The sequence below is a fragment of the Burkholderia sp. AW33-5 genome, from assembly GCF_053427615.1.
In genome coordinates, this window is sequence record NZ_JBSAXA010000013.1 from 1 (window position 1) to 56,375 (window position 56,375).

The following is a 56,375-nucleotide window of genomic DNA, read 5'->3' on the forward strand; positions in this document are numbered from 1 at the left end:
TAGGAATTCGCGCAAGCGGGCGCACGACGCCCGTCCGGCAGGTCACCCGATCCGCCACCACCGCGGCAACAGATCGCGCACCTCGCGCCGCCGGTAACGATCGTCGATCAGATGCACGACGCCCTCGTCGTGTTCGGTGCGGATGACGCGCCCGGCCGCCTGCACGACCTTCTGCAAGCCCGGGTACAGATACATGTAGTCGTATCCGTTGCCGAAACGCGCCTCCATCGCGCGCCGCATCTGTTCGTTGACGTCGTTGACCTGCGGCAGCCCGAGCGTCGCGATGAACGCGCCGATCAGCCGCTCGCCGACGAGATCCACGCCCTCCGAGAACGCCCCGCCCAGCACCGCGAAGCCGACCCCGCGCCCGCCCGCGTCGAAGCGCGCGAGAAACGCGTCGCGCTCGCTTTCGGCCATGCCGGGCGCCTGGGCCCATACGGGCACGTCCGGGTGGCGCGTCTGCATCAGCGCGACGACGCGCCCGAGATAGTCGAAGCTGCTGAGAAACCCGAGGTAGTTGCCGGGCCGCGTCGCATATTGCGCGGCGATCAGGTCCACGATCGGTTCGAGCGAACGGTCGCGGTCGCGCCAGCGCGTCGACACGTGGCTCGCGACGCGCACGGTCAGTTGCTCGGCGCGGAACGGCCCGTCGACGTCGAGCCAGCCCGTGTCGGCCGGCAGTCCGAGCGTGTCGCGATAGAAATGAAACGGGCTCAGCGTGCCGGAAAACAGCACGGTCGCGCGCGCGGCTTCGTAGCGCGACGCGAGAAAGCCGGCCGGAATCACGTTGCGCACGCACAGCGTCGACTGGATACGGCGCCGTCGCGCGGCCGGCGCGACGCCGTCGAGCCCGGACTGGCGCGGCAGCGGCTCGCCGTGCAGCGTCGCGTCGAAGATCGACGCGCTGTCGAACGCGTCGGCGAGCACACCGAACTGGATCGCCTCGAAATGAAAGCGCAACAGCGCATCGCCGTTCGCACGCGGCGCATCGGTCAGGTGTTCGCCGATCGCCGCGACGAGGTTCTGCACGGCCGTCACGATCGGCCCCGGAATCTCCGGATACGCCGCGTAGCGCTCGGCCTGTGCGCGATTGAGCGCGCCCCACGCGCGCGCGAGCCGGTCGAACGCCTTGCGCAGTGCCGTGGGTGCGGCTTCGCGCGCGGCCGCGAACGCGAACGGGTCGAGCGATGCGCTGTACATCTTGCGGGCGCGATCGAGCAGGTTGTGCGCCTCGTCGACGAGCACGCCGACGCGCCACTGGTTCTGCTGCGCGAGCGTATGCAGCATCGCGCTGCCGTCGTAGTAGTAGTTGTAGTCGCCGATCATCATGTCCGACCAGCGCGCAAGCTCCTGCGCGAGGTAGTACGGACAGACGTCATGCGCGAGGGCCGCCTCGCGCACGGTGTCGCGATCGAGCAGCCCGGCGCCGATCGCCGCGTCGCGCGCCGCCGGCAACCGATCGTAGAAGCCTTGCGCGAGCGGGCACGATTCGCCGTGACACGCGCGATCCGGATGCTCGCACGCCTTGTCACGCGCGACGAGCTCCAGCACGCGCAGCGGCAGCGCCGGCGTGCCGGCGCCGAGCGTGGTCGCCGCTTCGAGCGCGAGCGCCCGGCCGGGCGTCTTCGCCGTCAGGAAGAACACGTGATCGAGCTCGCCCTCGCCGCACGCCTTCAGCAGCGGGAACACCGTGCCGAGCGTCTTGCCGATGCCGGTCGGCGCCTGCGCCATCAGGCAGCGTTCGTCGCGCGCCGCCCGATAGACGGACACGGCCAGCTCGCGCTGACCGCTGCGAAATTGCCCGTGCGGAAACGTCAGCGCACGCAGCGCCGTATCGCGCGCCGCGCGATGCGCGGTCTCGCGCTCGGCCCAGCCGACGAAGCACGCGCACTGCTCGGCGAAGAACGCGGCGAGCGCGCTTGCGCCGAGCGTCTCCGTCAGCACGGTCTCGCGCTCCGACACGATGTCGAAATACACGAGCGCGACGTCGATTTCCGCGAGGCCGCGCGCGTCGCACATCAGGTGCGCATAGACCTTCGCCTGCGCCCAGTGCAGCGCGCGATGATTGGCCGGCATCGCGTCGAGGCTGCCGCGATAGGTCTTGATCTCCTCGAGCCGGTTCGCGACGGGATCGTAGCCGTCCGCGCGCCCGCGCACGGTGAGCGTGCCCCACGTGCCGGTCAGCGCGATCTCGGTTTCGTAGCGTGCGCCGCGCTTCGACGTGACGGCGCCATGACCCGCGATGCCTTCGAGCGCGGTCGGCGCGGGCGTGAAGCGCAAGTCGAGATCGCCGCGCCGCGCGGTGAACTCGCACATCGCCCGCACCGCGACGACATAGCTCATGCGGACAACCCCGCCGCCTCGTCCTGGCGGACGCCCGCGCCCGCCCATTCGACATCGACGACGCGCACCGGCATGCCGTGCGCGATGCAGTACGCGAGCCAGCGCGTCTGGTTGTCCTGCAGCCGGTCGCCGGGGCCCTTCACCTCGATCAGTTCGTAGCGCCGCTCGCCGGGCCAGAAACGGACGAGGTCGGGCAGCCCGGAGCGATTGCCGCGGATATCCGCGAGCAGGCGCGTGAACCACAGCCGCAGGTGCTCGGCCGGCAGGCATGCCAGCGCCTCGTCGAGCAGTTCGTCGGTCAGCACGCCCCAGAAGACGAACGGCGATTGCAGCCCCGTCTTCGTCGCGTAGTGCCGGCGGATCGTGTCGCGGTACGCACCCGAATCGAGTTGCGCGAAACACGCGGCGAATGCGTCGGTGCGGCGTACCGCGAAATCGGGCGCGTGCAGGTCGGCCGGGCCGCGCTGAAACGGGTGAAAGAACGCGCCGGGCACGGCCGCGAACACGGGCTCCCAGCACAGCAACCCGAACAACGAATTGATCAGCGTGTTCTCGACGTAGTGAACCGGCGCGTCGGGCCGTGCAAGGTGGTCGCGCACCGCGTATTCGACGCTGACGAATGCGTCGGGGCGCGCGAGCACGAGTGTCTCGCGCGGCACGTCCGGCGCGCTGCCCGCGCGTTCGACCCGCTGCCCCAGACGGCGCTGCAGGCGCGGCAGCATCCGCTCGACGCGCTGACGCTCCTCGTCGCTTTCGAAGGCGCTGCGCGCGTCGAGCGCCAGTGCGAGCGCATCGTCGTCGCGTCCGCAGCGTTCGAGCACGCGAATGCGCCGGTGCCGGCTGCCCGGCCACGCGCTGCGCGCATACGCGTCGAGCGCGGCGGTCCAGTCGGCCCGGCGCTCGCAGGTCTGCCCGAGCGCGAACAGCAGCTTCGCGCGGCGCGTCGCGAGCCACGGCTGTACGCAGCCGACCGCGTCGATCGCCTGCAGCAGCGCGTCGAACGGCAGGTCGTCGGGCCACGCATCGAGTGCTTCGCGGCAGGTCTGCAGCGCAAGATACGTCTCGATGTCGTCGCGCTGCTGGAACGCGCGCGACGACGGCGCGAACGGCACGCTTTCGTACTGGAACACGCCGAGATCGGCGAGCACGAATTCGCTCCAGTCCTGATGAAGATTGCCGAAGAACATCAACCGCAGCCGGTCGCACAGCGCGCCGACCGTCACGCGCAGCACGCGATCGTCGGCCTGCGCGCACCATGCGTCGAGCGGCTGCGCCACGTCATGCGCGGGCCGCAGCCGCTCGAGCCAGTCGGGCTTGCGCTCGCCCGCGTGCGCGGCGAGCGACGGGAACACCTTCAGGAGCTCGGCCTTGGTCGACAGCGCGAACAGTTCGTCGAGCGTAAGCGCGGGCGCCGGATCGACCCAGCCGAGCTCGACGAGCGGCGCGGCCGCGTCGAGCGTGCTGCCGATCTCGTCGTACACGAGCTTGCTCGCGCGGAAGTCGGACCCGCTGCGCATCAGCATCCGCACGAGCAACGCGCGCGACGCTTTCGGCAGCTGCGCGAAATCCCGAAGGAACGCGTGTTCGCGCGCATCGAGCAGGTCGTCGTAACGCTCGCCGAGCCAGGCCAGCGCGCGTTCGAAATTGGTCAGGTAGTAAAACGCCGGGGGCGTCGGCGAGGCAGGCGTCACGGGGATCGATCACTGTACGTTTGTACAGGTCGGAATCATATCAAATGTGACGAAAAATGCCGCATGCCGCGCCACGCACGGCTGCCCCCGCCGGTCGGATCAGAACTGGTAATTCACCGACATGTCGAACACGCCGTTCGTCGACTGCTGCGTGACCGGGCTGCGCCGTGCGCGGCCGACGAGCTGTTCGATCGCGCCGTCCATCGTCACGAACCAGTGCTTGTCGATGAACCAGACCATCGTCACGCCCGCGCCGAACGACTTCATCCCCGCGCCCGACGAATAGGTCGGCAGCCCCGAACGGGCGGACGCCCCTGCGTTCACGCCGAACCAGCTGTTCATGTAGCGCGAATCGGCGAACGACACCGTCGGCCCGGCGAACCAGAAGAAGTGTTCGTTACTGCCCGGCATCGGCATGTACGCGGAGAAATCGCCGACCCAGCCGTTCGAGCCGCCGATGCTGCGCCGGACATCCGCGCGCAGCACGAGCGGAAATTCCTTCGAGATCACGTAATCGGCCGCGAGCTTCATCACCGGCGCCGCGTTGATGTTGTCGAGCCCGTTCAGGTGGTCGAGGTCGTCGGCCGAGCGGCGCCCGAGGTCATAGCCGACCGACAGGCTCACGCGCCAGTTGGGCCCGCGCAGCACGTTCGCGCCGAGCCCCTCGCCCGTCGACAGGAAGAACAGGTCGCGATAGCGCACGTCGACATTCGGGCCGCCCATCACGCGGTAGCGGTCGGAACCCGCATAGCGCGGCTGGAGCGTCATCGCCGCGCCGACGCTGACCTGCCACGTCGGGACCGTCGGACTGAACAGTTTCTGCAGCGGAACGCCCGCCGAGTATTGCCATTCGCCGAGCGGCGAAGGCGTCTGCGCCGACGCGTCGCGCGCACCCGCCGCTGCGAGCGCGGCGAAGGCCGACAGGCCGGACACGAACCGGCGAGCGCCGGGCGACAACAACGGGCGGGCAACGGTCATCAAGGCGGTCTCCGTCGGTTGCATGAAACGAACCTGAGGGAAAGCGCGTCGCATCCCGATCGGCTGCAACGGCAGGCAGCCGACGGCGCGAACGTAGCGTGCGCTGAATTGTGAACATCCTACGCGACGCGCGCGTAGCCGCAAAGCGCCCGTTGAGCACGGGCACTTTGCCGGTTTCCGGTACGAACGGGCGCAGGATTGCGGAATCAGAAACGCTCGACGTGATAGTCGCCGGCCAGCGCGGCCGGACTGCGCTTCGCCATCATGCGCGAGAAGCCGTCGGCGAGACGCCCGAGCGCGAGCTGCTTCTGGCTCGCGTCCCAGTGCGTGTAGGTGTCGTAGGCGGTGTCGTCGAACGACACGGTGACGGCGACCGGGCGCCCGCTCGCGCGAAAACCGATATGCAGCACGCCGCCCGGCAGCTCCTCGATGTGATAGCGCAGCGAACGCGACTCGAAATAGCGGCCCAGCACCTGGGCGATCGCGCGCTTGTCGGGCGATTGCACGTGAATGTCCATGATGGTCCTCCTTTCAGTGATCGCGCGGCCGGCCGTGGTTGGCTGCGCCCGCCCGGCATTCGCATCGGCGGCGGCTGCGACGGCGGATCGCCTTGCGGCAGCCCCGGGGGCACGGGCGGATCGAACGGATCGTCGTGCTCGGGCAGCGCCGGGTCGGGATCGACGTCGGGCGTCGGCTCGGGTCGGTGCAGCATGGATCGCATGCTCATGTCACTCCTGCGCGGCGGCTCGCGCGTGTCGATTGGCGCGGCGAGCGCACGCAACCGGTGTGCCTGCCCGGCGGCGCAACCGCGCACGCCGTCATGCGTCGTATGCGGCCATCACCAGCCACAAGGTGCGCCCTTCGGCGGCGAGCCGCACCGCGAGCGCGAACGGATCGGACGGCGCGCATCGCGCGACCAGCGCCCGCTGCGCGCTTTCCGGCCCCGCGTAGACGGTATGGTTCAGCTCGCGGACTTCGTCCTTCCCGTCGAACACGCGCCGCTCGGGCCGATGGATCCGCGATTCACGCTTCCACGTGTCGAACCGTTTGCGCACATCACGGAAATCGCCGCCGCACACGTTCGCGTCGTAACGTATCCTTTTCCTGGGTTCAATCATCACGATGTCCTCTCGTCCACACCGGCGGCGGGCCGCCCGCATCTGCGCCCGTCCGGCCGCCCCGACGACTGCAAGCGTCATGCCGCCCCTGCCGCGCGGGCACGGCGCTTGCGGCCGTCGTACCCGTAAGGAGGTTCGATCATGACCGCATCCGCCCCCGGCAGCCGCAGCGCCGTGTCACCGGCTGCCGGCCCGCTCTCTCTGGCCGCGTCGCGCAAGCCGTCCGAAGACAAGACGGAGAAACGCATCGACGAAGGGCTCGAGGAGACATTCCCGGCCAGCGATCCGCCCGCCGTCGGCGGCGCGACCCGCATCGACCCCGGCAAGCCGTTCGGCGAACGCGACCGTCGCGCGCCCGACGCCCCGCCACCGCCCCGCGATCACGGCTGACGGCGGCACCCCGGCCCGCGATGCGCGGCAGCGTGGCGACGGGCCGGCACAACCGGAGTGAACTGATGAAACGCATTGAACGTGCATGGCACGAAGTCAGCGGCGCCGCGGGCGTCGCAGCGCTGGCCGCGATCGAGAGTGCGCTGGTCCTCGCCATCGTCGTGATGACGGGGGTCGGCCACTGAGCGCGGCAGGCGGCCCGGCCACGGCTGCCGCCGTGGAAGATGTACAACCCGGCTGGCAAATTTCTCCGTGGCACGGCCGCGCAGGTCCCGCGCCTGTCGATTGCACGCGGCACGCGTCCTGCTTCCGCATCGTCTCCCTCACGAAGGAGGCGTTCATGTATCGCGTCAATGAAATCATGTCGCGCGACGTAGTGTGCGTCGCGCCCACCGACACGATTCGCCATGCAGCCGAATTGATGCAGCGCTTCGACATCGGCGTGCTGCCGGTGTGCGACGGCAGCGGGCTCGTCGCGATCGTGACGGACCGCGACCTCGCGATACGCGCGCTGTCGCACGGGCATCCGCCCGATACCCCCGTGAAAGTGGTCGCATCGGCGCCGGTGCAATGGTGCGTCGAGGATGATGGCGTCGGCGACGTGCAGCAGCGGATGGCCGACATACAGCTGCACCGGATGCCGGTGCTCGACGCCAACCACCAGATCGTCGGGATGGTGTCGCTCGGCGACATCGCGACGCGCGCGGGCGGCCCGGCACGCGACGAGCTGGCGAATACGCTCGAGGATGTGTCCCTGCCGCGCCGCCGCTGAGCGGCCACCCCAACCGCGCTGCCCGCGCGCCGTATGCGCCGCGCCGCTTCGACCAGGAGAAAAGCGATGACAACGGACAGACCGTCGCGCACGCAGGCGCGCATTGTCGGCGACCGCGGCCGTTCGGCCGGCGGGCTGGGGCCGGACGTAATGGCCGCCGGCACGCTGGAAAACGATCGCGTGCTGACGATCGACGGCGACGACATCGGCAAGATCACGAACATCATGCTCGACATCCGCTCCGGCCGGATCGCGTACGCGGTCGTGTCGTCGGGCGGATTGGCCGGGATCGGCGACAAGCTGCTCGCGGTGCCGTGGAGCGTGCTGACGCTCGACATCGAGCGCCGCTGCTTCGTGCTGCCCGTGCCGACCGAGCAGGTGCGCGACGCACCGGGCTTCGAGAAGGACCGCTGGCCGACGATGGCCGATCCCGCGTGGGCCGAGGCGCTGCACGCGCATTACGGCGCGTCGCCGTACTGGCTGATCGAGGAAGGCGAAACGGCGCTCGACTCGCCGCCGTACGAGGCGTCGCCGGGCGGCCCCGAGAACGACACGCGGCGGCACTGATCGCGGATCAGTGCGCGGCCGCGATCGAACGCTCGAGCGCGCGCGCGGCGCCCAGATGCGCCTTCAGCGTCGGCAGCGTGTCGGCCGCGAACGCGCGAAGCTGCGGGTCGTGGCCGTTGCGCGCTTCGGCTTCGTAAAGCCTGATCGCCGCCTCGTGCGCGTTCGGTCCCGCCAGCGCGATGTACCCCTTGTCGAATGCGTCGCCATTCATGGTTCGCAGTGCCGTCAGCGCCGGATCGACCAGCATGCGCGTCTGCACGGGCAAGCCTTTTTGCGCGCCGAGCCGGCGCAATTCCGCGGCGACGCGACCGTGATCGTCGATCATCCGGCGCGCGAACGCCTTCACGTCCGGATTCGACGACCGATCGAGCGCGAGCTGGCTCGCCTGCAGTTCCGTCTTGCCGACGATGCCCGCCTTGTCGACGAATTCCGCGTCGATGCCGTTGGGCCGCCGCGTCATGTCCGCCTCGTCGGCGGTCTCGCCGGGACGGACGACGCCCGGCGCGACACGAACGGACGATGCAGGCGGCGCCTGCGCATGCGCCGGCGTGAATGCCGACGCGCAGAACGCCGTGAGCACGCCCGACACCAGCAAGCAGGCGTTGCCGGCAAACGAGATCCGCACGCTCAACGGCATGCGCCCGGCGCGCGCCGGCTTGCCGCCGGCGTCGTCGCGCCGCGTGTTGTTCGATCGCTTCATCGTGCCTCCCGGTGGGTGTTGCGGAGGCCGCCGTGCGTCAGCGGTGCCGTCCGGCGCCCGCCACGTCGACGATCACGCTGGCCAGCGTCGGCATGTCGACCGGCTTGCACAGATACGCGTCGAAGCCGGCAGCCATCACGCGGTTCCGGTCCGCCGTGCCCGCGTGCGCGGTCACCGCGACGACGGGCAGACGCCCGCTGCCGTTCTGCAAATGGCGGATGTGGTCGAGCAGCCAGAAGCCGTCGCCGTCCGGCATCGCGAGATCGGACAGCACGACGCTCGGGCGCTGCCGCGCCACCACGTCGAGCGCGTCGCGACCCGATTGTGCGGTCGACACCTGGGCGCCGAGCGTTTCGAGCGCCGCCGCGAGACTCGCGCGCGACGTCGCGTCGTCGTCGACCACCAGCACGCGCTGGCCGTCGAGCGCGACCGCCGTCGACGCGCCGCTCGGCCGTAACGGCTGGCCGGTCAGATTGTCCGCGCCCCATTCCACCGGCAGCATGACGGTCACGGTCGTGCCGCGCCCGGCGCCTTCGCTCGTGGCCGCAACCTCGCCGCCATGCAGCCGCGCGATGTTGCGCACGATCGACAGGCCGAGCCCGAGGCCGCGCTTCGGCGACGCGGACGCGCCTTCCGGCCGGTTGAACGTATCGAACAGATGCGGCAGGCGTTCCGCGGAAATGCCCTGCCCCGAATCGGCGACCGACAGCCGCACGCGCGCGCCGGCCCGGGTCAGCGACACCTTGATGTGGCCGCCCGGCGGCGTGAACTTGATCGCGTTCGACAGCAGGTTCGACAGCACCTGACGGATGCGCTCGCCGTCCGCGTAGATCACGCAGTTGGACATCGCGCACGCGGTCGACAGTTCGAGCCCGTTCGCCTCCGCGGTCGCGCCGAGCTCGCGCACCGCCTCGTTCACGACGCGCACCAGATCGACGGGCGTGCGTTCGAGCCGCATCCGGCCCGTCGCGAGCGACGACGCGTCGAGCAGGTCGCCGACCATCCGCGACAGCGACCGCGCGCTACGATCGATCGCGTCGATCGCCTGGTGCGCGAAGCTCTGGCCCTCGGCGTTGCGCAGCACCTCGACCCAGCCGTAGATCACATTGAGCGGCGTGCGCAATTCATGCGACACGGTGGCCAGCAGTTCGTCCTTCAACCGGTTCGATTCGTCGGCCTGCACGCGCGCGTCGCGCGCGCCGCGCAGCGAACGCAGATAGCGCCGCTCGTCGCGGCGGCGTTCGCGCGCCTCGCGCAGCGTCATGGACAGGCCGGTGCAGTTGCCTTGCGCGTCGACGATCGGCGCTGCTACGAAAGTCGCGCGAAACCGGCCGCCGTCGCGCCGCACGCACAGAACGTCGAGCGGGCCGGCGGGCGCACGCGCGTTCGCGAACGATGCGGGAACGGGATGCAGTCGCAGCCAGCGCGGCGCGATCAGCGTGGTGACGTCGTGTCCGATCACCGCCGCGACCTCCATGCCGAAGAGGCGCCGCGCCGCCGGGTTCCAGCTCGTGATCCGCCGTGCGGCGTCGACGCCGACGATCGCGTCGGGCGATGCTTCGACCACGCGGCGCAGCAGGATGTCGTCGAGTGCGCGCGGCGCGGGCGCCGGTTCGCGGCTCGGCGTGCGCGCGTCATCCCCGTCGGCATCGTCGGCCCCGCGCAGCCGGTCGCTCGCGAGCAGCGGCTTGACGGCCAGCACGAGCATGCACTCGACGAAGCCGATCGCGGCGAAGACGCCGGCCCGCATGAGCAGCGCGGGCAGCGACATGTCGCGCCACCACAACGCGCCGATCACGACCGCGCTCGCGGCGGTCGCCGCCAGACCGCCGCCGAACGAAGTCAGCCAGGCCGCAGCCGCGACACCGACGTACAAAGGCAGCGGTGCAAACGGTTCGCGCATGCCGACGACGTGAATCGCCCACGCCTGCAGCGCGGACGCCAGCCCGACGGCCAGCGCGACCCATGCGCCTTGCCGAAACAGCTCGCGGGTAAAAGTTCTCATCGTTTCCCTGCATCGCCTGCGACCGTCGCTCGAAGGCATGCCGCCGAGCGGACCGGGCGAGCCTATGAACGCCGCAATGCGCGTACCCGCCGCATCGCGCCCGGCGACTTCGCGGCAAGGTCGGGTGTGCGTGCCGTCGCGCCGCGTCGCTCAGCGGCCTGCCGTGCTTGCGGCGAACGCGATGGCCGATATCTTTCAATTTCTCATTCGTCGGCTGTAAAAAAGCATCGGCGGCGGCATCGTGCCCCAGCGATCGCGTATTTCTTCCGTCATCCCACCGGGCATTGGAAATTTCTAAATCGCGGCACCTTCCGTGCGGTTTCGCTGTCGATGATAGATATTGCAAAGAAGGGGATGCGCGGTGCCGATTTTCAAAACGGCCCGCTGACGCCTATGGCCGAATCCGCAAACCGTCCGAAGCAACGCGCCGATGCGCGCCGGCTGTCCGGCCGCTCCGCGGCGATGCGCACGCTGCTCGGCCGTATCGAGAAAATCGCTCCGACCCGCGCCAGCGTGATGATTGCCGGCGAAAGCGGGGTCGGCAAGGATATCGTCGCGCGGCGGCTGCACGACCTGAGCGCGCGACGCGACGGGCCGTTCGTCCCCGTCAACTGCGGCGCGATTCCGGCGGACATCGCCGAAGCGCAGTTGTTCGGTCACGAGAAAGGCAGCTTCACCGGCGCGATCGCGCAACGTGAAGGATTCTTCGAAGCCGCGTTCGGCGGCACGCTGCTGCTCGACGAGATCGCGGAGATGCCCGCGTCGCTGCAGGTGAAGCTGCTGCGGGCGCTCGAATCGAACACGATCGTGCGGGTCGGCGGCACCGAGTCGATTCCGCTCGACGTGCGCATCGTGTCGGCGACCCGCCACAATCCCGCCGAAGCCGTGCGCGACGGCCGGCTGCGCGAGGATCTGTTCTATCGTCTCGCCGCGTTCGCGCTGTACGTGCCGCCGCTGCGCCAGCGCAGCGGCGACGTCGAGGCGATCGCGCACGAGTTCGTCGATGTGCTCAACGTGCGGCACCACTCGCACAAGCGTCTGACCGACGCGGCGATCGCCGCGCTGCGCGCGTATTCGTGGCCCGGCAACGTGCGCGAATTGCACAACACGATCGAGCGCGCGTACATCCTCGCGGACGACGGCATCGACGTCGCGCTGCCGAAGCCGACGATGTTGCCCGACCATACGTCGGACGATGCGATGGCGCTGCCGCTCGGCGCGACGCTGCACCACGCGCAGCAGCGTTTCATCGCGGCGACGCTGCAGCACTTCGACGGCAACAAGCCGCAAGCGGCGAAAGCGCTCGGCATCAGCCTGAAAACGCTCTACAACCGGCTGGCGCTGATGCGCGACGGCGGCAACGGCTGAGCATCGCCGAGGGCGTCGCGCGTGGCGCGCGTGACCTGCATCAACCGATGCAGGTCACGCGACCTTGAACTGCCCGACCGTCGTCGCGAGCGCGTTCGCCTGCGTCTGCAGCGCGGTCGCGGCCGCGGTCGACTGTTCGACGAGCGCCGCGTTCTGCTGCACCATTTCGTCGAGCTGCGTGACCGCGCGGTTCACTTCCTGGATGCCGCGCGTCTGCTCGTTCGCCGCGTGCGTGATCTCGGAGATGATCGTCGTCACGTTGGCGACGTTCGACACGATTTCGCGCATCGTGTCGCCGGCCTGACGCACCTGCCCCGACCCGGCCGACACGCTCGCCACCGTCGACTCGACCAGCACCTTCACCTCGCGCGCGGCCTGCGCGCTGCGTTGCGCGAGACTGCGCACTTCCTGCGCGACGACCGCGAAACCGCGCCCTTGCTCGCCGGCACGCGCGGCTTCCACGGCCGCGTTCAGCGCGAGGATGTTGGTCTGGAACGCGATCCCATCGATCACGCCGATGATGTCGCCGATCCGGCCCGACGCTTCCTCGATCTTCCCCATCGTCGACACGACGTCCGATACGACCACGCCGCCGTGCGACGCGATCCGCGACGCCGCGGCCGCCCGTTCGTCGGCCTGGCCGGCGGCGGCCGCCGACTGGCCGACCGTCGCGGTGATCTCTTCCATCGATGCGGCCGTTTGCTCGAGACTCGCCGCCGCCGATTCGGTCCGCGACGACAGGTCCTGGTTGCCCGCGGCGATTTCGTTCGCGGCCGTGCGCACCGATTCGCTCGCATCGCGAATCTGCCGCATCACGTCGTTCAGCTTGTCGACGAAGCTGTTGAACGAGCGCGCGATGTCGGCCACCTCGTCGCGGCCTTCGGCCGGCAGGCGCTGCGTCAGGTCGCCGGTGCCCGAGCCGATCGACGCCATCGCCTGGCGCACCTGCGACAGGCGGCGGAACGCGGTTGCCGTGATCGCGCCGACGATCAGCGACGCGACGCCGACGATCACCACCAGCGTGATCAGCGACGCGGTCAGCAGCGAGCGCATCCCTGCCGTCGCTTCCGATTTGTCGAGCAGGACCAGCGCGTACCAGTCGGTACCGGGCACGGCCTGCGCGCGCACCAGCTTCGCATCGCCGCCCACCTGCACCTCGACCGGCGCGACGGCCGCGGCCAGCGACGCGGCGCTCACGGCGCCGAGGTCGGGCGACACGTCGGCGACCGGCTTCAGCGTGAGCTTCGCGTCCGGATGCGCGACGACGTGGCCGCTGCTGTCGATCAACATCCCGAAGCTCGCGGGCGTCGGCCGGATCGACTTCACGTTCGCGATCACGCTGTCCATCGCGACGTCGGCCGCGACGACGCCCTTCAGCGCGCCGTCGCGCAGGATCGGCACCGCGAACGTGACGACCAGGTTGCCGGTGCCGGCATCGACGTACGGCGGCGTGACGACCGGCTTGCCGGCCTGTGCGGCCTGCTTGTACCACGGGCGGCCAGTCGGGTCGTAGTCGGGCGGGATGCCGGTCGGGTCGGAGAAACGGAACACCTTGTCCGCATAGCCCGCGTAGACGTTCGTGAAGCCGCCGGCCGCGGCCATCTGCTTGAACACCGGCAGCGGATCGGGCGACAGCGCGGCGTCCTGCAGCGACGCGATCATCCGGCTCCGGGTCGCGACCCAGTCGCCGATGCCGACCACGTGGCCGCTGGCGACGGATTTCAGGTTGCGGTCGATCGCATCGTCGTTGTACGCATGCGCGATGAAGTAATTGATCAGCGTGGTGGCGACGAGCGCGAATACGACGATGGCGACGCACGCTGCAAGAATGCGGGTGCGGATGGACGAGAACATGGCAACGACTCGGTAAGGGAGCGCGAACGCCCGGTGGACGGATTCACCGGGTAAACGGCATTCGCGCCGCTTACTTGAGCCTGTTGTGTCGATTCGATGAAACGTATGACGAAAAACGCCGACGGCCGCAGGGGCGTTGTCCGCAAGCTTGCGCGCGGCGGTTGCCTATGCGGCATGGCGCGTCGGCGGTGGTGGCGCCGGCCGCAGCCGGCCCCCTTTCACAGACGGCGACTGGTATTCGTATCCGGCTCCCGGTTCGGCGTACTGGCTGGCGTGTCGCGCTCGAGGTCGTCCTGTCTGCGCATGCGTTCCCGCAAGTGGCGGATCGCGAACACGTGAATGTAGTCGTGCACGCGCGCATCGGACGACAACGCACGCACTTCGTCGTCGAGCATCGTGCGCAACTGGTCGTCGCCGATCGCGCGCGCTTCGGCGACGGCCTTCAAAGCATCAAGCAGATTGTCCTGTGACATCGACGGGCTCCTGACGGTCGAGGAACGAAAGGAAAAGACGACTTACCGGAAGATTAGATTAGAGACTGGATCGCCGCCCGGCGTACGATGCGCCGAAGCGTGTTTGCGCGCGATCAACGGCACGTTGCGTGCCGCCGCGCCGATCCGTCGCTGGATCGGCCCGTGCGCAGGATTCGCGGCGCGCGTGGCCCGCGAACGACTGGAAGGATTATCCACGCCTCCCCGAGGCGCGGCATCGCCGATCGCGCGGACGACGAACCGTCGCGCGACGGCGATGCACTCGGAAACTTAGACCGTCCGAAATCCTGCGTCAAGCGACGCTCGCCGGCTGTGATTCGTCTGTTCGAATGCACCGGATCGGGGCGCCGCACATCGCGTGCCGGCCGTTCTTGTCAGCGGATTCTGATACCTCGCACGCAATGTCTGACAGCGACTTCAGCGCGCGCCGATTGGCAGCGCGGCCTGCGCGGCGGATACTGACGTCATGAACGAAGCGTTCATACCCGGTCATCGCTCAGCAGGCCATCGAGCCGGCACGCGGGGTCGGGCGCAGGAGACCATCATGGCCCATCGCAACTTCCCGGCGCGGGACGGACAGCGGCGCACGCGCATGCTGTCCGCGCATTCCGTTCCGGTCGCAATCCGCCCGCCCGACGATCTCGACGCGTTACTCGCGCTCGCGCGCGAATCGGGCTTGCTCGTCACGCTCGACGGGCAGATCGGCCGCGAGAAGTACCAGAGCGTCATGGGGTCGGTGCTCGCGCTGCAGCGCTTCGCCGCCGCCCTGTGCGCGCGGGCCCGTGCCGACGCACCGGTCGTCGTCAGGCCGCGCCGCAAGGCGCGCCCCGGCTGGCCACGGCTGCGCAATCGCACGTCGGGCGGACGAGGACGGCTGAATGGCGCGCGTCGGCGCGCACGCGGATGCCGCGGCGGCCGTAGTCGGCACGACCTGCGAGCGCCTCGCATCGCGTAAACGCCGAACGCAGCCGACCCGGCACGAGGCCGCGCGATGGCTGCAACGGCTGTCACCTCAATCGGCGGCGACCGCGCGACGGCGCATCGCATGCCGCCACACGCCGTTCCGCACGGCGACATCGACCAAAAATACCTGCGGGGAAAGTAGTCTGCACGGGGGCCAGGAAGCGGACGGGGTGAAAATCACCCCGTCCGTCATTCCAAGGCAGCCGTCGGCTGCCTACCCTCGCGCCAGAGAGTTCGTGATCGGCCGATGCGCCACGCGCTGCGTGGCACGGCGCCGGAAATCGGTTGAAATGCGAGCAACCGCGTCGGATATGCGCCCGTCCGCGCGGTTCTGGACCCGACGTATCGAATCGTCGCGCCCCAAAACAAGACAGACGGACGTTCTGTCACTATCTCATGCGAGGTGCACGGCGATTCTGATGCAGGTCAATGAAAGGCCGCTTCGCCACCATCGCGTCGCGACGTTCACTCCGCGCCGCGCACGAGCAGCACCGGCACCTGCGCGAGATGCGCGATCCGGCGCGCCACGCTGCCGATCAGCCAGGCCGCGATGCCGCGCCGGCCGTGCGTGCCGACCACCAGCAGCTCCGCATGCCAGTGCACCGCGTCGCGCATCAATGCATGGGCGACGTCGTCGCTGGTCGGACGGGTTTCGACGATGCCGCGCTTGGTCGGATTCCCCATTGCATGGAACAGCGGGCCGACCCGCGCCAGCGCATCCTCGCCCTCCGCGCGATACGCATCCTCGAGCGCGCGCACCGGCACGAGATCCGTCAGACGAACCGCCCGATCGACGACATAGGCCGCATACAGCAGCGTCGTCGGCGCCGCGAAGCCGAGCCCGACGCGCACCGCATGCAGCGACGGCTCGCTGCCGTCCACGGCGAACATCAGGCGTTGCAGCGGCCCCTCCGACGGCCGCGTGTAGTCGGCGGGCACGATCAGCAGCGCGCAGCGTGCGCGCGAGGCCAGCGTGTCGGACACCGCGCCCTCGACGAGCCGCAACAGCCCATGGTGCGGATTGGCGCCGACCACGAGCACGTCGGCGCGCGACGCCGACGTGTCGTTCGCGAGTGCATCGGCCACCGTGCCACCCGTGACCGACGTATCGATGATCACCTGCTCGATCTCCGCGCCGCTCCCGGCGAACAGCGCCGCGATGCGCTCGAGCGTCGCCTGCGCCTCGCGCGTCATCTCCTCGCGCGCCGAGGTCAGCAGCGCGTCGACGCGCGGAATATCGGGCAGCACGAGACGCGGATTGTCGATCGCGCAGACGATGCGCACCTGCATGCCGGGACGCAGCAGCGTGCGCATGTAGCGCGCGGCGGCCAGCGATTCCGGCGTCAGGTCGACGGCCAGCGAAATTCGGGCGAGCGGCGGGATGGTCGGGCTGGATGGCATGGCGAAGATCTCCTGGCGGACGCGTCGTCGCGGACGACGACCGGAGCTTCGCGCGGGCAGCGGCGCGCGGCGGACGAACGGCCGACGCGGTCGCAGGGATCGGCGGACGGCCACGCGAAGCGCGGACAAGCGATTCAGACAGCATATGTCGTCCGGCCCGCACGTGCATGATCGTAATCAATGCCCGTGCGGGCCGCGATGCGCGGCGCGCACACGCGTGGCGTGCGCCGCGGCGACTTTTGCCCTGCCCGCTTACGACTTCGTCGACGCGGGCGCGCCCGCGCGGTTCGCGTAGAACACCGCGTATGCGATGCCGAGCAGCACGATCCACGCCGGGCCGATCACGAGCGCGACACGCGTGTCCGGCGTGAATGCCATCAGCACGACGACCAGCGCGAGAAACCCGAGCGCGACGAACGAGCCGAGCGGATAGAACGGCACGCGGATCGGCAGGCGCGCGATCCTGTCGGCCGACAGCGTGCGGCGAAAGCGCATCTGCGCGATCAGGATCACGCACCACGTCCAGATCGCGCCGAACGTCGACACCGACGTCAGCCACGTGAACACCTGCTGCGGCGCCAGATAGTTGAGCAGCACGCCGATCAGCAGCAGCGCGACCGACACGGCGACGCCGTACACCGGCACGCCGTTGCGGTTCACGCGACCGAGGCTGGCCGGCGCCTGGCCCTGCTGCGCGAGGTTGTAGAGCATCCGCGCGGTGCTGAACAGGCCGCTGTTGCACGACGACAGCGCCGCGGTCAGCACGACGAAGTTGATGATGCCGGCGGCGGCCGGGATCCCGAGCCGCGAGAACGTCATCACGAACGGGCTGCCCTGCGTGCCGATCTGGTCCCACGGATAGAGCGACATGATCACGAACAGCGCGCCGATGTAGAAGATCAGCACGCGCCAGAATACCGAGTTCACCGCCTTCGTCAGCGACTTCTCCGGATTGCGCGCCTCGCCGGCCGTGAGGCCGAGCATCTCGACGCCGAGATACGCGAACATCACGATCGGCAGCGCGCCGATGACGCCGTCGATGCCGTTCGGCATGAAGCCGCCATGGGCCCACAGATTCGAGATGCCCGTCGCGACGCCGCCGTTACCGATGCCGAATGCGATCATGAGGCCGCCGCCGACAATCATCAGCACGATCGTGACGATCTTGATCAGCGCGAACCAGAATTCGAATTCGCCGTACAGCTTGACCGCGATGAAGTTCACCGCGCCCATCGCCGTGAGCGCCGCGAGCGCCCAGATCCAGTTCGGCACGCCCGGGAACCACATGTGCATGTAGACGCCGACCGCGGTGATCTCCGCCATGCAGGTGACGATCCACACGAACCAGTAGGTCCAGCCGGTCAGGTAGCCCGCGAGCGGGCCGAGGTAGTCGCGCGCATAGCGGCTGAACGCGCCGGCGACCGGATTGGAGATCGCCATTTCGCCGAGCGCGCGCATGATCAGGAAAATGGCGATTCCGCCCAGCAGGTAGGTCAGCAGGATGGCCGGGCCGGCCGTGCGGATCGCGGTGGCCGAGCCGAGGAACAGGCCGACGCCGATCGTCGCGCCGAGCGCCATCAGGTTGATGTGTCGCTCCTCCAGCCCGCGGTGCAGCTGGTCTTCTGGTTGTTTCAAGTCCGTCTCCTGGCAGCCGCGAACGGGCCGCCGTCATTGTGGATGTCAATGCGCGGCCGTTCATGCCGATTCCGGCAACCGAAAACGAAAAATCCCGCCAGCGTTTTCCGGATGAAAAACGTTGCGGATACTGCGTCACTCCGATTGGAATCGCCGCTGATTATCGGCATTTTCCGGAACAATCCGGAAAACGGATCGGCCTTTCACGGAATACGCCCGTCTAGCCCGTGCGACGCGGATGTGCGCGTGACGGGCAGCAACGGGATCAATCGCTTTCGGTGCGAACGAACGCACGTCGAATGTGCGCAATCAAGCGCACGCAATATGCAGGCGGGATTATAAGAATAATCGGTGGTTTCTCGCCAGCCGATTTTAGCGGGAATGCGAAGCGTGAAAGCGGAGGTGAAATCGGGATGTGCGCGGAATCCCGCGCACGATTTATTTCGACAACGTCGCCCGCACCGTATATTCGCCTGCGAGCGTCGCATGTTCCGGCCGCACGAAATACCGCGATGAATCGAGATCGGCCGGCAGCGGCTCGACCGGGTAGCCGTGCTTTTCCCACGCATCAAGGCCGCCCTTCAGCGCGCGGATGTTGTGGATCATCTTCTTGCGCTGCATCTTCGCGATCAGACGCTTCGCCGTGGCCTCGTTCGGGCACACGCAATACACGACGATCGGCCGCTTCAGCAGCTCAGGATCCAGCAGGTCCGGCGAATCGAGATCGACCGGCACCGCACCGGCGATCCGGTACGGCTCGCGTTCGCGAATCGCGCGCGGTCGCGCATCGAAGATCAGCGGCGGCTCGCTCGACGTCATCATTTCGACGAGCTGCGGCGGGGAGATGCGCACCTGCGCGAGGTAGCGGCGGAACTGCACGCGGCGCACCCAGCGGTACAACAGGAACGTGATGAAGATCGCGAGGAACGCATCGAGGATCGTGCCGCCGCTCGCGCGCACCCACAGCACGAACTGCACGATCTGGTCATGCACGGCCGCGCCGCCGACGAGCCAGAACGCAGCCCATAGCGACGCGCCGGCCAGATCCCAGAACAGGAACACGCCGATGCCGATCGCGGTCGTGCCGAGCAGCGGCGCCGACACGAGGCCGAGGCCCGGCAGGAATTTGGAAAGGACGAGCAGCGGCGCGCCGTATCTTTCGAATACGTTACGCGCGAAGCGCAGCGTCGTGTCGAGCGACAGCGAGAATCGCACGAGCCCGTTCAGCAAGCGCCGGCCGCGCGTGCGGCCCATGAAGAACCACAGCGAATCGGCAAGCATCGTCGCACCGATCGCCGCCGCGAACATGCTCGTCCAGGACGCCTGCCCCATCGCCGCCATCGTACCGCCGAGGATCAGCATCGGCACGGCCGGCACCGGCACGCCGAGCTGCGTGATCAGTACGCTCGCGAACACGGCCCACGGGCCGAGCGACGAGGGAATCGCAATGGGAAAGTGCCACACGGCGGCGCTCCTGGAAGACATGCTGACCGTGCGACGGAGGCGGCCGTCGATACGGCTGGCAGCGATCGCCGCGGTACGTCCGCGGCCGATCCCGCACCATCGTGCATTCTAAACGGGTTTGGCCGGGACCGCGCGCAACGGCTACCGTTGGAGGCGGCCGCCGCGCTCACGCGTCGGGGCGCTGCGCGAGCGCCGCGACGTATTCCGCGTACTCGGGGAACGCGGCGGCCAGCGCCGTCGCGTCCGCAAGCTCGAATTCAGCGAACTCGAACCCCGGCGCGACCGTGCAGCCGACGAGCGCGACATGCTCCGGCGACGCGCAGCGCGCACCGAACCAGCGCCCGGCCGGCACGACCGCCTGAAATACGGTGCCGGGGTGCGTGAGCGGGTTGCCGAGCCGGTGGATCGTCAGGCCGTCGTGCTCGTCGAGCACCCACACTTCGAGCGGATCGCCCGCGTAGAAATGCCAGACCTCGTCGGAACGGATCCGGTGCCACGACGAATACGCGCCGTCGCACAACAGGTAGTAGATCGCGGTCGACGCCGCGCGCGGCGCGCCGTCGGCCGGACGCACGACCGTGTCGGCCGCGCGGTAGGTTTCCCGGAAATAGCCGCCCTCGGGGTGCGGTTGCAGATCGAACTGGTGAATCAGGTCGGCGGCGGAGATCGGCATGGCGGATGACGTCGGTGAAGGAATGAACCGGGCACGCGGCACACGGCCCGGCCGTTCGGGAATCCCGTCGGCCGACGTCGCGTGCCGCTGCGTCGATCGCCGCGACCATGCACGCGGCGACTGAATCGCGCGCGAAACGCGGCGCGCGACGATGAAGCGAACACCGGCCGATGCTGCCAGAAGTGCGGGCCGCGATGCAACCCGCGCCACGCGGTCACACCGTAGCGATGTCGCGACGCCAGATATCGGCCGCGCGTCGATCGATGCCGCGGACGCACCGCCGCACCCGCCATCGCACCGCCATCCGCGCGGCGGCCGCCTGCCCGCCGCTCACGGCGCGACGCCGCACCGCCCCGTCACGCGGATGCCGCCGCGGCCGGCTCGTCGTGGCGCACCAGCAGCACGGGCCGGTCGGCCGCGCGCAGCAGCGATTCCGCGACGCTGCCGAGCAGCAGCCGGCGCAGGCCGTGCCGCCCGCTCGTGCCCATCACGATCAGATCGGCGCCGGCCTCGGCCGCCGTGCGCATCAGCACCGCGGCGATGTCCTCGCCGTACGCGTCGAGTGCGCGCACGGTGCCCGGCACGTTCCGCTGCGCGAGCGCCGCCTTCGCATCGTCGAGCACGGGCGTCGCCGCATCGGTTGCCGCCGCGTCGCCGTCGTGTTCGGCCGCGAAGCCCGCATCGACGTCGACGAGCTGCGGCCGGTGCTCGACGACATACGCGCACGTCACCTCGCCGCCGGACGCCGCCGCAATCCTGATCGCTTCGTTCAGCGCGAGACGCGCACTCGGGCTGCCATCGAGCCCGACGAAAATCCGCTTGTACATGGTCCACCCTCCGACCGGGCGCGCGTCGCGCATCGCGCGCACGACGCCCCCGTCATCGCAAGCCGGCCCGATGCCGGCTCGCCTGCCGAACAGTCTGCCCCACGTGCCGACGCGCCGGTTGACGCGTGTCAATCGCGGCCGGGACGCCCGCTGCACCGCCCGGCTATCTCATTTTTAGCTGACCCTATTACAAAAAACGCATAAAACGCGCACAATTTCATCTTGAAAATAGACGCCGCACGCGGCCGGTGCGATTTTTCCCGGTTATGCCGCGCCGCCCGAGTGCCACGGGCGGCCCCGACACCAGAATGGCCATCGAATGACCGCCAGTGGAACCCCGCCGCGTGACGCCCGAGGGCCCACGCGCTTCCAGATCATGTTACGCCAGCCGCTCGCGGCTGGCGTCGTTACGCTGTTCGCCGGCGCGGCGCTGTTCGCCGGCGCGGCGCTGTCGCTCGGCGTCGCGCTGCTCGTTCGCGAGCAGTGGCAAGGCGCCGTCCATACGCGCTTCGAACGACGCACCACGCACGTGACGGCGATGCTGCGCCACGAGCTGCAAGCCGGCGTCGCCGTGCTCGAAAGCACGCGCGGCGCGTTCGCGCTCGCGCCGCAGATGACGCCCGAGCAATGGCGCCGCTACGCCGACACGCTCGAGCTCGACAGCGGGCGTTCGCCGATCCGGCAGTTCGGCTATGCGCCGCTGTCGCCCGTGGCGCGCAGCGCCCTCGCCGGCCACGCGCCGATGCCGGCCGGCCCGCTCGCGGTGGCGACGCTCGGCGCGCCCGCGTCGAGCTCGGCCGGCGTGCGCTTCGGCGCGCCGGATCGGGCCCCGCTCGCTCGCGCGCTGCGGACCGGCGATGTCGCACTCGGCATCCATTCGGCCGACGACGACACCTCCCGCGATGCGCGCACCCTCACGCTGTTCCTGCCCGCGACGGCTTCGCAGCGCACGACCGCCGCACTGGCCGGCGCCCATGAAACCGGCGCCGACGGCGTGCTGTTCGCGCAAGTGAGCCCGAATCGCCTGATCGAGCGCGCGCTCGACACGGAACGCGGGCTCGACCTGCGGATCGGCGCCGGCGACGATCCTCGGCCGATCGCGAGCGCCGAGACGACGACCGACGAGGCCTCCGCGTCGCCCGACCTGATGCGGCGCACCGACCAGCTGATTTTCGGCGGGACCGTGCTGATGCTCGCCTATTCCGCGGACGGCCGCCCGAGCGCAACCGGCGCGCAGCGCGCGGCGGGCACGGTGCTCGCGGCGGGGCTGATCGCGTCGTTCGCGTTCGCGGCACTCGTCCATGCGCTGCTGCGCGGCCGCGCCGGCACCGCCGATACGGGCGCCAGCAGCCGCGGCATCCTGAACGAGGCGCGGATGATGGGCATCATCCGTTCGTCGATGGAAGCGATCATCACGATCGACGAGAAGCAGACGGTCGTGATCTTCAACCCGATGGCCGAGCAGGTATTCGGCGTGTCGGCGATGGAGGCGATCGGCGCGCCGCTGTCGCGCTTCATCCCCGAGCGGTTTCGTGCCGCGCATGCGAAGCACGTCGACCAGTTCGGCGTGACGGGCGTGTCCGAGCGGCAGATGGGCCGTCAGCGCGTGCTGTTCGGGCTGCGCGGCAACGGCGAGGAATTCCCGATCGAGGCGTCGATCTCGCAGATCCGAGACGCGTCGGGCAAGCTCTATACGGTGATGTTGCGCGACATCACGGAGCGGCAGCGCGCCGAGAATGCGCTGAAGCAGTCGCGCGAGGAACTGCGCGAACTGTCGGCGAACCTGCAGAACGTGCGCGAGGAGGAAAAGACCCGCATCGCGCGCGAACTGCACGACGACCTCGGGCAGCAGCTGACCGCGCTGAAGATGGATCTGTCGGTCATCGAGCAGCAACTGCGCACACCGAATCGTGCGCAACCCGACGACGACGTGCTGTCGCAACTGCAGGGCATGCGCCGGCTGATCGACGCGACCGTCGCGTCGGTGCGGCGCATCGCAGCCGACCTGCGCCCCGTGATGCTCGACGATCTCGGCCTCGTGCCCGCAATCGAGTGGCTGGCGAACGACTTCACGAACCGCTACGGCATCGACGTCGAACGCCGCATCGAAACGGGCGGGCTCACGTTCACCAGCACCGGGGCGACCACGCTGTTCCGGATCGTCCAGGAAGCGCTGACGAACGTCGCGCGCCATGCGGATGCGACGCGCGTCGCGCTGCGGCTCGACATCGAGGAAGGCTTCTGCGTGCTGCGCGTCGCGGACAACGGCCGCGGCGCGGCACCCGGCGGCACCGCCCACGAGGACAAGTCGTTCGGCCTGATCGGCATTCGCGAACGCGCACACATGCTGGGCGGCAGCGTGACGATCGATACCGCGCTCGCGCGCGGCTTCTCGATCACGGTCGCGTTCCCGCTCGGCACCGTTCAACAGGAAACCACCCTCACATGATCAAGGTGCTCATCGCCGACGACCATACGCTCGTGCGCGACGGTCTGCGGCACATTCTCCAGAACGCGACCGCATTCGAAGTGGCCGGCGAAGCGTGCGACGGGCCGTCGACGATCGCGCTGATTCGTTCGACGCCCGCGCAGGTGCTGGTGCTCGACCTGTCGATGCCGGGCCGCAACGGCGTCGAGCTGATCAAGCAGATCAAGGACGAGAAGCCCGCGCTGCGCGTGCTCGTGCTGACCATGCATGCGGAGCAGCAATACGCGGTGCGCGCGTTCCGCGCCGGCGCGTCGGGCTACCTGACCAAGGAAAGCGCGAGCGCCGAACTGGTCGGCGCTGTGACCAAGGTTGCATCGGGCGGCGTCTACGTGAGTCTCGCGATGGCCGAGCAGTTCGCGCAGAGCCTGAACGAACCGGCCGAGACGCTGCCGCACCAGCGTCTGTCCGACCGCGAGTTCGACGTGTTCCGCCGGATCGCCGCCGGACAGACGCTGACCGAAATCGCACAGGCGCTGTGCGTGAGCGCGAAGACGGTCAGCACCTACAAGACCCGGATTCTGGAAAAGATGCAGATGCCGCACGAAGCGGCGCTGGTCCGCTACGCGATGCGGCACAAGCTGCTCGACGAAACGGACGACGTCTAGGCGCACCGTGCCGGCCGCGCGACGCGCGGGCCGGCTGGACGTTGCACGGCCTTACTTCCCCGGCACCGGACAGGCCAGGTCGCCTTCCTCGCAGGACAGATAACCCTTCAGCGTCTCGTTGCGCGTCCTGGTCAGATCGTCGAGGCAGGTCGACACGACCATCGGATACACGCTGCCGCCTTCGGCGTTCGCGCTGGAGAAGCTGCATTCGGCGTCGCGGTAGGCGATCCACGCGCGCTGCGCGTTCACGAGTTTCTCCGCGAGCGGCTTCGCATCGCGCAGCCGTGCGGTGACGGCCTGGTAAGTGCGGTTCAGGTCCGCGTCGGATTTCTTGTACGCGCGATCGGCGCACGCCGTCATCGCCGCCTGATCCGTCGCGTCCGCACAATTCGCCTGCGCATGGGCAACGTTCGCCGTCAGCGCGAGCGCGCACAGCAGACCGGTCAAGACACGCATGGATGCTCCTGTTTGTTTTCGTTGAAGTCGTGGAACGTGATGTCGGGCTTGCCGCCGCGCCTCGGTGCGCGACTTCGCCAGCGACGGGCGCGACTTCCGTCGCGGCCGCCGCAGCGTGGCAATGCCGACCGCGATGCTAGCGCACGCGCGATGGATTGTCAGCCCGCGCCACGCGTGCCGCGCACGCAAAAAAGCCTGCGCTCGTCACGAGTGCAGGCTTTTCGGTACGGCTTTGCAGGCGGCCCGACGGCCGCTCGGCGAACGGCTTGCTCAGTGGCCGAAGTACACCGACGAACGATCGGCTGCTGCCGGTACGGTCACGCGCTGGCCCGACTGCGACGTCGCGACCGGGTTCGAACCGTAGCCCGTTACGTCAGCCTGCGCACCGGTGTTCTGTGCCGCGGCGATCTTTGCCTGTGCGGCCTGGATGTTTTCCGGATAGTTCATCCAGTCGTTCGGGTTGTAGCCGGCCTTTTCGAGCTGGACCAGCTCGGCACGCACTTGCGCGCGCGTCAGCGGCTGCTGGTTCGATTGGGCGAACGAGACGATCGGTGCGGCCACCAGCGCGGCCAGTGCAACTGCCTTGATCAGCGATTTCATGATGCGTTACCTCCAGATTGTTTTGTCAGGCGCTTCGGACTCGGTAGTCGTTGCGCATGAATGGAAGTCTAGGAGGCCCGGCTATCAGGGTAAATACTTAAATCGCAAATTCACTGTTGACCGAATCCGTACAATTGTCACGCATTCGGCTGAATCATCAGAGGATTATGGTCGGATCGGAACCCAATATGCGGCAGCATGCTGCGACGTTTGCCCGGTCAACGCATCAGCGGACCTGATCCGCATCCGTGGCGGCCATGGACAGGTCGAACAGCAACGCCTTGAGGCGAATCCGGTCGTCGGCAGCCGTTTCGTCGAACGCCGCGTGGTGAAGCGCCCAGCCCGGCACCGCCGGATCGGCATGCACCGCTCGCACCGTGCCGTCGAGCGTGAGCAACGCGACATGGTCCCCATCCGAATACGGCAATTGCACGTGCAGCGGATCGCCGGCCGCCGCGAGCGCCCGGTCGACCGCGATCGACAGCCCGTTCAGGCTCAGATCGCGAACGATCCCGATCCCCTCCGCCTGCACCGGCCCGCCCGTGCAGCGGGCCGCGATCCGTACCTGAACGCGCGGCTCGGCGCGCGTGCGCAGCCGGTCGACGAAGCCCGGCGGCGAAAGCACCATGAACGGCGCGGCCCCCGCTGCCTGCACCGCCTCGACCGTCGCACCGAAACGCGACACCGCCGACCGGCCGATCGCGACCGCCTCGACGTCGTCGCCGCGGGCAAAGTCGAGCACGACCGCCGGCTGCGGCTCGACGAACAGCGCACCCGATGCGCCGATCCCGATCAACCGGCAGCGCTGCAGCACGCGGGTCATGCCGACCCGTCGCCGGATGCCGATCGCGGCACCGGTCGACAGCCCCATGCGCGTGACCGCCGGCACGGTGTCGGATGCCGGCGCGGCGGGCTCGGCGTCGTCGCGTCGGCGGACGGGCCGGAAATGATCGAACAGGAAAGCATGCTGCGCGGGATCGTGCAGCGTCGTGCCGGCGGGCAGCAGCGCGGCGCCGCCCGCATCGTAGAGATCGAAGCCGAGCGGGACGCCGGCGGAGACGTCGTCGCGCGCGAGCGCGACGTGATCGGTGATGAGCCGCATCGGAAAGGCGCGGAGCGACCGCGCGAGCTGTCGTGACAACGGTATTACGGCAGCATCGCGCGAAATCTGAACGTCTCGTTACTCCGAACCGCTGGTCGCGCCGGGTGAAGCTGGCGCCAGCGCCGGGGCCGCCGACGGAGCCGGTACGGCCGAAGGTACGGCCGGGGCCGAGCCGAGGCCCCCGCCGCCCGTGTTGCCCGCAGGCGTCGCGCTGCCTCCCGTCGCCGGCGGCTGCGCGGCCTGCGGTTGCGACGCGCCCGCCGACAACGCGGCCGCCGAGGCCGCCACCTCGGACGCCGGAACCCACTCCTCGACGATGCCGCCGGATGCCGCCTCGGGCGCCGACGCAGCCGATGCGGCCGACGCCGCGGCGGCGTCCGCCTCCGGCTGCCGCTCGATACGCTGCGTCCTGACGGGCGCCGGCGCCTGCTTCGGCTCGGGCCCGAACCAGCCGTCGAACAGATCCGTCACGCGTTCGCGCACCGACGCGAACCAGCCGGGCGACGGCTCGGTATCGAACTTCAGCTTCGTGTCGACGATCCGGGCACGTTGCGCGCGCTGGAAGAAATCGCCGACGATCGGCAGCGCGCTGTGCGCGCCTTGCCCCCAATAGTCGCTGCGCAGCGTCACGCGGCCGTCGTCGAAGCCGACCCACGCGCCGGCCACCAGCCCGGGCTGCATCAGGATGAACCAGCCGTCCGCGTTGTCCTGCGTGGTCCCGGTCTTGCCGGCCACGTCGCCGCGGATGCCGAAGCGCGTGCGGATGCTGCTGCCGGTGCCGCGCGTCACCACGTCGCGCATCACGCCGAGCAGCGTCTTGTCGGTCTCGGCGTCGAGCGCACGCTCGGGCGGTGCCGGCGCGTACTCGGCAAGCACGTCGCCCTGGCGGTTCTCGATGCGCGTCACCATCTGCGGCTCGACGTACAGGCCGCCGTTCGCGATCGTCGCGTACGACGCGACCATCTCCTTCAGCGTCACCGGGCTCGTGCCGAGCGCGAGCGACGGCACGCGCTCGAGCGGGCTTTCGCGCACGCCCATGTCGCGCGCGAGCCGCGCCACCGCCGCCGGTCCGACCTTCTCCATCACCTGCGCGGTGATCCGGTTGCGCGACAGCGCGACCGCGTCGCGCAGCGTCATCGGCTTGCCCGACGGCGGCGCGTCGTCGTTCGGCCGCCAGATCTCGCCGCCCTTCAGCGGAATCTCGACGGCCTGGTCGATGAAGGTGTCGTCCGGCTTCATCCCGTTCGCGAACGCGACGCCATAGACGAACGGCTTGAAGGTGGAGCCCGGCTGACGCCGCGCCTGCGCGACATGATCGAACGGCTCGTTCGTGAAGTCGCGGCTGCCGACCCACGCGCGAATCTGCCCGTCACGCGGATCGATCGCGACGAAGCCGGCCTGCACGTCGGTCTTCGCCTTGCACAGCGCGCGCATGAAACCGCGGTCGGCGGCGAGTTGCTTCATCGCGACGGCATCGTTCTTGCCGGCATCCTGGGCGGCCTTGTACTCGGGCGACTCGCGCATGAAGGCGCGGAACACCTCGTTGTCGGTGCCGCAGCCGTCGCGGCCGCTCCACGCGTTGTTCGCGATGCCCTGCAACTGGTTCGCCTGCAGCGTCAGCGCCTGGGTCGCCATCTGCTGCAGCCGCGAATCGATCGTGGTGCGCACGATCAGCCCGTCCGAATAGATGTTGTAGTCGTTGCGGTCGGCCCAGCCGATCAGCCATTTGCGCAGTTGCTGCGCGAAGTGCGGCGCGGGCCCCGGCGGTTCCTTCTGGCGCTCGAAATCGATGCGCAGCGGCCGGCGCTGCAACTGCGCGAACTGCGCCGGCGACAGCTTGCCGTACTTGACCATCTGGCCGAGCACCGTGTTGCGCCGCTGCAGCGCGCGCTCGGGGTTCAGCACGGGGTTGTAATAGCTGTTGCCCTTCAGCATCCCGACGAGCGTTGCGCTGTCGAGCACGTCGAGCTCGTCGGCCGACTTGTCGAAATAGGTGCGCGCGGCCATCTCGACGCCGTACGCGTTGTACAGGAACGGCACCGTGTTCAGGTAGGTCTCGAGGATCTGGTCCTTGCTGTACACGGCCTCGATCTTCAGCGCGGTGATCGCCTCCTTCACCTTGCGCGTGAGCGTCGGCGCGCGGCCGATCTCGTCCGGATACAGGTTGCGTGCGAGCTGCTGCGTGATCGTCGAGCCGCCCTGGCGGCTGCCCGAGAACGTATGGAGCGCGGCCGACGCCGTGCGCTTCCAGTCGAGGCCGTGGTGCTCGTAGAAGCGATGATCCTCGGTCGCGATCAGCGCGTCGACCATGTGCGGCGAGATCTGCTTGAGCGACACCCATTCGCGGTTCGACGGCTTGAATTCCGCCAGCACCTTGCCGTCGGCGGACAGCACCTGCGCGGGCTGGTCGACGCGCGCCTTGCGAATGTCGCCGATGCCGGGCGTGAACGGAATCAGCGCCAGCACGTACAGCACGAACAGCACCGGCACGGCGGCGGCCGCGCGCAGCACGCCGCGGCGCGTCGGATGACGGAGACGGTGCCAGGCACTGGCCAGGACACGCTTGACGGGCACGGCGGCAGCGGCCGCGACGGGTTGGGCGCGCGCGACCCATTTGGCACAGAGGTCACGCACTGACGACACGTTTCGGCGATTCACGCGGGTGGGGGATCTGCTGGAAAGGCTGCATCGTACCAAAACTCGCGCGGCCCACCGGCCGGCGGCCGTCCCTGGCCCGCGCGAACGGTGCCGGATCGCGCATTTTTACAACAAAAAAGGCGCGCGTCCCGCAACGGGACCGCGCGCCAAACCTGGTACAACCCGGGTGCCGTGCGCCGTCGTTCAGCGCACGAGAAAACCGTAGGTCAGCGGATCGCGCTCGTCGACGATCCAGTTCGCGAACCCGCAAATATGCGCGCTGCCCTCCACTTCCGGAATCACGGCCGGGATCTCGCCGACCATCGTCTCGCGCAGCACGCGTCCCTTGAACACCGTGCCGACGATCGACTCGTTGACGAGCGTGTCGCCGGCCGCGAGCAGGCCGCGCTGGTACAGCTGCGCGACGCGCCCGCCGGTGCCGGAGCCGGTCGGCGAACGGTCGACCTCGCGATCCGCGAACACGCAGCAGTTCGCCTGCGTCGAGTCCGGATGGCGCGGCGCGTTCGCGATGATCGTGCCGTAGATATGGTTGATTTCGGGGATCTCCGGATGCACGACCGGATATTTCGCGTTCGCGGCGGCCTTCACCTCGGCGCCGAAGCGGATCAGCTTTTCCACCGCCGCTTCGCGCACCGGCAGGTCGAACGGCGCGCCGTCGACGTAGAAATAGAACGCGCCGCCGTACGCGATGTCGCCGGTCACGGTGCCGAACGACGGCGTGTCGACCGACACGTCGCGCTGCCAGATGAACGACGGCACGTTGACGAAGCGCACCGGCCCCGCGTGTTCGCCGTCCCATTTCACGAACGCCTCGATGAAGCCGCACGGCGCGTCGATGCCGACGCGCGTCTCCGGCACGGTGCGCTGCACCCAGCCGAGCTCGACCGCGGCGGTCGACAGCGCGATGACGCCGTGTCCGCAATGGTCGCTGTAGCCTTCGTTGTGCACGAATATCACGCCGAAATCCGCGTTCGCCGACACCGGCTCGGTGAGGTAGCCGCCGTACATGTCCGCGTGGCCGCGCGGCTCGAACATCAGCGCCGTGCGGATCTCGTCGGCGTTCTCCTTGAGCCATGCGCGGCGCTGGACGATCGTGTCGCCGGGCAGGCGCGGCAGGCCGCTCGTGACGATGCGGAAGGCTTCGCCGCCGGTGTGGACCTCGACGGTGGAAAGGGATCGGGAAATTTTCATGGAGGATCGAAGGCGTGAAGACGAAGGACGGCGCCGCGGCGCCGTCCGGTGACGGTTACTTCGCGTATGGCTCGGGCAGGCCGTTGCGGATCACGTAGACGGTGGTCGGCGCGCCTTTCAGGTCGCCGCGTTCGTCGAACGAATAGGTGCCCGCGACGCCCGCGTAGTTCGACTTCGCCAGCTGCGCGATCAGCTTCGCCTTGTCGGTGGTCGTGCCGGCCTTGACCATCGCGTCGGCGAGCAGCTTCATGCCGTCGTAGTAGTTGACGCCGTAGACCTGCGTGTCCGTGTGATAGGTGTCGTGGTATTTCTTCAGGAATTCGCGGCCGGCCGGCGTCTTCTCGAGCGCGACGCCGCCCTGCGCGCAGTAGACGATCGACGCGGCCTCGCCCGCGACCTTGCCCATGTCGGCCGAGCAGATGCCGTCGCCGCCGAGCAGCTTCGCGCGCAACCCGCGCTGCTTCATTTGCTTCGCCATCGGCGCGCCCTGCGCCGCATAACCGCCGAGGAAGATCACGTCGGGATTGCTGGCCTTGATCTTGGTGAGAATGCCGAGGAAATCGGTCGCCGACGAGTTCGTGTATTCCTGGTCGACGATCTTGATCCCGTTCGCCTTCGCGACGTTCATGAACTGCTCCGCAACGCCCTGCCCGTACGCGGTGCGATCGTCGATGACGGCAGCGGTTTTCGCGTTCAGCGTCTTCGCGGCGAAGGTCGCCATCGTGCCGCCGAGCTGTTCGTCGCTCGCGCCGATCCGGAAGATGTTCTTGAAACCCTGCCGCGTGAGCGCCGGGTTCGACGCGACCGGCAGGATCGGCACGCCCGCGTTGCTGTACACGCGCGACGCCGGAATTGCGACGCCCGAGTTGTACGGCCCGAGCACCGCGACGACGCCCTTGTCGACCAGGTTCTGCGCGACCTGCACGCCCGCCTTCGGGTCGGCCTGGTCGTCCTCGGACACCAGCTTGAACGTGACCGTCTTGCCGGCCACCTTCACGCCGGCCTTGTTGAGCTCGTCGACGGCGAGGCGCGCGCCGTTTTCATTGTCCTTGCCGTTCGCGGCCTGCGGGCCGGTCAGCGGTGCCGAATGGCCGATCATCACGACTTCCTGCGCGTGCGCGGAAGTCAGCGCGCCGGCGGCAACGGCCACCGAGAGCGCGGTAACGAAGTGTCGCATGGTTGTCTCCTGATTGGTTTTGTGTGGAACCAATGTAGGACACAAGTGGTCCGCATGCAAGCAATTTCAAAATGATTTTTGCGCTTCTGGTCATTTTCAAGACCAGACTGACGTGATGCCCGTCATTTCGGCGTGATGTCGCGCCGCACACGAAGAATATGCTGTTCGACGTAGAAGGCGGCCGCATCGGCGTCGCCCGACACGATCGCCTCGTAGATCAGCCGGTGCTCGGACACGTAGAGCCGGATCCGGCCCGCGTCGTAGATGCCGTCGTCCTTCAGCCGCTTCCACAGAGGCTGGTCCATCGTCTTCGCGACTTCCTCCGCGATCTTCACGATCAGCGCGTCGCCGGTCATCAACGCGAGCTGCCGATGGAACAGCCGGTCGCTCTCGTTCCACAGCGCCCGCTGCTGCGGATCGTCGATGTCGGCGATGGTTTCCATCTGCGCGAGATAGCCTTCGGCGACGGGATCGGCGCGCCCGTGCGCGGCGGCGAGGCGCGCGATCGCCGGCTCGAGGATGAGCCGCACGTCGAGCGTCGACGTCGGGCTGAAGTCGGCGTCGGGCACGCCGTGCATGTCGCCGCGCTGCGCGAGCACGTCGAGCGGCGCCGACACGACGTAGGTGCCCGAATTGCGCTTCGTGAACACCAGCCCCTCGTTCTGCAGCGCGCCGAGCGCCTCGCGCACGGCCGGCCTGCCGACCTGGAACAGCGCCGCGAGTTCGCGCTCCGACGGCAGTCTCGAATCGGCCGCATAGCGCCCCGCGCGGATCTCGTCGCGGATCTTCTCGGCGACCTGTTCGTAGATCTGCAACGGCCGGAAACCGGCTTCGAGCGATTCGGGACGTGCGGACATCATCTTGGGCTCCTGCCCGGTCGGGTGGTGGACGGGGAAACGGGTTCGCACTATACCGGAGCGATACCGGCGCCGGTGTGCGCGACGCCCATCTGGACGGATATTAGAACCAAAATCGACCGTCTGCTGGCTTTTCCGGCTTGCCTGCCGGCGCGCAACTGGTATAGATTCGATCCAGAATGACTGCCATCTCGATATTCGGCAGCCTCCGGGGCGAGCGCGCCATGCGCACGTCGTCCCCGCCCACCGACACAACACCGACCGACACGATGACCGCTCTCTCCCGGATTCCCGCGTTCGACGCCGCCGAAACGGCCGCGCTGCTCGACTACCCCGCGCTGCTCGCCACGCTCGCACACACCGTCGCCGAATACGCGGCGGGCGAGATCGTCAGCCCCGAACGCCTGGTCGTGCCGCTGCAGGCGGGCGGCGTGATGCTGTCGATGCCGTCGAGCGCACGCGACCTCGCGAGCCACAAGCTCGTGAACGTGTGCCCCGGCAACGGCGCGCGCGGACTGCCGACGATCCTGGGCCAGGTGAGCGCATACGACGCGACGACGGGCGCGCTGCGCTTCGTGCTCGACGGCCCAACGGTCACCGGACGCCGCACGGCAGCCATTACCGCGCTCGGCATCCAGGCGCTGCACGGCGCCGCGCCACGCGACATCCTGCTGATCGGCACCGGCAAGCAGGCGGCCAATCACGCGGAAGCGCTCGCGGCGATCTTTCCGGACGCGCGTCTGCACGTGCGTGGCTCGCGCGCCGACAGCGCGGTCGCGTTCTGCGCCGCGCACCGCGCGCAGGCGCCGCAGCTCGTGCCGCTCGACGGCGACGCGATTCCCGATGCGATCGACGTCGTCGTCACGCTGACGACGAGCCGCACGCCCGTCTATCGCGAAGCGGCGCGCGAAGGCCGTCTCGTGGTGGGCGTCGGCGCGTTCACCGCGGATGCCGCCGAGATCGACGCCGACACCGTGCGCCACAGCCGGCTCGTCGTCGACGACCCGGCCGGCGCGCGCCACGAGGCCGGCGACCTGATCGTCGCGCAAGTCGACTGGCGGCAGGTCGCGTCGCTCGCCGACGTGCTGCGCGGCGCGTTCGAGCGCAGCGGGCCGCTGCTGTTCAAAACGGTCGGCTGCGCCGCGTGGGATCTGGCCGCGTGCCGCACGGCCCGCGACGCGCTGGACGCGCGCGCGGCCGGCTGATTCCGCGGCGGCGGCCCCCGATCCGCCCCCCCCTGAGCGAGCCCCACCCGGTGTCGCCCGCACACGGCCTCGCCACTTTCCCGTACGCGTTGTAGGAAACGCCCTACAACGCGTCGCAGCGGCCTACACAAACTTCCAATTCGGCCGATTTCATTTTCGGCGGCGCAACACGATACTGCCGGCATGAATGCCAGCCTGTCGCCCGCCGTCGCACTCCGGGTGTTTCTCGTCGATCACGCCATTGCCGTCCGGCAACGGATCGCGCTGCTCGTCGGCGCGATCCGCGGCGTCGTGGTCGTCGGCGAGGCGGAAGACGGCGAGGACGCACTGACGCACATCCGCGGCAGCCACGCGGACGTCGTGATCGTCGACCTGCGGCTCGCTGACGGCAGCGGTCTCGACCTGATCGGGATGCTGTCGAAGGCTGCGCCGCGGATCGTCACGATCGTGCTGACGAACCATTCGGCGCCGGCATTCAGGGAGGCATGCGCGGCGGCGGGCGCCGACTATTTCTTCGACAAGACCGCCGAATTCGACGCCGCATGCCACGTCATCGAATCCCTGGTGCGCGCTCGTGCGCACCGCCCCTGACCGAGCCGGAGTGACTCATGTCCACAGCCACCGCCTGCGCCGCCGCCCCATCCGTCGCGCCTCGGCCAACGATTCCGCTTCCCGCGATCTCACGTAACGACGGCGCGAAGCATCCCGCCGCGCGCTGCTCGGCTTGCCTGATGCGCTCGCTGTGCCTGCCGCCGCACCTGACCGACGCCGAATACGGCCGCCTGGACGCGATCATCTGTTCGACGCGCCAGGTTCGCCAGGGCGACGCGCTGTTCCGAACCGACGATCCGTTTCACAGCATCTACGCCGTGCGCGCGGGCTCGTTCAAGACCGTGATGATGCATCGCGACGGCCGCGAGCACGTGACCGGCTTCCAGATCGCCGGCGAAACGCTCGGCATGGACGGCATCGGCGGCGGCCAGCACTGCTGCGACGCGATCGCGCTCGAGGACAGCGTCGTGTGCGTCATCCCGTTCGGCGCACTCGAGGCGGCGTGCCGCGAAATGAAGCCGATGCAGCATTTCCTCTACCAGATGCTGAGCAGCGAGATCGTCCGCGAGTCGAGCCAGATGCTGCTGCTCGGCACGATGTCGGCCGAGCAGCGCGTCGCGCATTTCCTGCTGAATCTGTCGTCGCGCTTCGAGGCGCGCGGCTATTCGGCATCGGAATTCAACCTGCGGATGACGCGCGAGGAGATCGGCTGCTATCTCGGCATGAAGCTCGAGACCGTCAGCCGGATGTTCTCGCGATTCCATCGGGATTCACTCGTCGAAACGCGCGGCAAGCGCGTGCGGATCATCGACGCACAGGCGCTCGCGCAGGTGTGACGCACGGCGCGTCGCGCATCATGGCGCGGTGGCGCCTGGCGTAGCCGCGTGCAGTGCGACCGCTTCGGCTTCGCCCGCCTGCCATGCGGACAGTGTCTGCTCGGCCCGCGTGAACACGCGGCCAAGCACGTCGACCAGGTCGTCGCCGGTGCTGCACGGCAGCGATACCGGCAAGCGGCCGCGCGTGGTCAGTTCGAGCCGCACGTCGTAGGCCAGACCGCCGTCCATGCGCGGGCGCGATTCGATCACCAGACGGCAATCCTCCAGCCGTGCGCGGAACCGTTCCAGCCGCACCAGCTGCACCCCCGCTTCTGCTTCCAGCGCGGCGGAACCCGCGAATCCGACGCAGACGATCTGCATGCCCACGCCCATGGCGCTCCTCCTGACGGGGTCGCCGCTCGTCGGCGGCGTTGCCTGTTCCTGTGTCTCCGTGCCTCGGTGTCCCGCGCGCGGCACGATCCTGCTTCACGCCGCGCGATGATGGCCGCGGCGATTACTGCCCTGGCAGCGTTGCATTCGCGCCGCCATCGGCACGATGCGCTTCATACGTTGAATGTCTGCGACGCCTTCATTTCGATCCATGTCATCCCGGCCCGCAACCCTTCGATCGCCGCCTCGTGCTCGGTCGGGTACGCATGACTGTGCTCGAACGTGTGGTGAAAGCGCGCCGGCCCGTTGCCGTGCTCGACCGTCACGCGGCACCGGAATTCGCCGGATTCGCACTGCCGCGTCTCGATCTCGACCGACCAGTCGCGCTCATGAATCGTGCCTTGCAGTGTCATGCATCCTCCTGCGGAATCAGTCATCCATCCGGAAGTGACCGCTGTGCAGCAACACCGGCCGGCCGCCGATTTCGTCGAGCATCCGTCGTGCCATCGCCTCGATCGCCGACCGGTGCGCTTCGAACGCATGCAGCAAATCCCGTTCGAGCAGCGACGGCGCGCCGAAATGGTCTTCCAGCGCTTCAGCCGTGATCGCGCACTGCACGCAGCGGCCGTCGACCAGCGCCGAAAACGCCACGACCAGATCGCGTGCGCAATATTCGGGCGGTTCCGGTGGAAAGGCTATCTGCATCTGTCCGCCTGTCATCGTCGGGACGATTCATGACGTGAGCATAACGGCCCACGCCGCCGCACGCTTGACCCACGTCAACCGGCTCGCTGCGCCGCACGAGGCGGCTCACCGTCGTGCCGCCCGACGGGGTTCAGCCCCCATCCGTGTCGAGCGCCGCGCCGCGCTCCGCGAGCAATTCGCGCAGCACGCTGCGATGGCAGCGGCGCTCGTCCTCGCAGTAGCAGCCGATCGAAAACGCGCTCGTCGCCGACAGCGCGGCGAGCAGGTCCAGCACCTTCGGCGCGTCGCCATGCGCCATCTCCGCGCGGAAGTGGCGCGTGAACGCGCGCCATTCGGCGTCGGTTTCGGCGGCCTGCGCCTGCGCGACCAGCTCGGGGCTCGGCGACAGCGTCGGCAACCACACATCATAGTAGTCGCGCGATGCGAATTCCGCCTTCGGTACGCCGCGCGGCGGTCGCCGCACCGTGCCGATCCTCAGGCCCTCGCCGGCCGCGCGCGGCGTGCCGAGCCGTACGATTCGAATAGCCATGCCGCTCCTTCATCATGCGTTCGATCCGCCATCGTACCGCCGCGCCGTGGCCGCGCAAGAAAAAACCGGCTGCCTCCACGAGGGAAACAGCCGGTTTCGGCGATGCGATCGCGCGCCCGCGGGCGCGCCGTCAGACGCCGCTCTTCAGCACCTTGCCGATCGCGTCAGCGACGATGCCGACGTTCGAATCGTTCAGCCCCGCGACGCACATGCGCCCCGAGCGCAGGATGTACACGCCGTGCACTTCGCGCAGCGCTTCGACCTGCGATTCGGTCAGGCCCGTGTACGTGAACATCCCGCGCTGTTTCACGTAACGCGTCAGCGCTTCGCCGCCGACGTGGTCGCGCAGGCCGTCGTGGATCGACTGGCGCATCCGCGCGATGCGGCGGCACATCGCGGCGAGCTCTTCTTCCCACTGCTTGCGCAGCGCGGGCGTGTTGAGCACGGTCGCCACGACCTTCGCACCGTAGGTTTGCGGATTGCTGTAGTTCGAGCGCACCGCGCCGGCCAGCTGGCCCAGCACGCGCTCGGCCGCGGCCGCATCCTCGCAGACGACGCTCAGGCCGCCGACGCGCTCGCCGTACAGCGAGAAGTTCTTCGAGAACGAGTTCGCGACGAGCGTCGGCACGCCGCGGCGCGCCAGTTCGCGCACCGCGAACGCGTCCGCGTCGAGGCCCGCGCCGAAGCCCTGATACGCCATGTCGACGAACGGCAGCAGCCCGCGCGCCTCGATCACGTCGATCAGCTTCTCCCACTGGCCTTCGTCGAGATCGACGCCGGTCGGGTTATGGCAGCACGCGTGCAGCAGCACGATGCTGCGCGCCGGCAGCGCGTCGATCGCCGCGAGCATCGCGTCGAACTTCAGGCCGCCCGTCGCTTCGTCGTAGTACGGGTACGTGTTCACCGTGAAGCCAGCGCGCTCGAAGATGAAGCGGTGGTTTTCCCAGCTCGGATCGCTGAGCCACACCTGCGCGTCCGGGAAGTAGCGCTTCAGGAAATCGGCGCCCACCTTCAGCGCGCCCGAGCCGCCGAGCGTCTGCACGGTCGCGATGCGGCCGGCCGCGCGCGCCGGGTGATCGGCGCCGAACACGAGCGCCTGCACGGCATCGCGATACGCGGCAAGGCCGACCATCGGCAGATAAGGCTTCGGGCCGAGGTCGCGCTGCAGCGCGGTTTCGGCTTCGCGCACGGCACCCATCACGGGAATCCGGCCTTCGGCATCGAAATAAATGCCGATGCTCAGGTTGACCTTCTGATCGCGCGGATCTTTCTGGAAGTTCTCGTTGAGCGTCAGGATCGGATCGCCCGGGTACGCGTCGATGTGTTCGAACATGGCTATGTCGGTCTCGTTTGGAAGAATGGTCGTGATGCCCGTGTCAGCCGGCGGACGCGCCGTCGCGGATCGCGTAGCCCGCATTCTTCTGCCGGAAGCGATACCCGATCGCGAGCACCGCGAGCCATACGGGGATCAGGTACACCGACAGGCGGAGATCCGGCGTCAGGTACATCACGACGAGAATGCCGGCCATGAACGCCAGGCACAGGTAATTCGTGAAAGGATAGCCCAGACTGCGGAAGGAAGTCTGTTCTCCGGCGATGCGCTTGGCCTGGCGGAACTTCAGGTGGATCAGCGTGATCATCGCCCAGTTGATGATCAGCGCCGACACGACGAGGCCCATCAGCACCTCGAACGCCTTGCCCGGCATGAAGTAGTTGACCAGCACGCACGCGCCGGTCGCGAGCGCCGACGCGCCGAGCGCGGCGAGCGGAATGCCGCGCTTGTTCACCGAGCACAGCACCTTGGGCGCGTTGCCCTGCTTCGCGAGGCCGAACAGCATCCGGCTGTTGCTGTACACGCCGCTGTTGTAGACCGACAGCGCGGCCGTCAGCACGACCACGTTCAGCACGTTGGCGACCACGTTGCTGCTCAGCGCGTGGAAGATCAGCACGAACGGGCTGCCGCCGGTGACGACCTTTTCCCACGGATACAGCGACAGCAGCACCGCCAGCGCACCGATGTAGAAAATCAGGATGCGGTAGATCACCTGGTTGGTCGCGCGCGGAATGCTGTGCTTCGGATCGTCGGCCTCGGCCGCGGTGATGCCGATCAGCTCCAGCCCGCCGAACGAGAACATGATCGCCGCCATCGACATCACGAGCCCCGACACGCCGTTCGGGAAGAAGCCGCCGTGCTGCCACAGGTTCGCGATGCTCGCTTCGGGACCCGCATGGCCGCTCGCGAGCAGCCAGCCGCCGAAGCCGATCATCCCGACGATCGCGGCGACCTTGATGATCGAGAACCAGAATTCGGTCTCGCCGTACGATTTCACGCTCGCCAGGTTCAGGAGGTTGATCGCGACGAAGAACACCAGCGCCGACACCCAGGTCGGCACGCCGGGCCACCAGTACTGCACGTAGATCCCGACGGCCGACAGCTCGGCCATGCTGACGAGGATGTACAGCACCCAGTAGTTCCAGCCGGACAGGAAGCCGGTGAAGTGGCCGACGTACTTGTCGGCGAAGTAGCTGAACGAGCCGGCGACCGGCTCGTCGACGACCATCTCGCCGAGCTGGCGCATGATGAAGAACGCGACGACGCCGGCCACCGCGTAGCCGAGCAGCACGGACGGGCCGGCCATCTTGATCGTCTGCGCGATGCCGAGGAACAGCCCCGTGCCGAGCGCGCCGCCGAGCGCGATCAGCTGGATGTGCCGGTTCTTCAGCCCCCGCTTCAGGCCGTCCTTCTCGTTTCCAGAAACCATGTCTTCTCCATTCTGCCCGCCTCCGCCGGAAGCGGTGCGGCGCGCCTCGGTGTGCCGGGCGCTGTTTTGCTGTGCCGGCGGCCGTTCGTGGAGCCGCCGGGTTGGGGGACTGCAATCTTCGCGCGGCGACACCCGTTTCCTGTCGGCAGGCCCGCCAGACCGGCCGCCGACCGTCGCCCTCGCCCGCATTGCTGCGGGCGCACACGAAAATCCGGCGTCAGTTTAGCGTCGCGGCGGCGAAATCGGGTTGCGTAACCCGCTCATGCAAACCCTACATTATGAGATAAGATTGCATCCGGGAGACAGATGAGGAAACAAAAATGCCTGAACCGGTTCTCGATCGCATCGATCGCCACTTGCTGTCGGTGCTGCAGGAGAACGGCCGCGCGTCGAACCTCGACCTGGCGAAGGCCGTCGGCCTGTCGCCCGCGCAGACGCTGCGACGCCACCGGCGGCTGGAGGAAATCGGCGCGATCCGCCGTTACGAAACCCGTCTGTGCCCCGACACGCTCGGATTCGGCGTCACCGCGTTCGTGCACGTGACGATGGAGCGCGGGCATATCCGCGACCTGTCGAAGTTCCAGAAGCTCGTGTCGGATCTCGCGCAGATCCAGGAATGTTTCTCGGTGACGGGCGATATCGACTACGTGCTGAAGGTCGTCGCGCACGACCTGAAGGGGCTGTCCACGTTCCTGCTCGAAACGCTGATGCGGATTCCCGGCGTGAGCGGCGTGCATTCCAGCGTGTGCCTCGACGAGATCAAGTGCACGAGCGCGATGCCGGTGGAAAGCTGACACGGCGCCGCGCGACCGCCCGGGCGACGCAATGCCCGGCTGCCGCGCTCAGCGCACCGCCTCGAACGCGCTGATCAGCAGCGCGCCGCCCGCGATCACCATGCATCCCGCCGCGCGACGCGGCGTCAGCCGCTCGCCGAGATACACGCGGGCGATCAACGCCGCGAACACCACGCTCGTTTCGCGCAGCGCCGACACCGGGCCCATCGGCGCGCGATCCATCGCCCAGATCACGATCGCGTACGCAAGCGCCGCGAAGACACCGCCGCATGCGGCCTTCGCCGTTTCGCCGACATCCTGCGCGAGCCGCAGCGGCCCCGCGCGCAGCCGGTAGTGCGCGGCCATCAGCAACCCCGTCAGCACGAACATCCACGCCGTATAGCCGACCGTGCTGCCGCTTTCGCGCACGCCGATCCCGTCGACCACGCTGTACGCGGCGATCGATACGCCGGTGGCGAACGCGGTCGGCAACACCTGCGTCATCCGGTGCCGCGCGCCGCGGCCCCGCTCCAGCCCGATCGCCATGATGCCCGCGCAGATCAGCACGAGCCCGCATTGCGCGCCCGCGTTCAGGCGCTCGCCCGCGAACGCCGCCGCGCCGAGCGTGACGAGCAGCGGCGCGGTGCCGCGCGCGACCGGATACGCGACGGTCAGGTCGCCGTGCTCGTAAGCGCGCACCAGCAGCAGCGTATAGACGACGTGGATCACCGCCGACGCGACGACGCAAACCCAGCTCGCGGGCGTGATCGGCGCGGCGGCCGGCAGGAACAGCAGCGCGAACAGCCCGATCGCGATCTGCAGCACCGTGGCCGAGCGCAGCCGGTCGCCGCTGCTGCGCACGAGCGCATTCCACGCCGCATGCAGGAAGGCGGCGCACAGGACGGCAAACAGAACGGGGATCGGCACGCTGAACACTCGCTGACGGCCGGCAACGCGAAATCGTCGCCGCGAGCCAACCATCGTATGAATGCGTCACCCGATTGTCAAAAAAGGAGCGCGGCCCGGCATCCTGGACGAACCGGGCCGCCGTGCGCCGTCGCCCGCCCCGCGCGACATCCGCGGCCATGGCCGAGCCGATCGCCGAATGTGTCGCCCGGGTTGCATCCGCTCCGTCCCTTTCCGCTTTCTTTCGCGCCGCGTCGCGCCGTAATGAAACCGATACCGCGGCGCAACCGGCGCGAAACCGCTCCGCCCCCATATCTTCATACCGAACTGTTCCAATGCCGGAGCTCTATCGCGAGCTCCGCGCCGAACCGACAAGGCAACGAGGCCGCGCTCCACCGTCGAAAACCTACCTGGAGTTTCCCGATGTTCCGTCAAGCCTTGCTCGTCACCGCGTGCGCCGGCGCGGCGCTTGCGCTGTTCGCCTGCGGCGGCAGCGACGATCCTTCGTCGACGCCCGCCGTGTCGTCGCAGGATGCGCTGCAGACCGCCACGCCGATCAAGCACGTCGTCGTGATCTACGGCGAGAACGTGTCGTTCGACCACTACTTCGGCACCTACCCGAACGCGTCGAACCCGTCCGGCGAACCGGCGTTCACCGCGAAGGCCGGCACGCCGACGATCAACGGGCTGACGGGCACGCTGCTCACCGCGAACCCGAACTTCACGAACACGGCCAACGGCACCGACGCCGCGAACCCGTTCCGCCTCGACCGCACGCAAGCCGCGACCGCCGACCAGAACCACGCGTACACGGCCGAGCAGCAGGCCGAGGACAACGGCCTCGCCGACCTGTTCCCGAAATACACGGGCAAGGGCTCGTCCGGCGGCACCGGCGCGTTCGGCACGAAGGGCCAGGTGATGGGCTACTTCGACGGCAACACCGTGACCGCGCTGTGGAATTACGCGCAGCGCTTCGCGATGAGCGACAACGCGTATACGACGGTCTACGGCCCGTCGACGCCGGGCGCGCTGAACGTCGTGTCGGGCCAGACCAACGGGATGCAGATCGTCAAGACGTCGAAGCAGCCGTCGACGCTCGCCGCCACGTCGTACTACATCAACGACGGCCAGGGCGGCTTCACGATGATCAACGACGTCGACCCGGGCTACGACGTGTGCTCGAGCACGACCGACCAGGCGATGATGAGCGGCAAGAACATCGGCGACCTGCTGAACGCCGCGAAGATCACGTGGGGCGGCTTCATGGGCGGCTTCAACCTGTCGACGACCAACAGCAACGGCACGACCGGCTGTAGCCGCAGCACCGTCGCCACCGCCGTGAACGCCGCGACGGCCGACTACATCCCGCACCACAACTGGTTCCAGTACTACGCGTCGACCGCCAACCCGCAGCACACGCGGCCAAGCGCGGTCGCGGCGATCGGTTCCAGCTTCCAAGCCGACGGCAAGACGGCCGAACCGGCGAACCACCAGTACGACAGCGACGACTTCTTCGCGGCCGTGAAGGCCGGCAACTTCCCGTCGGTCAGCTTCCTGAAGGCGCCGGCCGCGCAGGACGCGCACGCGGGCTATTCGGATCCGCTCGACGAGCAGGCGTTCGTGACGAAGGTCGTCAACTTCCTGCAGCAGCAGCCGGACTGGCAGAACACGGCCGTGATCGTCACCTACGACGACTCGGACGGCTGGTACGACCACGCATACACGGCGCCGACGCATTCGTCGTCCGACGCGATCGACCAGTTGAACGGCAACGGCGCGTGCGGCTCGGGCGGCACCACCGGCGTGAACGGCGGCACGGTGAACGGCCGATGCGGTCCGGGTGTGCGCATCCCGCTCGTCGTGATCTCGCCGTATGCGAAGCAGAACTACGTCGACCACACGATGCTCGACCAGGCGTCCGTCGTGCGCTTCATCGAGGACAACTGGCTCGGCGGCCAGCGCATCGGCGGCGGTTCGTTCGATGCGACGGCAGGCGACCTTCGCGGCCTGTTCGACTTCTCGTCGAAGCCGAATACGGCGCCGCTGTATCTCGATCCGACGCAAGGCACCGTGCTTAGCGCGGCGCCGTCGATCTGACCGGCATCGCGTAACCGGCAGCAGCAGGCCGGCGCATCGTGCGCCGGCCGTTTCCGTTTGACGCGCCGCTTTCACGCGGCGCCCGACTTTCGACCGACAGCATGACCGCTCGTCCCGCGTTCCCGTCTCCCGACGCATCCGGCGCCGCCGCGCCGCGTTCCCCTGCCCGCGCGGTGCGCCGCGCGGCGTTCGTGCTCGGCGCGGCCGTACTGGGCTACGGCGCATTCGCGATCGCGTTTCCGGCCCGCACGCCGGCGGCGATCGGCGACGTCGTCGCCGACTGGACGGGCGCGAATCCGCATCCGGTCGTGCTGCAGCGCCCGGCCGCGCAGCCGCTGTCGGCCGTCGCCCAGCTCGGGCGTGCGCTGTTCGCCGATCCGTCGCTGTCGGCATCCGGCAAGCAGTCGTGCGCGTCGTGCCACAGCCCCGACCATGCGTACGGGCCGCCGAACGGGCTCGACGTGCAGCCGGGCGGCCTCGCGATGACGCAGCAGGGCTACCGCCCGCCGCCGTCGCTGATGTATCTGTATCGTCAGCCGAACTTCAGCATCGGCCCCGATGCGGGCGAAAACGACGCCGCGCCGAGCGTCGCGCAGCAGGCTGCATCGGCGGCCGGGGTCGTCAAGGCACAAAAGGTGGCCGGCGCGTCGGCCGCGCCGCAGCTCGTGCCGCAGGGCGGGATGTTCTGGGACGGCCGCGCCGATACGCTGCAGCAGCAGGCGTTCGGGCCGCTGCTGAACCCGGTCGAGATGGCGAATGCAAGCATCGACGATGTCGCGCGCAAGCTCGCGCAGTCGTCGCATCGCGCGCAGTTCGAGCAGCTGTTCGGCGCGCGCGTGTTCTCCAGCCCGCGGCTTCTGGTGTCGGAGGCGATGTTCGCGATCGCGCGCTATCAGGTCGAGGATCCGTCGTTTCATCCGTACGACAGCAAGTACGACCGCTGGCTCGAAGGCCGTGCGCGCTTGACGCAGGCCGAATTGCGCGGGCTGCGGCTCTTCAACGATCCGGACAAGGCGAATTGCGCGGGCTGCCACCTGTCGAAGCCCGGCAAGGACGGCTTGCCGCCGATGTTTACCGACTACCAGTACGAAGCGCTCGGCGCGCCGCGCAACATGGCGCTCGCGCAGAACCGCAACCCGGCGTTCCACGATCTCGGTGTGTGCGGGCCGTTCCGCGAGGATCTCAAGGACCAGACGCAGTACTGCGCGATGTTCCTGACGCCGACGCTGCGCAACGCGGCGACGCGCCACGTGTTCTTCCACAACGGCGTGTTCCACACGCTCGACCAGGTGATGGCGTTCTACAACGAGCGCAGCATCTCGCCGCAGAAGTTCTATTCGCGCGGCGCGGACGGCAAGGTCGACGAATACGACGACATTCCGCCGAAGTACCGCGCGAACGTCGACGTGACCGATGCGCCGTTCGACCGCAAACCCGGTGACAAGCCCGCGATGACTGCGCAGGACATCAAGGATATCGAAGCGTTTCTCGGCACGCTGACCGACGCGCCGGCACGCTGAGCATCGGCGGTCCGCCGCGCGTCGTCAGCGGCGCGCGCGGATGCAGAGGAACGCCGGAGCCAGCGACAGCTCCGCATGGAGCCGCTCCGACACGGCCTTCATCTCGGGCAGCGGCTTCGGTTCGACGAACCGGTCGAGCCGCCAGCCGGCGTCGGCGAGCGCGTTCAGGATGTCGGCAAGCGGCCGGCGCCGGGCGCCTGCGCGGAAGCCGGGAAACGGGAAATGGCAAGGACGGCGCGCGCTGGCTACCGCGCCGCCGTCGCCGGCGTGCCGATGGTTGCGGCGGCATCCATCCGCCGCTCCGCCAGTTGCTGCGCGAATCGATACGCAACGAGCGAGCCGGCCACGGCCAGCAGCATCGGCACCAGGCTGTCGTGATTCACACGCGTGAACTCGAGCAGCAGCACGACGGCCGTGATCGGCATCTGCATCGACGCGGCAAGGAACGCGGTCGCGCCGATCAGCGCGCATCCGCCGATCGACGCGCCCGGCCACGCGAGACTCCACACCCCGCCGAGCACGACGCCCAGCAGCGCGCCGTTCGCGAGCCCCGGCGTCAGGAGCCCGCCCTCCGCACCCGCGCGCAGGCTGCCCGCCTCGATCAGCACCTTCAGCACGAGCAGCGTCGCCGCGACGCCGATCGTCAGCGTGCCGTCGAAGCCCAGCGAAGCCGGCCCCTTGCCATTGCCGAGCAGCTGCGGAAACCGCATCGCCAGCACGCCGATGATCGCGAAGTTGACCAGCGCGAGCACGGGGAGCAGGCGACCCTTCGGCGCATCCGCCCGCGCGCGAGTCGTGAGCCGCACGAAGCCGTAGGCGGCAAAACCGAACAGCGGCCCGCAGACGATCGACCACGCGACCAGCGGCGCGCTCAGCGCGAACGCAGGCACCGTGTACTGATGTTCGTTGCCGAGCCCGATCCATGCGACGGCCGCCGCGATCGCCGACGTGACGACGGCCACCACCAGCGCGCGCAGTTCGAACGTGCCGAGCAGCACTTCGAGCACGAACACGGCACCGCCGAGCGGCACGTTGTAGACGCCTGCGAGGCCGGCGCCCGCGCCGCACGCGACCATCAGCCGGCAATCGGCGGGCGTGAGCCCCGCGCGATACGCGAGCCGCCCGGCCAGCAGCGAGCCGATCTCGCGCGGCGCGACTTCGCGGCCGAGCGGCGAACCGAGCGCGACGGTGACGATCTGGAGCAGCGCATGCACCGTCGTGCTGACGAACGGCATCCGCGGATCGGCGGCGCGAACGGCCCGGCGGATGCTGACGAGCGGTTGGCCGAACCGGTAAAGCGCCCACCAGCCGCCGCCCGCGACGAGCCCGCAGACGACGAGCACCGCGAGCCGGCGCAGCGGCTCGGCGCCGGTCACGCCCGTGAGGAAGCTCTCGGTCCCGACGACGTGCGCCAGGCTGTAGCCGTAGGCCACATGCTGGATCGCGTGCAGCAGCAGTGCGAGCAGCATCCCGCCGACGCCCGCGCCGACGCCGGTCAGGACCGTGACGGCAGCCATCCGCGCGAACGGGCTGGCCGACGGCGAAGAAGAAGCGGGAGCGGACGGGAGATCGAGGCGCATGAGGTCGGCGAACGAAAATCGACAAAACGGCGCGCACCATGCACGCCGCCGTCAGGACCGCATCGTAGGCTTCGGCCTCTCATGAGACAAACGTATTTTTCTGATCAACTCATGCATTTTTCGAATGCACGAGCGGCGGCGACTCATGACGACGCGCGCCGCCGCCGCCCCGATCGCACTACTCCGGATACGTGATGCGCTCCGGCTCCCGCCGCATGATCACCTTTCCGTGGCGCACCGACAGCGTGGCCTTCGCCTGCCGGCGCACGGCTTCGTAGTCGCTGTCCGCGTCGAGCACGACCAGATTCGCCGGCCGTCCGACCGCGATACCGTAGCCGTCGCCGAGATGCATCGTCGTCGCGCCGTGATCGGTCACGAAGTCGAGGCAGCGCTGCAGGTCCTGGTAGCCCATCATGTGGCAGATGTGCAGCCCGGCGTCGAGCACGCGCAGGATGTTGCCGTTGCCGAGCGGATACCACGGATCCTTGATCGAATCCTGTCCGAAGCAGACGTTCAGGCCCGCGCGGTCGAGTTCCGCGACGCGCGTGACGCCCCGCCGCTTCGGAAACGTGTCGAAGCGCCCCTGCAAATGGATGCTCTCGGTCGGGCACGACACGAAGTTCAGGCCCGCTCGCTTCAGCAGCCGGAACAGCTTCGAGCAATACGCGTTGTCGTACGAACCCATCGCGGTCGTGTGGCTCGCCGTCACGCGCGCGCCCATCCCGCGCACGCGCGCTTCTTCCGCGAGCACTTCCAGAAAGCGCGACTGCGGATCGTCGGTCTCGTCGCAGTGCACGTCGACGAGGCAGCCGGTGCGCTCGGCCAGTTCCATCAGGAAGCGGATCGAGCTGACGCCCTGCTCGCGCGTGTTCTCGAAATGCGGAATGCCGCCGACGACGTCCGCGCCAAGCTCGATCGCCTGCTCCATCAGCGCGCGGCCGCCGTCGAACGACTCGATGCCTTCCTGCGGAAACGCGACGATCTGCAGGTCGATCAGCCCGCGCGCCTCGTCCTTCACTTCGAGCATCGCCTTCAGCGCGGCCAGCGTCGGATCGGTGACGTCGACATGGGTGCGCACGTGCTGGATGCCGTGATCGCGCAGCATGCCGATCGCCGCATGCGCGCGCGTCTTCGTGTCCGCGTGCGTGATCGTCGCCTTGCGCTCGGACCAGCGCTCGATTCCCTCGAACAGCGTGCCGCTCATGTTCCAGGCCGGCTCGCCGGCCGTGAGCACCGCGTCGAGATGGATGTGCGGTTCGACGAGCGGAGCAATCGCGAGCCGGCCGCCCGCATCGACATCGCCGGCGCCGACGGCGGCCACCAGCGCGGCTTGCGCGTCGATCCGCGCGATCCTGTCGCCGTCGATGCCGATCGTGAACAGCCCGTCGCGACCGCGCAGGCGTGCATTGAAGAGGTTCATGTGGGTCCAGGCGTCATGCGGCGCCAGCGCGCCGCGTGGTGGGGAAAACCGGCTCCGGCGATGCGTGCCGCGCTTAGTTGAAATCCTCGATCGTCAGGCCGGTGGCCGCGCTCATCTCGTCGTTCGTCACGTCGCGCACGTGCTTGCCGAACGTCCACACATGCCGGCCGGGATCGCGCGCGCGATACATGCGATCACCGTAGAACTGGTCGGCCGGCGCCTGCAGGATCTCCGCGCCGGCGGCACGCGCGCGCTCGCAGTGCGCGTCGATGTCCGCGTCGTCGGGAAGGTGCACGTGGACGTGCTGCGTGTTGCGATCGCCGATGTCTTCCGGCGACGCGATGAAGTCGGCCCATGCGCCGCCGATCATGACGAGGCCGTCGCCGAACTTCATTTCGGCATGCGCGATGTCGCCTTCCGGCGTGGTGACGACGATCGAGCGCTCGAAGCCGAATGCCCGTTCGAGCCATGCCAGCGCGGCTTTCGGGTTGCGGTAGCACAGCGCGGAACTGAACGACGGACGGCGAGGCGTGGTCATCGGATGTCTCCGGATCTCGGCATGGGTCCGCCCATTCTCCACGCGCGCGGCGCGGCAATCAACTCCCGCGCCGGTGACGCCCGTGTTGTCAATGCGCGACACGACGAACGCCGCTGGCCCGCATCTCGCGTCGCGGCGTCGACGAAAACTCACGCCATCCGGCCTCCGCATCGATTTGTGAACGCCATGTGACGCACTCTTGCGCATCTCGCAACGGTGCGCTCGCGCGCCGGCGGCCGCAATCGCGCGACCCCGCCCCTACACTGGCGCCGAACTTTGGTCACTCGTCCCACACGCAGGAGCAGTTACATGAACAAAACCCTGATTGCCGCCGCAGCCGCCACCGCGCTGTTCGCCCCGCTCGCGCATGCACAGAGCTCGGTCACGCTGTATGGCCTGATCGATGCCGGCATCGCGTACACGAACAACGCGGGCGGCGCATCTCTGTGGCGCATGACCAGCGGCACCGTCAACGGCAGCCGCTTCGGCCTGCGCGGCACGGAAGATCTCGGCGGCGGCGTGAAGGCGCTGTTCGTCCTCGAGAACGGCTTCAACATCAACAACGGCGCGCTCGGCCAGGACGGCAAGCTGTTCGGCCGCCACGCGTACGTCGGCCTGACCAGCAGCGGCTACGGCACGCTGACGCTCGGCCGCCAGTACGACACGATGGTCGACTTCGTCGCGCCGCTGTCCGCGACGTCCGGCGACTTCGGCGATGCCGGCTTCGCGCACCCGTTCGACAACGACAACCTGAACCACTCGGTGCGCATCAACAACGCGGTGAAGTACACGAGCGACACGATCGCGGGCTTCAAGGTCGGCGCGCTGTACGGCTTCTCGAACTCGACGAACTTCGCCGGCAACCGTGCGTACAGCGTTGCGGCGAGCTACACGAACGGCCCGCTGAAGCTGGCCGGCGCCTACCTGCAGATGAACGGCACGAAGGGCTCGACGAGCGCGAGCCCGGGTGCGACCGACGTGGCCGAAGCGAAGAGCGTGAGCCAGGGCGGCTGGTCGGTGGGCGCGGACCGCATGCGCAGCTACGGCGGCGGCGTCAGCTACGTGTTCGGTCCGGCGACGGTCGGCTTCGTCTACACGCGTTCGCAGTACGACAACTCGGGCTCGTTCGGTTCCACCGGCCAGGTCGCGTTCAACAACTACGACGTGAACGTGCGCTACGCGGTGACGCCGGCCGTCAGCCTCGGCGCCGCATACGTGTACACGGACGCCAGCGTGTCGAACCCGGACAGCAAGCACGGCACCGATCCGAAGTGGCACCAGGTCGACCTGCAGGCGGTGTACAAGCTGTCGCGCCGCACCGATCTGTACGCGGAAGCGATGTATCAGCACGCGTCGGGCCGCGGCTACCAGGCGTTCATCAACACGTCGGGCGGCGCATCGAGCACCGCGAACCAGATCGTCGGCACGATCGGCATGCGCACGCGCTTCTGAGTTCGGCGCCGCAGGACCGCACGTCGCCCGCCTGCCGCGAACCTGTCTTGACGGACGGGTTCGTGCAACGCGGGCGACGTGCGTCAATGTTGTTCCATCTGGAAATCTGCTTGCCTGGAATCGGGGTTTTTGCGCCCGCGTGCGCTGCATAGACTGGCATCGATGGTTCGGATCGCATATCGATCGCCGAACCGGCCTCACACCCCGCCTACAGGAGAACATCGTGAAATCGCTCGTCGTTACCGCCGCCGCTGCCGTCCTGCTTGCCGCACCGGCCCTGTCGTTCGCTCAGTCCGCCAAGTCGCCCGTCACGCGCGCGCAGGTGCTGCAGGAGCTCTACGACCTCGAATCGGTGGGCTACAACCCATCGCTCGGCGACGCCGGCAACTATCCGGACGACATCATGGCCGCGCAGGAACGCCTGGCGGCAAAACGGCTCGCCGAGCACAAGGCCGCGCATGCCGCATATGGCCCGGCCGGTGCGGGCGCAACCGAATCGGGCGTGGCCGTCAAGCCCGCGCTCTGAATGCATGACGCCACGCCGCGCCCGCATGACACGTGTCCTGCGGGCGCGGCGGAGTTCGCGCGAACCGGTCCGTGACGACGGATGCGGCCGGACCGCGTGCCGTCGGGCACGCGGCCATCTTTTTACGTAGTCGCTTATTCGGCGTATTCGCCCTCAGGCCGCCTGCGGTTCCCGCTCGATTGCGTTCAGCATCTCGACGTCATGCGCGATCATTCCCGGCACCTGCGCACGCAGCATCTCGACCCAGGTGCGCACCTTCGCGTCGACGAAGCGGCGCGACGGATACAACGCATACACGTTCATCTTCTGCAGGATGTGACCCGGCAGCACACGCACGAGCGTGCCCTCCTGCAACGCGTCGATCGCCGCGTACAGCGGCAGCATGCCGATCCCGATGCCGTCGCGAATCGCGAGCGCGAGCGACTCGGCCGTGTTGGTCTGCACCGGCCCCGCGACATGGATCTGCTCGACGCCCTCGGCGCCTTCGAGCACCCATTCGTGGGTCGGAAACGCCGGCGTGCAGAGCGTCAGGCACGCATGCGCGCCGAGATCCTGCGGCCGCGCCGGCGTGCCATGACGCTTCACATACTCCGGCGACGCGCACAGGATGCTGAAGGTCGAGCCGAGCAGGTGCGATACGAGCTCCGAATCGGGCAGCGACGACGCGGTCACGACCGCCATGTCGCTCGTGCCGTCGAACAGGTCGGGCATGCGCTGCGACAGCGACAGCTCGATCGATACGTCCGGATATTGCGTGTGATAGCGCGTGAGCGCGGGCATCACGTAGTGATGGCCGACGCTCGCGAAGCTGTGCATGCGCAGCACGCCGGCCGGCCGCTCGTGCGCGCAGCTCGCCTCTTCCTCGGCGCGATCGACGTCGGCGAGGATCTGGCGGCAGCGCCGCAGATAGCTTTCGCCGGCCGACGTCAGCGCGAGGCGGCGCGTCGAGCGATTCATCAGACGGGTGCGCAGGCGCGCCTCGAGTTCCGACACCGCGCGCGACATCGCGCCCGTCGTCGAATTCAGCGATTGCGCGGCCGCGGTGAAACTGCCCGTCTCGACGACGCGCGTAAACACCCGCATGTTTTGTAGGGTATCCATTCCTGTGAGCCACCTGTAGCGGAGCCGCTATTTTCCTCCAGCGGATGCGACAGATTGTTACGCGCCCTGCAACTATCGTTTCCCTGCAGCTGCGTTAATGCCCGCGCGCCGCACTCCTACAATCGGCGCCTCATCAGTCGAACGGACCCGTCCGGACGCGCCGCGACACCGCACGCGCCCCCCCTCTTTCTTCATGAAGCCACAACCTGCGATCGAGCGACCTTCCATCGAACCGGCACGATGGAGAACCTGGCTCGATCCGCTCGGCGGCGCCGCGCGCGACTGGGCCGCGAGCGACGGCCTGATCTGGCTGCATCTCGCCAAAACGGTGCTCGCCGCGCTGCTCGCGATGGGGATCGCGATGCGGCTCGAGATGTCGCAGCCGCGCACGGCGATGACGACCGTGTTCGTGCTGATGCAGCCGCTGTCGGGGATGGTGTTCGCGAAGAGCTTCTACCGCGTGCTCGGCACCGCGGCCGGCCTCGTCGGCGCGCTCGCGCTCGGCGGGCTGTTCGCGCAGCAGCCGGAGCTGTACATGGCCGGCATCACGTTGTGGATCGGCGGCTGCATCGCGCTCGCGGTCCGCAACCGCCATTTCCGCTGGTACGGGTTCGTGCTCGCCGGCTACACGGCCGCGCTGATCGGCCTGCCCGCGGTGATGACGCCGCAGACGCTGTTCCAGTCCGCGCTCACGCGCGCCGCGGAAGTCGCGCTCGGCATCGCGTGCTCCGGCGCGGTCAGCGCGTTGATTCTTCCCCTCAGCTCCGCGAAGGCGCTGATGCGCTCGCTGACCGCCCGTCATGTGAAGTTCGCGGCATTCGCGGCCGGCGCGCTGTCGGGCGATCTCGCACGCGGCGATTTCGAGCGGCGCTTCGCCGATTTCGTCGACGAGATCGTTGGCTTCGAGGCCAACCGCGCGTTCGCGTCGTTCGAGGATCCGCACATACGCGCGCGCAGCCGCCGGCTCGCGCGCCTGAACAGCGAGTTCATGAATGCATGCACGCGCCTGCATGCGCTGCACCAGCTCGTCAAACGCTTGCGCGCGAACCGGTCCGACGCGGTGCTCGATGCGCTCGCGCCGCACATCGATGCGCTCGCGCAGCGGGTGACCGCGTTGCGCGACGAGCGGCAGCGCGGGATCGCGTCGACCACCGGCGCGCTGCTCGAACTGCGCCGCTTTCACGGCGCGCTGCCGAAGGCCGCGCGCGCGTCGCGCCGCGAGATCGAGGATCACGCGGCCGGCGGCCTGCTCGACTTCGACACCGCGATCGAGTTGATGTATCGCTTCATCGGCGAGTATCTCGGCTATGCCGACACCAACGCGTCGCTCGACCGCGACGATCATGCGTTCGAACGCTCGGTCACGCACTACGCGGTAAAAACCAATTCGTTCTTCGTCGGCTTCACGTTCCTGCGCACGCTCGTCGCCGTCGGCGCGATGAGCGCGTTCTGGATCGCGTCCGAATGGCCGAGCGGCTCGCTCGCCGTCATCGCCACCGCGATCGCGTGCGCGCTGAGCTCGACGTCGCCGCGTGCGCCGAAGTTCGTCGCGCAGATGGGCGTCGGCGCGGCGTTCGCGACGGCCGTCGGCTATGTGTTCCTGTGCTACGTCTATCCGAACATCGACGGCTTTCCGCTGCTGTGCGCGGCGCTCGCGCCGGTGCTCGGCCTCGGCGCGTTTCTCGCGATGCGTCCGGGCCTGTCCGGCTACGGGATCGGCTTCGCGGTGTTCTTCTGCCTGCTCGCCGGCCCCGACAACGCGATCGCGTATACGCCCGAGGTGCTGATCAACAACGGTTTCGCCATCGTCGTCGCGATGCTCGCGTGCTCGATCGTGTTCGCCGTGGTGTTTCCGACCCACATGCCGTGGCTCACGTCGCGCATCGCGCACGACCTGCGCCGCCAGGTCACGCTCGCATGCGACGGCACGCGCGACGGCCTCGCCGCACGCTTCCAGTCGAGCACGCACGACCTGATGGCGCAGTTGCGCACGCTGCTCGTCAAGCGCACGCGGCAGCATCGCGACGCGCTGCGCTGGATGCTGTCGACGCTCGAGGTCGGCCATGCGGTGATCGACCTGCGCGACGAGCTGCACGGGTTCTGCGAATCGAAACCGCCGCAGACGCTGCACTGGACCGCATCGATCGATGCGGTGCTGCGCGAGCTGCCGCGCTTCTTCGACGATCCGACGACGGGCCACCATGCGCGCACGCTGAAATCGGTGAATCTGGCGATCCGCGCCGCCCAGCACACGCTGCACGCGTGGTACGCGGTGCCCGACGAGCGCCGCCGCATGCAGCGCATCGTCGGCTGCCTGCACTTCATCCGCAGCGCGCTGCTGGACAAGGACGCACCGTTCAATCGCCATCGTCACTGACCGTCGACGTCGGTCGGCGCAGATCGATGCGCGCGCAACGTCATCCTTGTTCCGATTGGAAATAAGCTCTGCACCCGCGGTGATTAATCTCTAAGCAGTGCGAGCCTATAGTTTCCTCACTGCCAGCGAGACTGGCACTGACCCAGGAGAAACCCAAATGAAGCCGCTGCACCTCGCCCTCGTTGCCCTGTCGCTCACCGCCGCCGTCGCGCATGCCCAGCCCGCGCCGGTCGACGCCGCGCAGCAACCGGCGAACCGCGCCGAAGCCGTCCAGGCCGCGGGCCGCGTCGATCGTGCGCAATCGAAGCAGGAAGACCCGAACGCATGCGTCGGCCCCGTCAGCTTCTGCAACGTCTACTTCGGCAGCTGAGCATGACGCCGCGTCGCCACGGCCAGGCCCGCCGCGCACGCATCGCATGCGCGCGCGCACGACGCGCCGGCCGATCGCCGCAACGACACTGTCCGCCACGCCGCTTCGATTGAAGCGGCGCATGCCGTTTCAGGCGCCGCGCCCCGGCCGCCACCCCACTTCGCGCAACGCATCCAGCAAACGCGCCTGCCCCAGCCCTTCGACCCGCGCGCCGCGCGATTCGACGTCGTTCCCCGCGACGAGCGCATTCACGATCGCTTCCTCCACCGCTTCCGCCGCCGCGACGAACAGCGCGGAGATGTGGTCGTTGTTCACCATCTTCACGGCCGTCGTCGACACGCCCTTGCTGCCGTAGTTCGCGGCCGGCAGCCCGTCGTTGCCCGTCGCGAACGCCAGGAAGATGTCGCCGCTCGAATCCTCGGTGCCGCCGCCGACGCGGGCCAGCCCGACGCTCGCCCGCTGCGCGAGGCGCGTGCACTGATGCGGCAGCAGCGGCGCGTCGGTCGCGATCGTGACGACGATCGAACCCATCCCGGCCTCGCCTTGTGCATCGGGCGCGCGAAAAGGCGAATGCACGTGCCGCAACACCTCGCCGACCGGATAACCGGCCACGCGCAGCATCTCGCGCACGCCGTAGTTCGCCTGCACGAGCGCGCCGACCGTCCAGCCGCCCGCGTCGGCCGCGACCACGCGCGACGCGGTGCCGATGCCGCCCTTGAACTCGTGGCAGATCATCCCGGTGCCGCCGCCCACGCCGCCTTCGGCGACCGGCCCCGACCGCGCGGCGGCCAGCGCGCGCTGCACGTGCGCGGCGCTCACGTGCTGCCCCCAGATGTCGTTGAGCAGGCCGTCGTAGGTTTCCATCACGACCGGCATGCACCAGTACACGCGGCCGGCCGCCGCTTCGCGTTCGTTCGCGACCAGCGCATCGCGCACCGCGCCGACGCTGTGCGTGTTCGTGTAGGCGACGGGCGTCGTCAACAGGCCGGCTTCGCGGATCCATTCGAGCCCGGTCGCGTCGCCGTTGCCGTTCAGCACGTGTACGCCCGCGAAGCACGGCGAATCGTGCGCGGCGCCCGCGCGCGGCTCGATGACCGTGACGCCGGTGCGGATCGACGCATCGCCGTTCTCCACGTTCAGCGTGCAATGTCCGACCCGCACGCCCGGTACGTCCGTGATCGCGTTGAAGCGGCCCGGCGTGCCGAGTCCGATGCGGATGCCGAGATCCCTCGTGCGCATGATGCAATTCCTCCGTCTTTCGATGGTTCGGTGTTCGATATGGTCAGAGCGAGCGGAACGCATCGCTGTGGCGCGCCCAGACCGCATACATGACGAGCGCGGCCACCAGCAGCCCGCCGATGATGATCAGGTCGGTCGGCTTGGTCGCCGTCGCCAGTGTCGTGTAAAGCGTGTACGCGGCGCCCGCGACCGCGACGAGCGGCGTCACGGGCCACAGCGGCATCCGGTAGTGATGCTCGACGTCGCGCCGCACGAGGCGGCTCGCCAGCGCGGCCAGCCCGACGACGAGGTAGATCAGCAGCAGCAGGTCGACCGTGAACGCGGTCAGCTCGTCGAGGCTCGACACGAACACCAGCCCCGACGACGGCACCGCCAGCGCGAGCGTCGCGAGCCACGGCGACTCGAAGCGCGGATGGATCGTCGAGAACGCGCGGTTGCAGGTGCGCGACCAGAGCGCATGTCGGCCGCTGCTGTAAAGCAGGCGCCCCATCGTGATCACGATCGCGATGATCGCGTTGAACACCGACAGGAAGATCCCGCCGCTGACCACGCGCGACACCGCCGGGTTGCTCAGCGAACGCACGACATAGCCGATCGGGTCGGCGCTCTTCGTCAGCTCCGTCAGCGACGGCGCGCCGAGCACGATCGCGGTGAGCGGAATCAGTTCGACGACGAGGATCACCAGCAGCGAATAGATCACCGCCTTCGCGACGTTGCGGTTGCCGCCGCGCAGGTCTTCCGCGAGGTACGCGGCGGAGCCGAAGCCGTTGTAGCAGAAGATCGCCGTGCCGATCGCGGGCACGATCGCCGCGAGCGTGGCCGGCACCAGCGCATTGCCGCTCGCGACGACCGGCGCGATCAGCGCGTCGGCGCCGCGATGCGGGGAGCCGAAGCCGAGCCCCGCGATCAGCATCAGCACGCCGATCTCGACGACGAGGAACGCGCCCGTGATCCACGCGTTCGTCTTGATGTTCAGCATCCCGAGCACGTAACTCAGCAGGACGATCGTGAGCGCGACCGACTGGTTGCCGAAGTGCGTGCCGAGCGCGTTGTTCAGGTACGGCGCGGCGCCGCTCGCGAGCACGGCCGGGATGAACACGCTGACGGACAGCACCGTGATGAACGTCAGGTAGCCGGGCAGCGT

General features: G+C 68.6%; 51 protein-coding genes and 1 pseudogene (1 of these 52 running past the window's edge). 17 read left to right on the forward strand and 35 right to left on the reverse strand.

The window, feature by feature from the left end:
- Positions 1–42: 42 nt before the first annotated feature.
- The 5 genes from ACV22V_RS20410 to ACV22V_RS20430 all read right to left on the reverse strand — a co-directional run bounded on the left by ACV22V_RS20410 (position 43) and on the right by ACV22V_RS20430 (position 6,130).
- A complete protein-coding gene (locus tag ACV22V_RS20410) occupies positions 43–2,343 on the reverse strand; it encodes an ATP-dependent DNA helicase (protein WP_448015331.1) in 2,301 nt (766 codons plus the stop codon).
- Positions 2,340–4,034, reverse strand: coding sequence for a VRR-NUC domain-containing protein (locus ACV22V_RS20415; RefSeq protein WP_448015332.1), 1,695 nt, complete (start codon positions 4,032–4,034; stop codon positions 2,340–2,342). The genes ACV22V_RS20410 and ACV22V_RS20415 overlap by 4 nt, the downstream gene beginning before the upstream one ends.
- Positions 4,035–4,133: 99 nt before the next feature.
- Positions 4,134–5,012 carry a MipA/OmpV family protein gene (locus ACV22V_RS20420; RefSeq protein ID WP_059690225.1) on the reverse strand — a complete coding sequence of 293 codons (879 nt, stop codon included), beginning with the start codon at positions 5,010–5,012 and terminating at the stop codon, positions 4,134–4,136.
- Positions 5,013–5,218: 206 nt separating this feature from the next.
- Positions 5,219–5,530 (reverse strand): hypothetical protein, encoded by a 312-nt coding sequence (locus ACV22V_RS20425; RefSeq protein WP_044843100.1) that lies wholly within the window; start codon positions 5,528–5,530, stop codon positions 5,219–5,221.
- Positions 5,531–5,830: 300 nt separating this feature from the next.
- On the reverse strand, positions 5,831–6,130 hold the full coding sequence (locus ACV22V_RS20430) for a hypothetical protein (RefSeq protein ID WP_448015488.1): 300 nt from the start codon (positions 6,128–6,130) through the stop codon (positions 5,831–5,833).
- A gap of 141 nt (positions 6,131–6,271) precedes the next feature.
- Between ACV22V_RS20430 and ACV22V_RS20435 the strand changes: the two genes are divergently transcribed.
- The 3 genes from ACV22V_RS20435 to ACV22V_RS20445 all read left to right on the forward strand — a co-directional run bounded on the left by ACV22V_RS20435 (position 6,272) and on the right by ACV22V_RS20445 (position 7,859).
- The gene (locus ACV22V_RS20435; RefSeq protein ID WP_448015334.1) at positions 6,272–6,520 is read left to right on the forward strand and encodes a hypothetical protein; all 249 of its coding nucleotides are present in this window, start codon (positions 6,272–6,274) and stop codon (positions 6,518–6,520) included.
- A 340-nt stretch (positions 6,521–6,860) separates the two neighbouring features.
- A complete protein-coding gene (locus ACV22V_RS20440; RefSeq protein ID WP_059525418.1) occupies positions 6,861–7,292 on the forward strand; it encodes a CBS domain-containing protein in 432 nt (143 codons plus the stop codon).
- Between the two features lie 66 nt (positions 7,293–7,358).
- Positions 7,359–7,859 (forward strand): PRC-barrel domain-containing protein, encoded by a 501-nt coding sequence (locus tag ACV22V_RS20445; RefSeq protein ID WP_448015336.1) that lies wholly within the window; start codon positions 7,359–7,361, stop codon positions 7,857–7,859.
- A gap of 7 nt (positions 7,860–7,866) precedes the next feature.
- Here the strand turns inward: ACV22V_RS20445 and ACV22V_RS20450 are convergent, their stop codons facing one another.
- Positions 7,867–8,496, reverse strand: a complete 630-nt coding sequence (locus ACV22V_RS20450; protein WP_448015489.1) for a DUF4142 domain-containing protein — start codon at positions 8,494–8,496, stop codon at positions 7,867–7,869.
- A 100-nt stretch (positions 8,497–8,596) separates the two neighbouring features.
- On the reverse strand, positions 8,597–10,564 hold the full coding sequence (locus ACV22V_RS20455) for a PAS domain-containing hybrid sensor histidine kinase/response regulator (protein ID WP_448015338.1): 1,968 nt from the start codon (positions 10,562–10,564) through the stop codon (positions 8,597–8,599).
- A 330-nt stretch (positions 10,565–10,894) separates the two neighbouring features.
- Here ACV22V_RS20455 and ACV22V_RS20460 point away from each other — a divergent pair, with 330 nt between their 5' ends.
- A complete protein-coding gene (locus ACV22V_RS20460; RefSeq protein ID WP_059525412.1) occupies positions 10,895–11,932 on the forward strand; it encodes a sigma-54 interaction domain-containing protein in 1,038 nt (345 codons plus the stop codon).
- Between the two features lie 54 nt (positions 11,933–11,986).
- On the opposite strand, the gene ACV22V_RS20465 is transcribed toward ACV22V_RS20460, so the two are convergent.
- Complete coding sequence (locus ACV22V_RS20465; RefSeq protein WP_059690057.1) at positions 11,987–13,786, reverse strand: methyl-accepting chemotaxis protein; 1,800 nt, start codon at positions 13,784–13,786, stop codon at positions 11,987–11,989.
- A 218-nt stretch (positions 13,787–14,004) separates the two neighbouring features.
- The gene (locus ACV22V_RS20470; RefSeq protein WP_059690056.1) at positions 14,005–14,259 is read right to left on the reverse strand and encodes a DUF3562 domain-containing protein; all 255 of its coding nucleotides are present in this window, start codon (positions 14,257–14,259) and stop codon (positions 14,005–14,007) included.
- Positions 14,260–14,821: 562 nt separating this feature from the next.
- Between ACV22V_RS20470 and ACV22V_RS20475 the strand changes: the two genes are divergently transcribed.
- A complete protein-coding gene (locus ACV22V_RS20475; protein WP_448015490.1) occupies positions 14,822–15,232 on the forward strand; it encodes a hypothetical protein in 411 nt (136 codons plus the stop codon).
- Between the two features lie 473 nt (positions 15,233–15,705).
- Here the strand turns inward: ACV22V_RS20475 and ACV22V_RS20480 are convergent, their stop codons facing one another.
- From ACV22V_RS20480 to ACV22V_RS20500, 5 genes are all read right to left on the reverse strand, one after another.
- Positions 15,706–16,641 carry a universal stress protein gene (locus tag ACV22V_RS20480; RefSeq protein WP_059700346.1) on the reverse strand — a complete coding sequence of 312 codons (936 nt, stop codon included), beginning with the start codon at positions 16,639–16,641 and terminating at the stop codon, positions 15,706–15,708.
- Positions 16,642–16,893: 252 nt separating this feature from the next.
- Positions 16,894–18,276: an amino acid permease gene (locus ACV22V_RS20485; protein ID WP_059690052.1), complete on the reverse strand. Its 1,383-nt coding sequence runs from the start codon at positions 18,274–18,276 to the stop codon at positions 16,894–16,896.
- 438 nt (positions 18,277–18,714) lie between these two features.
- Entirely contained in the window at positions 18,715–19,740 is a 1,026-nt protein-coding gene (locus ACV22V_RS20490) for a DedA family protein/thiosulfate sulfurtransferase GlpE (RefSeq protein WP_448015340.1), read from the reverse strand.
- A 166-nt stretch (positions 19,741–19,906) separates the two neighbouring features.
- Entirely contained in the window at positions 19,907–20,413 is a 507-nt protein-coding gene (locus ACV22V_RS20495) for a cupin domain-containing protein (RefSeq protein ID WP_059525716.1), read from the reverse strand.
- 356 nt (positions 20,414–20,769) lie between these two features.
- A complete protein-coding gene (locus tag ACV22V_RS20500; protein ID WP_059525714.1) occupies positions 20,770–21,240 on the reverse strand; it encodes a universal stress protein in 471 nt (156 codons plus the stop codon).
- A 319-nt stretch (positions 21,241–21,559) separates the two neighbouring features.
- On the opposite strand from ACV22V_RS20500, the gene ACV22V_RS20505 reads away from it, so the two are divergent.
- Both ACV22V_RS20505 and ACV22V_RS20510 read left to right on the forward strand, forming a co-directional pair.
- Positions 21,560–23,689, forward strand: a complete 2,130-nt coding sequence (locus ACV22V_RS20505) for a PAS domain-containing sensor histidine kinase (protein ID WP_448015341.1) — start codon at positions 21,560–21,562, stop codon at positions 23,687–23,689.
- Positions 23,686–24,333 carry a response regulator gene (locus ACV22V_RS20510; protein WP_059467935.1) on the forward strand — a complete coding sequence of 216 codons (648 nt, stop codon included), beginning with the start codon at positions 23,686–23,688 and terminating at the stop codon, positions 24,331–24,333. The genes ACV22V_RS20505 and ACV22V_RS20510 overlap by 4 nt, the downstream gene beginning before the upstream one ends.
- A 51-nt stretch (positions 24,334–24,384) precedes the next feature.
- Here the strand turns inward: ACV22V_RS20510 and ACV22V_RS20515 are convergent, their stop codons facing one another.
- The 7 genes from ACV22V_RS20515 to ACV22V_RS20545 all read right to left on the reverse strand — a co-directional run bounded on the left by ACV22V_RS20515 (position 24,385) and on the right by ACV22V_RS20545 (position 32,377).
- The gene (locus ACV22V_RS20515) at positions 24,385–24,789 is read right to left on the reverse strand and encodes a lysozyme inhibitor LprI family protein (protein ID WP_059525396.1); all 405 of its coding nucleotides are present in this window, start codon (positions 24,787–24,789) and stop codon (positions 24,385–24,387) included.
- Between the two features lie 270 nt (positions 24,790–25,059).
- Positions 25,060–25,389, reverse strand: coding sequence for a DUF4148 domain-containing protein (locus tag ACV22V_RS20520; RefSeq protein WP_059525394.1), 330 nt, complete (start codon positions 25,387–25,389; stop codon positions 25,060–25,062).
- Between the two features lie 226 nt (positions 25,390–25,615).
- Positions 25,616–26,491 (reverse strand): PilZ domain-containing protein, encoded by an 876-nt coding sequence (locus ACV22V_RS20525; protein WP_448015343.1) that lies wholly within the window; start codon positions 26,489–26,491, stop codon positions 25,616–25,618.
- 78 nt (positions 26,492–26,569) lie between these two features.
- Entirely contained in the window at positions 26,570–29,134 is a 2,565-nt protein-coding gene (locus ACV22V_RS20530; RefSeq protein WP_448015345.1) for a penicillin-binding protein 1A, read from the reverse strand.
- A 198-nt stretch (positions 29,135–29,332) separates the two neighbouring features.
- Positions 29,333–30,340 (reverse strand): trans-3-hydroxy-L-proline dehydratase, encoded by a 1,008-nt coding sequence (gene lhpH, locus ACV22V_RS20535; RefSeq protein ID WP_223965441.1) that lies wholly within the window; start codon positions 30,338–30,340, stop codon positions 29,333–29,335.
- A 55-nt stretch (positions 30,341–30,395) separates the two neighbouring features.
- Positions 30,396–31,517, reverse strand: a complete 1,122-nt coding sequence (locus ACV22V_RS20540; RefSeq protein WP_059690046.1) for a branched-chain amino acid ABC transporter substrate-binding protein — start codon at positions 31,515–31,517, stop codon at positions 30,396–30,398.
- A 122-nt stretch (positions 31,518–31,639) separates the two neighbouring features.
- Positions 31,640–32,377: a FadR/GntR family transcriptional regulator gene (locus tag ACV22V_RS20545; RefSeq protein ID WP_223965442.1), complete on the reverse strand. Its 738-nt coding sequence runs from the start codon at positions 32,375–32,377 to the stop codon at positions 31,640–31,642.
- Between the two features lie 266 nt (positions 32,378–32,643).
- On the opposite strand from ACV22V_RS20545, the gene lhpI reads away from it, so the two are divergent.
- From lhpI to ACV22V_RS20560, 3 genes are all read left to right on the forward strand, one after another.
- Positions 32,644–33,579: a bifunctional Delta(1)-pyrroline-2-carboxylate/Delta(1)-piperideine-2-carboxylate reductase gene (lhpI, locus tag ACV22V_RS20550; RefSeq protein WP_448015346.1), complete on the forward strand. Its 936-nt coding sequence runs from the start codon at positions 32,644–32,646 to the stop codon at positions 33,577–33,579.
- A 183-nt stretch (positions 33,580–33,762) separates the two neighbouring features.
- A complete protein-coding gene (locus ACV22V_RS20555) occupies positions 33,763–34,170 on the forward strand; it encodes a response regulator transcription factor (protein WP_059525377.1) in 408 nt (135 codons plus the stop codon).
- A gap of 17 nt (positions 34,171–34,187) precedes the next feature.
- Positions 34,188–34,967 (forward strand): helix-turn-helix domain-containing protein, encoded by a 780-nt coding sequence (locus tag ACV22V_RS20560; protein ID WP_448015348.1) that lies wholly within the window; start codon positions 34,188–34,190, stop codon positions 34,965–34,967.
- Positions 34,968–34,985: 18 nt separating this feature from the next.
- Here ACV22V_RS20560 and ACV22V_RS20565 read toward each other — a convergent pair whose 3' ends face one another.
- The 6 genes from ACV22V_RS20565 to ACV22V_RS20590 all read right to left on the reverse strand — a co-directional run bounded on the left by ACV22V_RS20565 (position 34,986) and on the right by ACV22V_RS20590 (position 39,332).
- Positions 34,986–35,339, reverse strand: coding sequence for a metal ABC transporter ATPase (locus tag ACV22V_RS20565; RefSeq protein WP_448015349.1), 354 nt, complete (start codon positions 35,337–35,339; stop codon positions 34,986–34,988).
- Positions 35,340–35,509: 170 nt separating this feature from the next.
- Positions 35,510–35,749: a hypothetical protein gene (locus ACV22V_RS20570; RefSeq protein WP_059525371.1), complete on the reverse strand. Its 240-nt coding sequence runs from the start codon at positions 35,747–35,749 to the stop codon at positions 35,510–35,512.
- Positions 35,750–35,765: 16 nt separating this feature from the next.
- A complete protein-coding gene (locus ACV22V_RS20575) occupies positions 35,766–36,056 on the reverse strand; it encodes a DUF1488 family protein (RefSeq protein ID WP_059525369.1) in 291 nt (96 codons plus the stop codon).
- 115 nt (positions 36,057–36,171) lie between these two features.
- Positions 36,172–36,570: a DUF488 domain-containing protein gene (locus ACV22V_RS20580; RefSeq protein ID WP_448015350.1), complete on the reverse strand. Its 399-nt coding sequence runs from the start codon at positions 36,568–36,570 to the stop codon at positions 36,172–36,174.
- A gap of 130 nt (positions 36,571–36,700) precedes the next feature.
- Complete coding sequence (locus ACV22V_RS20585; RefSeq protein ID WP_059525365.1) at positions 36,701–37,903, reverse strand: amino acid aminotransferase; 1,203 nt, start codon at positions 37,901–37,903, stop codon at positions 36,701–36,703.
- Between the two features lie 43 nt (positions 37,904–37,946).
- Positions 37,947–39,332, reverse strand: a complete 1,386-nt coding sequence (locus ACV22V_RS20590; RefSeq protein ID WP_059525363.1) for an amino acid permease — start codon at positions 39,330–39,332, stop codon at positions 37,947–37,949.
- A gap of 320 nt (positions 39,333–39,652) precedes the next feature.
- Here ACV22V_RS20590 and ACV22V_RS20595 point away from each other — a divergent pair, with 320 nt between their 5' ends.
- Positions 39,653–40,126, forward strand: a complete 474-nt coding sequence (locus ACV22V_RS20595) for an Lrp/AsnC family transcriptional regulator (RefSeq protein ID WP_006479071.1) — start codon at positions 39,653–39,655, stop codon at positions 40,124–40,126.
- Positions 40,127–40,174: 48 nt separating this feature from the next.
- Here the strand turns inward: ACV22V_RS20595 and ACV22V_RS20600 are convergent, their stop codons facing one another.
- Positions 40,175–41,086, reverse strand: a complete 912-nt coding sequence (locus ACV22V_RS20600) for an EamA family transporter (protein ID WP_448015351.1) — start codon at positions 41,084–41,086, stop codon at positions 40,175–40,177.
- A 348-nt stretch (positions 41,087–41,434) separates the two neighbouring features.
- Between ACV22V_RS20600 and ACV22V_RS20605 the strand changes: the two genes are divergently transcribed.
- Together ACV22V_RS20605 and ACV22V_RS20610 are read left to right on the forward strand one after the other, a co-directional pair.
- Positions 41,435–43,108, forward strand: a complete 1,674-nt coding sequence (locus ACV22V_RS20605; protein ID WP_448015352.1) for a phospholipase C — start codon at positions 41,435–41,437, stop codon at positions 43,106–43,108.
- Positions 43,109–43,209: 101 nt separating this feature from the next.
- On the forward strand, positions 43,210–44,628 hold the full coding sequence (locus ACV22V_RS20610; RefSeq protein ID WP_223959031.1) for a cytochrome-c peroxidase: 1,419 nt from the start codon (positions 43,210–43,212) through the stop codon (positions 44,626–44,628).
- Positions 44,629–44,652: 24 nt separating this feature from the next.
- On the opposite strand, the pseudogene ACV22V_RS20615 reads toward ACV22V_RS20610, so the two are convergent.
- The 4 genes and pseudogenes from ACV22V_RS20615 to ACV22V_RS20630 all read right to left on the reverse strand — a co-directional run.
- A pseudogene (locus ACV22V_RS20615) lies at positions 44,653–44,823 on the reverse strand (SAM-dependent methyltransferase); the annotation flags it as partial.
- 50 nt (positions 44,824–44,873) lie between these two features.
- Positions 44,874–46,208 carry a chloride channel protein gene (locus tag ACV22V_RS20620; RefSeq protein ID WP_448015353.1) on the reverse strand — a complete coding sequence of 445 codons (1,335 nt, stop codon included), beginning with the start codon at positions 46,206–46,208 and terminating at the stop codon, positions 44,874–44,876.
- A gap of 178 nt (positions 46,209–46,386) precedes the next feature.
- A complete protein-coding gene (gene codA / locus ACV22V_RS20625) occupies positions 46,387–47,628 on the reverse strand; it encodes a cytosine deaminase (RefSeq protein ID WP_448015355.1) in 1,242 nt (413 codons plus the stop codon).
- Between the two features lie 73 nt (positions 47,629–47,701).
- Positions 47,702–48,166, reverse strand: a complete 465-nt coding sequence (locus ACV22V_RS20630; protein ID WP_223959037.1) for a VOC family protein — start codon at positions 48,164–48,166, stop codon at positions 47,702–47,704.
- Between the two features lie 309 nt (positions 48,167–48,475).
- Here ACV22V_RS20630 and ACV22V_RS20635 point away from each other — a divergent pair, with 309 nt between their 5' ends.
- Together ACV22V_RS20635 and ACV22V_RS20640 are read left to right on the forward strand one after the other, a co-directional pair.
- Positions 48,476–49,618: a porin gene (locus tag ACV22V_RS20635; protein WP_059690030.1), complete on the forward strand. Its 1,143-nt coding sequence runs from the start codon at positions 48,476–48,478 to the stop codon at positions 49,616–49,618.
- Positions 49,619–49,841: 223 nt separating this feature from the next.
- Positions 49,842–50,144, forward strand: a complete 303-nt coding sequence (locus tag ACV22V_RS20640; protein WP_059525344.1) for a DUF4148 domain-containing protein — start codon at positions 49,842–49,844, stop codon at positions 50,142–50,144.
- 153 nt (positions 50,145–50,297) lie between these two features.
- On the opposite strand, the gene ACV22V_RS20645 is transcribed toward ACV22V_RS20640, so the two are convergent.
- Entirely contained in the window at positions 50,298–51,245 is a 948-nt protein-coding gene (locus ACV22V_RS20645; RefSeq protein WP_059525343.1) for a LysR family transcriptional regulator, read from the reverse strand.
- Between the two features lie 193 nt (positions 51,246–51,438).
- On the opposite strand from ACV22V_RS20645, the gene ACV22V_RS20650 reads away from it, so the two are divergent.
- Together ACV22V_RS20650 and ACV22V_RS20655 are read left to right on the forward strand one after the other, a co-directional pair.
- The gene (locus tag ACV22V_RS20650) at positions 51,439–53,622 is read left to right on the forward strand and encodes an FUSC family protein (protein ID WP_059690028.1); all 2,184 of its coding nucleotides are present in this window, start codon (positions 51,439–51,441) and stop codon (positions 53,620–53,622) included.
- 157 nt (positions 53,623–53,779) lie between these two features.
- Complete coding sequence (locus ACV22V_RS20655) at positions 53,780–53,992, forward strand: hypothetical protein (protein ID WP_059525339.1); 213 nt, start codon at positions 53,780–53,782, stop codon at positions 53,990–53,992.
- A 129-nt stretch (positions 53,993–54,121) separates the two neighbouring features.
- Here ACV22V_RS20655 and ACV22V_RS20660 read toward each other — a convergent pair whose 3' ends face one another.
- Both ACV22V_RS20660 and ACV22V_RS20665 read right to left on the reverse strand, forming a co-directional pair.
- Positions 54,122–55,231: a DmpA family aminopeptidase gene (locus tag ACV22V_RS20660; RefSeq protein WP_448015356.1), complete on the reverse strand. Its 1,110-nt coding sequence runs from the start codon at positions 55,229–55,231 to the stop codon at positions 54,122–54,124.
- A 43-nt stretch (positions 55,232–55,274) separates the two neighbouring features.
- Positions 55,275–56,375 carry the 3' portion of an APC family permease gene (locus ACV22V_RS20665; RefSeq protein ID WP_059690025.1) on the reverse strand. Its footprint extends 306 nt past the window's final position, so the window shows 1,101 of its 1,407 coding nt (coding positions 307–1,407); its start codon lies off the right edge, out of view; its stop codon occupies positions 55,275–55,277.

Bases quoted from the DNA above. Each gene is read 5' to 3' on its own strand.
- ACV22V_RS20410 (WP_448015331.1), bottom strand. From the start codon at position 2,343: ATGAGCTATGTCGTCGCGGTGCGGGCGATGTGCGAGTTCACCGCGCGG.
- ACV22V_RS20420 (WP_059690225.1), bottom strand. From the start codon at position 5,012: ATGACCGTTGCCCGCCCGTTGTTGTCGCCCGGCGCTCGCCGGTTCGTG.
- ACV22V_RS20425 (WP_044843100.1), bottom strand. From the start codon at position 5,530: ATGGACATTCACGTGCAATCGCCCGACAAGCGCGCGATCGCCCAGGTG.
- ACV22V_RS20430 (WP_448015488.1), bottom strand. From the start codon at position 6,130: ATGATTGAACCCAGGAAAAGGATACGTTACGACGCGAACGTGTGCGGC.
- ACV22V_RS20435 (WP_448015334.1), top strand. From the start codon at position 6,272: ATGACCGCATCCGCCCCCGGCAGCCGCAGCGCCGTGTCACCGGCTGCC.
- ACV22V_RS20440 (WP_059525418.1), top strand. From the start codon at position 6,861: ATGTATCGCGTCAATGAAATCATGTCGCGCGACGTAGTGTGCGTCGCG.
- ACV22V_RS20445 (WP_448015336.1), top strand. From the start codon at position 7,359: ATGACAACGGACAGACCGTCGCGCACGCAGGCGCGCATTGTCGGCGAC.
- ACV22V_RS20450 (WP_448015489.1), bottom strand. From the start codon at position 8,496: ATGCCGTTGAGCGTGCGGATCTCGTTTGCCGGCAACGCCTGCTTGCTG.
- ACV22V_RS20455 (WP_448015338.1), bottom strand. From the start codon at position 10,564: ATGAGAACTTTTACCCGCGAGCTGTTTCGGCAAGGCGCATGGGTCGCG.
- ACV22V_RS20460 (WP_059525412.1), top strand. From the start codon at position 10,895: ATGATAGATATTGCAAAGAAGGGGATGCGCGGTGCCGATTTTCAAAAC.
- ACV22V_RS20465 (WP_059690057.1), bottom strand. From the start codon at position 13,786: ATGTTCTCGTCCATCCGCACCCGCATTCTTGCAGCGTGCGTCGCCATC.
- ACV22V_RS20470 (WP_059690056.1), bottom strand. From the start codon at position 14,259: ATGTCACAGGACAATCTGCTTGATGCTTTGAAGGCCGTCGCCGAAGCG.
- ACV22V_RS20475 (WP_448015490.1), top strand. From the start codon at position 14,822: ATGGCCCATCGCAACTTCCCGGCGCGGGACGGACAGCGGCGCACGCGC.
- ACV22V_RS20480 (WP_059700346.1), bottom strand. From the start codon at position 16,641: ATGCCATCCAGCCCGACCATCCCGCCGCTCGCCCGAATTTCGCTGGCC.
- ACV22V_RS20495 (WP_059525716.1), bottom strand. From the start codon at position 20,413: ATGCCGATCTCCGCCGCCGACCTGATTCACCAGTTCGATCTGCAACCG.
- ACV22V_RS20500 (WP_059525714.1), bottom strand. From the start codon at position 21,240: ATGTACAAGCGGATTTTCGTCGGGCTCGATGGCAGCCCGAGTGCGCGT.
- ACV22V_RS20505 (WP_448015341.1), top strand. From the start codon at position 21,560: ATGACCGCCAGTGGAACCCCGCCGCGTGACGCCCGAGGGCCCACGCGC.
- ACV22V_RS20510 (WP_059467935.1), top strand. From the start codon at position 23,686: ATGATCAAGGTGCTCATCGCCGACGACCATACGCTCGTGCGCGACGGT.
- ACV22V_RS20515 (WP_059525396.1), bottom strand. From the start codon at position 24,789: ATGCGTGTCTTGACCGGTCTGCTGTGCGCGCTCGCGCTGACGGCGAAC.
- ACV22V_RS20520 (WP_059525394.1), bottom strand. From the start codon at position 25,389: ATGAAATCGCTGATCAAGGCAGTTGCACTGGCCGCGCTGGTGGCCGCA.
- ACV22V_RS20525 (WP_448015343.1), bottom strand. From the start codon at position 26,491: ATGCGGCTCATCACCGATCACGTCGCGCTCGCGCGCGACGACGTCTCC.
- lhpH (WP_223965441.1), bottom strand. From the start codon at position 30,340: ATGAAAATTTCCCGATCCCTTTCCACCGTCGAGGTCCACACCGGCGGC.
- ACV22V_RS20540 (WP_059690046.1), bottom strand. From the start codon at position 31,517: ATGCGACACTTCGTTACCGCGCTCTCGGTGGCCGTTGCCGCCGGCGCG.
- ACV22V_RS20545 (WP_223965442.1), bottom strand. From the start codon at position 32,377: ATGATGTCCGCACGTCCCGAATCGCTCGAAGCCGGTTTCCGGCCGTTG.
- lhpI (WP_448015346.1), top strand. From the start codon at position 32,644: ATGACCGCTCTCTCCCGGATTCCCGCGTTCGACGCCGCCGAAACGGCC.
- ACV22V_RS20555 (WP_059525377.1), top strand. From the start codon at position 33,763: ATGAATGCCAGCCTGTCGCCCGCCGTCGCACTCCGGGTGTTTCTCGTC.
- ACV22V_RS20560 (WP_448015348.1), top strand. From the start codon at position 34,188: ATGTCCACAGCCACCGCCTGCGCCGCCGCCCCATCCGTCGCGCCTCGG.
- ACV22V_RS20565 (WP_448015349.1), bottom strand. From the start codon at position 35,339: ATGGGCGTGGGCATGCAGATCGTCTGCGTCGGATTCGCGGGTTCCGCC.
- ACV22V_RS20570 (WP_059525371.1), bottom strand. From the start codon at position 35,749: ATGACACTGCAAGGCACGATTCATGAGCGCGACTGGTCGGTCGAGATC.
- ACV22V_RS20575 (WP_059525369.1), bottom strand. From the start codon at position 36,056: ATGACAGGCGGACAGATGCAGATAGCCTTTCCACCGGAACCGCCCGAA.
- ACV22V_RS20580 (WP_448015350.1), bottom strand. From the start codon at position 36,570: ATGGCTATTCGAATCGTACGGCTCGGCACGCCGCGCGCGGCCGGCGAG.
- ACV22V_RS20585 (WP_059525365.1), bottom strand. From the start codon at position 37,903: ATGTTCGAACACATCGACGCGTACCCGGGCGATCCGATCCTGACGCTC.
- ACV22V_RS20590 (WP_059525363.1), bottom strand. From the start codon at position 39,332: ATGGTTTCTGGAAACGAGAAGGACGGCCTGAAGCGGGGGCTGAAGAAC.
- ACV22V_RS20595 (WP_006479071.1), top strand. From the start codon at position 39,653: ATGCCTGAACCGGTTCTCGATCGCATCGATCGCCACTTGCTGTCGGTG.
- ACV22V_RS20600 (WP_448015351.1), bottom strand. From the start codon at position 41,086: ATGGTTGGCTCGCGGCGACGATTTCGCGTTGCCGGCCGTCAGCGAGTG.
- ACV22V_RS20605 (WP_448015352.1), top strand. From the start codon at position 41,435: ATGTTCCGTCAAGCCTTGCTCGTCACCGCGTGCGCCGGCGCGGCGCTT.
- ACV22V_RS20610 (WP_223959031.1), top strand. From the start codon at position 43,210: ATGACCGCTCGTCCCGCGTTCCCGTCTCCCGACGCATCCGGCGCCGCC.
- ACV22V_RS20620 (WP_448015353.1), bottom strand. From the start codon at position 46,208: ATGCGCCTCGATCTCCCGTCCGCTCCCGCTTCTTCTTCGCCGTCGGCC.
- codA (WP_448015355.1), bottom strand. From the start codon at position 47,628: ATGAACCTCTTCAATGCACGCCTGCGCGGTCGCGACGGGCTGTTCACG.
- ACV22V_RS20630 (WP_223959037.1), bottom strand. From the start codon at position 48,166: ATGACCACGCCTCGCCGTCCGTCGTTCAGTTCCGCGCTGTGCTACCGC.
- ACV22V_RS20635 (WP_059690030.1), top strand. From the start codon at position 48,476: ATGAACAAAACCCTGATTGCCGCCGCAGCCGCCACCGCGCTGTTCGCC.
- ACV22V_RS20645 (WP_059525343.1), bottom strand. From the start codon at position 51,245: ATGGATACCCTACAAAACATGCGGGTGTTTACGCGCGTCGTCGAGACG.
- ACV22V_RS20650 (WP_059690028.1), top strand. From the start codon at position 51,439: ATGAAGCCACAACCTGCGATCGAGCGACCTTCCATCGAACCGGCACGA.
- ACV22V_RS20655 (WP_059525339.1), top strand. From the start codon at position 53,780: ATGAAGCCGCTGCACCTCGCCCTCGTTGCCCTGTCGCTCACCGCCGCC.
- ACV22V_RS20660 (WP_448015356.1), bottom strand. From the start codon at position 55,231: ATGCGCACGAGGGATCTCGGCATCCGCATCGGACTCGGCACGCCGGGC.